A 52103-nucleotide genomic window follows, 5' to 3' on the forward strand; every position below is an offset into this window, starting at 1 on the left:
TTTTCTGTACAACTTCTAATTTTCAGACGGCGAAAATAAGCATTTTATTTGAGCATATGATTAAAAACGTTCATTTTTCAATCAATTAAATATTAAAAAAACAGTTTTTTGACGATTAATTCATTTTGTTTTTGTGACTTTGTACGAAACAATCGACAGTAAAAACCATAATAATATGAAAAAAATTTTATGTCTCTTTTTGTTGTTGCCTTTTCTCGTAAACTGTGAGAAGGAGGTGATTTATTGTCAAAATCAACCTAAAATATTTCAAATAATTATTCCGGAAAATTCTTCTCAATATGCTTATTTCGTGAATGATACAGGGAAGGCAGATACGCAAAACATTACAGTATATAAATTGGTAAACAACTTGCCTATGGCGTATGATATTGAAATCGGTGAGTCCAAACATATATCGATAGGTATTTTTGCCACTCGGGTTGATTTTTATACCAATAAAACGGAAACTATCTATCTGAAAAACAAGGCTAAAACATACCGCCTTGATGTTAAAGGAAGTCATCTCGGGAATGAAAAATGCGGTTATTATGGCAACCTTTTGGAGGTTTCAGTTGATGGCGTTCCGCAAGAAGTTAATCAAAGTGATTTTACTTTGAAATAGTGTAATTAATATCCTAATAACACTGTTATTTCTTTAAAAATCAAAATAGTATCCCAATCCGGTTTGAATGGAATTGTGGTTGAATTGGATTTTTGTTTTTTCGAAGTAAACTTCATAGGTGTTAAAAATCCCAAAATGGTATGAAATTTTTACGGTGAGTCGTTTGTTTAATTGGAGAGACACTCCCGTTTGTCCTCGTAAGCTGAAAATGTCAAAATTGCCTTTTAATTTTGTAGGTTCTTGATGCTCAGGAGGAAATGGGATTGGAGGAGATGGAGCTTTAGTGTTTTTTTCTGACAAAGTTCCGTAAAAAATTAAAGAAGGTTGTATGCCGGTATAAATTCGTAATTTGCCGATGTAATGAATCAAATTAATTTCTGTACTTACTTGATAGATAGTTAATTTTAGTGTTGCGTTGCGGTACTTTTCAATCTCGTCCGGAAAAGTCTTTTTGATGAAGAAGGTTGTATTTTCTAATTTTCCGCCTGATTGTGCGATTTTTAAACAAATATCTATTAGAAGCGACGAGCTGATTTGCCATTGCTTTCCACCGGCAATAAAAAATCCTTGTTTTACGTCAGAAAGGAATCGTAAATTACTGATTTCGGGGGCTTTTGCTTCAATGTTTGAAAACGTAAATCCCATAGCTATGTATTTGTTATAGCCTATCAAGTCTTTGTTCGTTTGTCCCGAAACGGAAAAATGGATTAAAAGTAAAAATATGACTTTTTTCATCGAAAAAAGAAAGACTTTTTCAAAAACGAAACGTCTAAATTAATGATTATTAGTTAAAAATGTCGTTTTTGAAAAAGTCCTCAATAAGTATTTAAAATTTGTATCCCACACCAATTTGCAAGTGGCGTTGTTTTAGGTTTATAAAATCAGTGAAGTTTTTGTTTAGCGATGAAAGTCCCCAATTATAACGCACTTCGGCAAAGAAATTATCCGTGAAAGCATATTCTGCCCCAATGTGTAACCCAAAAGTTGCCGAGCTCAATTGTTTGTTGGCTTCGTCATTGATTTTGAGCTGATTTTCTCGTTCAATTTCTTCAATAAGATTGCGTTTTTTGCCTTCAACAATTCCCTCCATACTGGCTGAAACTCCTAATGAAACGTTTATATCAAAACCTCCGTTTACTGAAAATTTGTCAAATCCGTACTTGGCAAATATCGGAATTGCCAATTGATGTAGGGTAACAACTGCCTTTCCGTCAATAACTGATGTTAGAAATTCTTCTCCTAATTGCTCATTATTAAATGTTTTAGGAAGTTTACTTACATCGGCAGTTAATTTGCCTCCTAAATTCACATAAAGCACCTCTGCCTGAATACTGAAATTGTTGCCAAAGCCGTACTCAACCAAACCACCGGCGTAAAACCCTGATTTGTTGCCAAGAAGAATTTTAACGCTACTGGCAGGTGATGAAATACTCAAATTAGAAAGTTCATAACCTGCTTTTGCGCCATAACGAAACTGTGCCTTAGCACTCATTGCTGTGAGTATAAACATACCCATTAACAAGATTTTTTTCATTTGAAACAAAAATAAAAGTTAGTGATACAAAGGTACCATTTTACCTTATCTCATTTGTTAAGTGAATCATAAATTTTTGTTAAAAATATCTTTCGTGTTAATGTTTCATAAGATTCTTGAAACACTGAGCCCGTCGCGGATAGGCAACAAAATGGTTTCAACGCGCGGGTCATTTTTAATTTTCTGATTGTAAGCGATTAATGCTTTTGTTTGCTGGTCGTTTTGCTTTATTTCTTCCACTACTTTTCCGCTCCAAAGCACATTGTCCGATAAAATAATGCCTCCTTTATTCATTTTTTCGATAACCAAATCAAAGTAATTGGCGTAATTTTTTTTGTCGGCATCAATGAACACCAAATCGAATTTTGCGTTTAATTTCGGTATGATATCTATGGCTTGCCCCAAATGCTGAATAATTTGCGTTCCTTTTCCGCTTCGGTTAAAAAACTCACGTTGAAGGTCTTGCAGTTCTTCGTTTACGTCAATGGTGTGTAAAATTCCGTTGGGTTGTAAGCCTTCGGCAAGGCAAAGGGTGGCGTATCCGGTGTAAGTTCCTATTTCTAAAATAGTTACGGGATTGACTAATTTTGACAACAGGCTTAAAAGTCTGCCCTGAAAATGCCCGCTCAGCATACGGGGTTGCAATACGTTTAAAAATGTTCGTTTGGAAAGTTCTTGCAATAAAATAGGTTCATTTTCAGTGTGTTGTGTGGTGTATTGTTCTATTTTTTTAGGTAAAAAGTGCATTTTTTTAGATATTTCAATTCTTTTTAAACTGAATTTATCGGGTTGTTACAATAAAAATCGGGCAAATATAATAAGATAATTCACAGTGCAGAAAACTTTAAACGATAATTTTTGCGGATTTTTTAAATCTTCTTTATTTTTGCAACTTCAAAAAAATAAAGAAATGCAAAACGGAATTTACGCAAAGTTTAAAACAAATAAAGGCAGTATTTTAGTGAAACTAACGCACGATAAAACCCCCGGAACGGTTGGGAATTTCGTGGCATTAGCCGAAGGAAAACAAAAAAACAGCAGAAAACCTTTGGGCGAGCCTTATTACAACGGACTCACGTTTCACAGAGTGATTCCTGATTTTATGATTCAGGGTGGTTGCCCGTTGGGGACGGGAACCGGCGACCCCGGATATAAATTTGATGATGAGTTTATTAGCGACTTAAAACACGATAAACCCGGTGTGCTTTCAATGGCTAATGCCGGTCCCGGAACTAACGGAAGTCAGTTTTTTATCACTCACGCGCCAACCCCGTGGTTAGATGGCAAACACGCCGTTTTTGGGCAAGTGGTTGAAGGACAAGATGTAGTGGACAGCATTGCGCAAGGTGATAAAATTGAGGAAATTACCATTGTGCGGGTAGGAGAGGAAGCTGAAAAGTGGAATGCCGCCCAAGCCTTTGAAAACTTCAATGCCGAAAAAGCCAAACGCCTTGAAGAAGAGCACCGAAAAGCAGAACAAGCCTTAGCCGCTGAAACCGAAGGATTTGAAAGAACTCAAAGCGGTCTTTTCTATAAAATTACGCACAAAGGTAACGGAAAAAAAGCACAAGTGGGCGATAACGTTTCCGTTCATTACACCGGAATGTTGCTTGACAAAACGGTTTTCGATTCGTCGCATCGCCGCAATCAGCCGCTGTCGTTTACGGTGGGTGTGGGGCAAGTGATTTCGGGTTGGGACGAAGGTATTTTGTTGCTTGAAGAAGGAGACAAAGCCCGTTTGGTGATTCCTGCCGATTTAGCTTACGGAAGTCGCGGTGCTGGAGGTGTCATTCCGCCCAATGCGCCATTGATTTTTGATGTGGAACTGGTTGCCGTTCGATAAACAAAAAATGCTCTCTATCAGGTAGAGAGCATTTTTTTATTCGTTTATAATTTTTTGAATATCAGGCGGAAAATAATTTGCGCCTTTCATTACTTTTCCGTCTTCTCGGTAAATGGGTTTGCCGTTTTCGTCCAGTTTGCTCATATTGCTACGATGAATTTCGTTAAAAACTTCCTCAATTTTGTGTTGCAACCCGTGTTCAATGATGGTTCCGCATAATATGTAGAGCATATCACCCAGTGCATCTGCTACTTCGGTTAGATTTTTATCGCGAGCCGCCTGCAAATATTCTGAATTTTCTTCTTCCATTAACTTAAAACGAAGCGTGATGAGTGCATCGCTTAAATCCGTTGTTGGGTTTTGGCGTACGTTAAGTCCGAAAGCCTTGTGAAATTCGGCTACCGATTTTAGTTTATTTTGCATAGATTCAATAGATTATAAATTAGTAAAGAAGCCTTAAAACGATTGTGTCAGCACGAAATTTTGATGTATCAAACCTTCGTCCATTCCTTCCGAAAAATAACTTTTGTTGTACTTCATCAAGTAAATGTACTTGATGTAACGTTGTATGCGTTCGCAAATCAGTACGTTAATGTTCATATCGCCAATGAAATACAGCGGAACGCGCTCCGGATTGATGTTCAATTGCTCAATGGTAAAGAGAATGTAATAGAGTAAATCGTCAAAAGTTTGGTATTCAAACCGATTGAAATAATAAAGTTTTTTATCGCGAAACATCACGAAATAGAACGAATTTTGCTCGGCATAAACGTACATAATTTCGTAGGCGTGTGAGGCATAATGCCGTAAAAGCATTCGCAAAAGTGATGATGAAAAGTGCTGGTATTCAAAAGCGCCGTAGTATTCGATTAATATATTATTAATCAGAATATCAGGGATATATACGTTTACGGTGTCGATAGGGACAATGCGGTCATATTCCACAAAATTCTCTTTCAAAGCCGAAACATCAATGCTGTATTTCAAATATTCAATGGCGTTTTTCTTTCCGTTGAAAAGCGCCTGCGGAATGAACGTGAAAATAGGCGTGTTGTGATACACTTTTATGTTGTTGAAATCTTGCCTAAGGTCTTCTTCTGATTCCAAAACGGCATAAATTTCCTGTTCAATGTCCTGTTTGGTTTTGTAGTTGAAGTTTATCGGGAAGTTGTAAATTGCTTCAACATAGTTCAATACAGGATTGAAGATACAAAAAGAAAGTCCATCCAAGTTAATTTGAATGGACAATTCCTTGAAATACGTTTTAAATATGCTATTTTCTTGCTGTTTTTGCATCGTATGACGTAGGCCAGTTTCCATTTGTGCTAAGTTCTTCCAATGAACCTACTTTAATTTCTGCACCTTTCACATCTTCAACCGAAGTTTTTACAATTTCTTTGGCGATTTCATCTTTATCAAGCCCCCAAAGTACTTTTTCTTTCGGAACAGATACTTCAAAAACAGAAGCTGAATACCCGTTTTTGTCAAGAGAAGCCGTTTTTAAAACGAATTCTTCTTTCGGGTTTTGAGCCCCGGGAACGAATCTGAGGTCTTTATAACGGTCAGAGTTTTTGAATAAAGAATCTTTCACTTTAACATACCCCAACGTATCTACAACAACTCCTTGTTTTAGTACGTCAATTTTAAAGTTTTTGTCAAACTCCACCCAGCTTGTGTCGCGTTGTGAGGTGATGGTAAATTGCGCATTTTCAATGAATTTTGTTAATTCATCAAAGTTATTGGCATATTTACCCGTAATTACCCGATGCGCCTCTTGCACATCACGGATATCTTTCAATTTGCTGATTACTGCTGTGTAGCGTTCTGTTTTAATTTTGTTAAATTCAATGGGACCGGTAACCGATTTATAAATCAGGAAACAGAAAAACGACCCTACCGCCCAAAGTGCAATTTGTAAAATTTTTTTCATTGTTTAAAAATATTTTTTCTTGACTGGTTTACTGCAAAGCTACGATTTTTTTTCATTCAAAAAAGTTTTTTGCCAAAAAAAATTATATTTTTGACATCTCTATCAAAAAAACTATGGATAAAAATACCTTTTTTAACGGTTTGCTCGGGGCTTTTTTGCATACTCCTACACTGATTCAAAATATTGCTTTACAGCAACTTACCGAATTTTTGGTGGACGAAAAATCAAGTCAAAAACTTTTTTTGTTAAAAGGATTTGCCGGAACCGGAAAAACGTCAATTATTAACTGCGTCTTGCAAAATTTGCCCGCAATTAATCACAAAGCCGTGCTGCTTGCACCCACCGGAAGGGCAGCCAAAGTGATGAGTGGTTTTGCCAAACAGCAAGCCTTTACCATACACAAACATATTTACTACCCGAAAAGTCAAAACGGAAATTTTTCGTTTACCCGAAAGCCCAATAAGAGCAAAAACACCTTATTTATTGTAGACGAAGCCTCAATGATAGCCGATACCGATGCCCGATTTAGCGAGCAAACCGCTCTTTTAGACGATTTGATTGCCTATGTGTATTCGGGGGCGGGGTGTAAACTTTTGCTGATGGGCGATTCGGCGCAGTTGCCCCCCGTTAATTCCGATTATAGTCCGGCTTTGGATGTTCAAAATTTGGAAATTCAGTATGATAAGGAAGTCCGTCATATTGAGCTTGATGAAGTTGTGCGACAAGGAAAAAAATCCGGAATTTTACACAATGCCACCAAAATTCGGGAATTGCTTTTTGAGGCTTCATTTTACAAAGATTTCAAATTTAATCTTCATAAGTTTAAAGATATCAAACACTTAACAGAAGGTGTTGAAATACAAGAAGCCATTGAAGATGCTTATTCACAATACGGCTCGGAACAAACCGTACTGATTGTCCGTTCCAACAAACGAGCGGTGCTTTACAACAAACAAATCCGAAAGGTGATTCTTGATAGTGAAAATTTGCTTTCGGCGGGTGATTTGCTGATGGTGGTCAAAAACAATTATTTTTGGTTAAAAGACTCATCTGCTGTTGGTTTTATTGCCAATGGCGATACGTTGGAGGTGCTTCGGGTTTACGCATTTCGTGAGTTTTACGGCTTTCGGTTTGCCGAAGTTTCCGTGCAATTGATTGATTACCCCGACCAACCGCCTTTTGACACGGTGCTTTTGCTCGACACGCTTGAATCGGAATTCCCGTCGCTAACCTACGAGCAAAACAATCAACTTTATCAAGAGGTATTGCTTGATTATCAAGATGAACCTACGGCATATCGCCGTTATGAAAAGGTGAAACAAAATCCGTTTTTTAACGCTTTGCAGGTCAAATTTTCATACGCCGTTACGTGTCATAAAAGTCAGGGCGGGCAGTGGGACGTTGTTTTCATCGAAAAACCTTTTCTGACCGATGGGGCAGACGATAACTACCTCCGATGGCTTTACACGGCACTCACCCGAGCCGTTAAAAAAGTGTATCTCATTGGTTTTAAGGACGAAGATTTTGTTGAGGCGTAAGACTTTTGGCACTTATAACGGAAGTGGTTTTGAAACACAAGACAATTTAATTTTATAGTAAAGAATATTTAAAGGAGAACGAAACATTGCCGGAAGATAATAAAATATTATTTGGGGTGATAACAATATAAAAGAAAATATTAGTTAATTTTGGTGCCAAGTATACCCCCAATAGATTGCTGCTGATATCGCGAGCGCTCCCGAGGTTTAACGGGAGCGCTCCCGTTGAGTAACGCGACCGCTTCGGATAACCGGCGGGAGCGCTCCGAATGAGAGACGGGAGCGCTCGCGTTGCAAGTTGCGAAAATACAGCTGATTTTTAGCGGTATACAAAAATACGAAATCAATAATCTCATTGTGAAAATTGTCAGAAAAGATTTTTGGTTTTTTAACTCCAAAACAAGTATATTTGCAAACAATAAATAAAATCGAAAAATAATTAAAAATGGTCATAGTAACCTTACAACGCGATAAGTGCATCGGCTGCAATTATTGCGTGGAAATGGCGCCTGAACAATTTCAGATGTCAAAAAAAGACGGCAAAAGCGTGTTGCTTCGTTCCACCGAAAAAAAAGGTTTTTTTACAATTAAATCGCACGATGATAGTATTTTAGAACCTTGTGAGGCTGCCCAAAAAGCTTGTCCGGTGAAAATAATTACCACCAAAAAAATATAAATTGCTTAAAAATACCGTTGTTAAACATCCATATCGATAAAAAGTGGTACATTTGCCACACATATAAATATTTTATACAATGAAAAAGATATTATTATTCTTTCTGGTATTTGCCGCTTGGCAGATGAAAGCTCAATATTTAGGCGTAAGAGCCGGTTACAACAACTCCGTTTTGGTGGGCAATACAACCGAAGGGGCAAGCGTGAACAACCGAAGCGGAATTTACGCAGGCGTTACGCTTGAATTTCCTTTTTCAAAATTTTTCTCACTCCAAACCGAAGCCGTTTACTCACGAATCGGGGCAAGGGTGTATTCGCCCGTTGTGGGAAAAACCAATTTAAAACTGGATTATTTATCAGCTCCGGTGCTTGCTAAAATTAATATTTACAGAGGATTAAGCTTGCACGCAGGACCTCAGTTTAACTTTTTGCTCAACAATTCTGATTTTTCGTTTGAAAAAAACGGAGTTTTCACACCCGTGAGTGAAAAGGCGTTGGACACCTTTGATATGTCATTGGCCGTGGGCTTGAATTACAAAACCAACATCGGGTGGTTTTTTGAGATGCGTTTTCTGCAAGGGCTTACCAATATTTTGGAAAGTGGTGAAGCTTCGCTTATCCAAACCGGTTTCAGCTCTGATTACAATTTTAAAAATCGCGTGATTTGTCTGGGGATTGGATACGTGTTTTAATTTTGTTTAAAGTGAATAAGATGAAATTTTTAAAAACCGGCATAAAAATTTTTTCGGTGTTTTTGATTTTTTTGGTAGCCTGCTCCAAATCAAACGTGCAACGAAATCCGTTTTTGAGCGAAGCTCGTTTTTCTTTTACAATCAACACCGATTTGCCGGCTTACAATGCCTTGAAATATCCGCAGAATACGGTTTTTTTGCCCAACATCGGCATCAAAGGCGTATTCGTTACCGGTTTGGGTAACAATCGGTTTGTGGCTTGGGAGGCAGCTTGCCCCAATCAAAATCCGTCAGGTTGTGAGGGGTTGCGGTGTGCCTCAAAAACAACAGATGGTTTTGTGGCGTGTGATTCGCAAACAAAATCGTATATTTTTGTGATTTGCCCCTGTGATAAAACGATTTACAGCCTTGTTAACGGCAACATTATCAGTACGGAGCAATCACGAGCACAACATCCGTTGCTGAATTACAGCGTTTCGGTTGCGGGTGCTAACATAACGGTCAGTAACTAAACGATTTATCGTTAATTTTTTTGTAAGAACGAACTTGGTATATGATTTCAAATCGGTTTGAAAACACAAAGCCCATTAATTTATTGCTCATTTTCACGGCTTTACTCTTTGGGCTTTTTCTCTACGAATATTTTATTTTTGAAAATCCGTGGGATTGGAAGCACATTCTCACGCGGGTAGGTTCATTGCTATTGCTTTTAGTATCAATGACTTTTCTTAATAAAATAGACCGTTGGAACGAACTTACTGAAAACAATTCATATTCCATTTTCTTTTTCGCTATCTTTTCGATTATTTTTCCGTTTATTTTTAACAATCCGGCTTTGGTGGCTTCTAATTTGCTGATTATCATTTCCATTTGGCGGATTATGACCTTAAAAACGGAAGAAAATGTTCCACAGAAAATTTTCGATGCTTCCTTTTTGATTGTTTGTGCCGGATTGTTAAACGTTTGGGCGTTTATTTTTTTGTTAAACATCTGGATATCACTCCTTTTTTACGGTTCTAAAAAACGAAAATACTGGCTGATTCCGTTTTTGGCACTTTTCTGCGTAGTCATTTTATTAACAGCTGCTTTGCTTGTTTTCAAGCTGCCGTATCAAGTGCCGGCTTTTGAAAAGTTATGGCGGTTTGACTATCGCGAAATGCTGTTTCTGCCGATGCTTATCTCTTTGATAATTATGGCGGTTATGTTCGTGCTTTCACTCGTGGTATATTTTTTCAAAAGTAAATACCACAGCGGAAGCAGCCAACTAATCGTTCAGTTTTTGGTGGTGGGGCTGGTGGCAGTTTTCTTTTCAAAAGAACCGATTTTCATTTTCGCGCAACTTTCCATTTTGTTTGCCCTTTATATTGAAAAAATAGAACGTTTTTGGCTGAAAGAGACTATTTTATGGCTGTTTTTGGCTATCCCGCTTAGTGTTTTATTGTTGCATTTTGTCGCCAAAAGCCAAATCGCCGGCATCTCCTAAACCGGGAATGATGTAGCCTTTTTCGTTCAATTTCGGGTCGATGGTGGCAATCCATAAATGGGTATCCGACGGAAATTTATCTTTCAGGAAATCAACACCTTGCTCTGAGCCAATCACGGCAAATAAATGCACGGCTTTGGGTTTTCCCAGAGGTGCAAGTGCCTCATATACATTGACAAACGAACGCCCCGTTGCCAACATCGGGTCTGCCAAAAACAACACTTTTCCTTCCAGTGACGGCGAAGCTAAATATTCCACCAAAATATCAAAATCCGTTTCGGAATTGTGTTTTCGGTACGCCGAAATAAAGGCATTGTCCGCTCCGTCAAAAAAATTCATAAGTCCTTGATGCAGTGCCAGTCCAGCCCGTAATATGGAACAGATAACTACCTCTTCCTTATGTAGTTGCATAACTTTTTCGCCCAAAGGCGTTTTTACCGTTTCAGGCTGATAGGTCAGCGTTTTGCTCATCTCGTAACACAAAATTTCGCCAATGCGTTCCAAATTTTTACGAAAACGCATTCGGTCTTTTTGAATGGTAACATCGCGCAATTCGGCAAGAAACCGGTTGGCAATCGAAGGGGTTTCCCCTAAATGGTGTATAATCATAATCTTGGCATTTATTACTGCAAAATTACAAAAAACTTTTCACTTTTCATTTTCTGTTTCCCACTTTAATGGTTATTTTTGCAAATACTATGAAACACAAAGTTTACATATCGTTAGGCAGCAATATGGGCGAGCGGAAACGGTTTTTGCAACAAGCGGTTGATTCTGTAAATCAACAACTTGGAAGGATTGTTGAAATTTCGTCCGTGTATCAAACGCCGGCTTGGGGCTTTTCGGGAGCCGATTTTTACAATGCTTGTCTGCTTGCCGAAACCTCGCTTTCTCCTGAGCAAGTGCTTGAAAAACTTCTGTTAATCGAAAAGGAATTAGGCAGGGTGCGTGATGCCGATACAAAAGGCTACCAACCACGAACCATTGATTTGGATATTCTGTTTTTTGACGATGAAATTATTAATACGGAACGATTGCAAATTCCTCATCTTCAAATAGAAAACCGAAAGTTTGTTTTGTTTCCGTTGGCTGAAATTGCTTCGGAAAAAAAACATCCCGTTTTGCAAAAATCCATTCAGGAACTTTTGGAAAACACCACCGATACGTCCGAAATAACAAAGACAAACGAAAAAATTACGATTCCTGAGCGAATTTCGCCCTTCAAACGTTATAATTACATCGCCATTGAAGGAAATATCGGCTCGGGAAAAACGACTTTATCCACCAAAATTGCCGAAGATTTTGACGCGCGCCTTATTTTGGAACGCTTTTCCGATAATCCGTTTTTGCCGAAATTTTACGAAAATCCGAAGCAATACGGTTTCACGCTCGAAATGTCGTTCCTAACCGAACGCTATCAACAGATGTCTGACCAATTAACGCAAACGCATTTGTTTAAGCCGTTTATTGTTTCGGATTACGATATTTTTAAGTCTTTGATTTTCTCGCAGGTAACTCTAACGGAAGACGAGTTCGTGTTGTACCGAAAATTGTTCTACATTTTGTATAATCAAATCATAAAGCCCGATTTGTACATCTTTTTGTATCAAAATACTGACCGTTTGATTGAAAATATCAAGAAAAGAGGGCGCGAATACGAGCAAAACATCTCAAAAGAGTATTTAAATCAAATTCATCATGGGTATTTGGACTTTATTCAGAAGAATAACGACATTCATTCCTTGATTATTGATGTAACCGAGCTAGACTTCGTCAAAAATCAATCCGATTATGACTTTATTATTGAAAAAATAAGTAATTTTTCTGATAAAACGCCCAAAAAATGATTCCGATACTATCCACCCGAAAACTGAATTTACAGCAGCGAAATGAATTATCCGAAAAAGGATTTTCCTTAATGGAAAAGGATTTTATCCGTATTGATTTCATTGATTTTAAATTGAATAGGGCAGGAGACTTGCTTCTTTTTACCAGCCAGAATGCCGTGCGGAGTGTTTTACGCAATCCAAAGGTTTCTTACTTAAAATCAATACCTTGTATTTGTGTGGGAGAGAAAACAGCAACCTTGCTTGTTGAAAATGGCTGGAAAGTAATTCATTTTGAGGAATATGCCGTTAGTTTAGGAAAATATATCGTTCAAAATTGCCTTAACAATGAGATTACGTTCTTTTCCGGAAATTTACGTCGGGATATTTTACCTAATGTTTTGAAAGATAATAAAATACAATACAGTGAAATACAGGTTTATAGAACTCTTTTACAGGCTGAAAAAATAAACTCCAAGCAAAAAGGTATTTTGTTTTTTAGTCCTTCCGGAGTTCAAAGTTTTTTATGCTGGAACCATTTTTCAGATGAAATCGCCTTCTGTATAGGTAAAACCACTGCCGATGAAGTTTTAAAACACACCAAGCATTGTGTTATCTCTAAGAAGCCTACTGTTGAGAGCCTCGTGGCGTGTGTAATTTCTTATTTTTCAGTATAGGTATAAAAAAAGCTACCAACTGGTAGCTTTTTTCTTTCATCATATTTATTTTCTACTTAAAAAGCACGGCGGCAACGGTTACCAAACTGGTTTGGTCAATCAAAATGGCACTTCCGGTTTCGCGGAGGTCTTTATAACTATCGTATGCCAGTGGTGCCGATGTTTTCAATTTAACCGTAACCACTTCATTGAGTGAAACAGACGTTACGTCGGTGTATTTTTCAAGCGTATTTACATCAATGCGTTCCTTGATTTCCTTTACGATGACATTGACCGTGCGTGTGTTATGTTGCAACAGATAACGCCCGCCAACGCTCATCGGGCGCTCGTCCATCCAGCAAATGGTAGCCTCAATTTCGTTGGAAACTTTTATCAAGTTGTCTTCTTTGGCAATCAACGAACCGCGACTGATGTCCACGTCTTCTTCCAAGTGAATAACGGCGCTTTGCGGAGCGTAAATTTCAGAAACTTCTTTATTGCCAACTTCCACAGCGGATACCGTAGCTTCAATTTCAGAAGGATACACTTTCACCTTATCGCCTTTGCGGAACACCCCGCTCTCCACTTTTCCGGCGTAACCCCGATAATCGTGATATTCGTCCGTTTGGGGGCGAAGTACCAACTGCACGGGAAAACGGGCATTGGTTAAGTTTACGGACGATTCCAACTCGACGGTTTCCAAGCGTTCCAAGAGCGAATCGCCGGAATACCAATCCATTTGAGTGGATTTGTCCACAATGTTATCGCCTTTAAGGGCACTGATGGGGATAAATTCCACGTTTTTAAGGTCAAGTGCCTGAGCAACTTTTTGGTATTCCGCTTTGATTTCCTCGAATCGGGTTTGTGAAAAGTCAACCAAATCCATTTTGTTTATTGCCACCAAAACGTGCGGAATGTTCAACAACGATGCAATGATGGAGTGGCGTTTGGTTTGCTCAATCACCCCGTTTCGGGCATCAATCAAAATGATGATAAGGTCGGCGTTGGATGCTCCGGTAACCATATTTCGGGTGTACTGAATATGCCCCGGTGCATCGGCGATGATGAATTTCCGTTTGGGGGTTGAAAAATATTTGTAAGCCACATCGATGGTGATGCCTTGCTCACGTTCAGCTCGAAGCCCGTCGGTAAGCAGCGCCAAATCCACACTGCCGTCTTCACGGTTTTTGGTGCTTCGTTCAAGGGCTTCCATCTGGTCGATTAAAATATTTTTACTGTCGTACAGAAGCCTCCCGATGAGGGTACTTTTTCCGTCATCGACGCTTCCGGCGGTTAAAAATCGTAATATATCCATTCTGTAATGGTTAAAAGATTGTTTACTTTGTTATTTTTTGTCTTCAATTCCGTATTCCCTCCATTGTGTTTGAGGAACATCAAGTTTGATACGCTTTTTAGCATCGGCATATTGCTTTAAAAGCATCTTGTGCGAATCTTCCAGCACTTTGGTTTTGGATTTAAGGTCTGCCTTTAATTTTTCCTGCTCGCTGTTTATCTTTTGAACCTGCTCGCTCAATGCTTCAAGGTTGTTAATAATAGCCTCGTCGATACCTGCCGGGAGGTTTTCCTTGTTGTTTTTAAGTCCGTCAATCATCAGTTTTGCTTCAAATAGACTGTCAGCATAAGATTTTGTTGCCATATGATATTATTTTTTATTGATTAAACTTCTGTTATGTTTTCTTTTAGTTAAAAATAGGCTTCTTTTATTGATATATACCTGCTGTTAATTCTCGTCTTCCGGTATATTTATTCTGTTTTGTATTTTTAAAGTATATCCTGTTTCATCAAAAAACTGCTCTGCACGTTTTTGGTTTTTCACATTTGGCTTTGGATATTTTTTATTAGCAATATAAGCCATTTTTGTATTAAACTGTTTTGCTTTGTTTTGCTGCTCAAAAAGGCGTATTGTTTCTTTTAATTGTTCTGTTGCCTCGTCTTTCCATTTTCGACTCTCTTTGCCTCTTCTTACTTTTAATTCCACAAAGATAATAGTTTTATTGAAAAAAAGAAAGCCATCACATTTTTGGGCATCTTCCCCATCTTTTCTTTTTAACGGAATACAATTATCCACAGCTACAAAATGTATTCCTTCTTCATAAAAATTAGTTACTACGGCTATCCATTTTTCTCCTTCATCTTCCTTAATATAAGCAGGTGAATGAGGTGGAGGTACATCATCACAAATGCCAAATTCTTTTTTTGAAGATACACTTTGGCAACCTGAATTGAAAAAATCTACTTGCATCGGCTTGCTTTTTGTTGAATATCTAAAAGTTCAGCAAAGTTGTCATTACTTTCAGCGAGCTTTTCGTTCAGAAAATCATCATCATCGGGGATTCCGTTGTAATCAGGCAATCTTGTTATGGTGCCATCTTTTTCATTAAATTGATAGATTGCAACTTGCTTATTCTTGATACTTGCTTTTTCAGGAATAATTTTTTCAATTTCTTTTTTATCAAAAGAACCGGCATCATATAAATTTCCGGCTTTTACCAAAAGTCCTATATGGTTGATAAGATACGGGCTATGGGTGGTTATGATTAATTTGTTATGCTCATTATAATTGTTAAACGCAACCAAACTTTCCAACATTTTTTCTTGGGAAGAAGGGAACAGGTTTTGTTCCGGCTCTTCTACTATATTGATGAATGATGTTTTGTTAAAGCGGGAAGCCAAAGCTGAGATGGCAATTCTTCGCTGTTCTTCGGTTAAGTCTTCATTTTTATAGATATTTTGAATATCTTTTTGAAAACGCTCCCGTTCCTCAATGCTCATTATTTGAGATTGATAACTTTCTTTCTCCTGAATGCTTTTTGCTAAATATTCCGATACGATATAAAGCGGGACAACAGATTGAAAACCACTGGAAGCCTCCGATAAACGAACTTTATAATCTCCTCCTTTTACGCTTAATATGTCATTTAATTTATCATATTGTAAATTTGTATCGTTTATAGGAAGTGAAATAAATCCTTTGATATTTTCTTTTGCCTTGTTAAACTCTGAAAGAAAGTCTTGTAACGAATCCGATGAGAGTTTTAACTCTTTTGTGTTTTTAACATAAGCAATAAAATTTCGTTCTGCCGGAACATACATTATCTGCGGAAGGGAGTATGATTGAGATGTTTTTGCATTTACTTCAAGCGCTCCTTTTTTAAATTGTATGTCAAAAGATTTTCCTTCATATTCGATTTCGGATATGATTTCATTCTTTTCTTTAATCAGATAATTCTCTAAGCGATGGTAAGGAAGCAATATCTTTGTGAAACGATTCCTTTGGGTGAAGTATTTTATATTGTAATCTCCTCTATGTAATGCTTTTTCCAGCCAAGTAAAAGTAGAAACTAATTTAGCTACGGTACTTTTTCCACTACCCTGATTTCCGATAAAAGCAGTTACCTTTTCGATGTCTATCCAGCTATCATTATCCCGATAACCTTCCTTTATTCCTCCAAAATGTTTAATACGTATTCTACTGCACATAGTTATTGTTTTTTGGCTTGCTTTTGTCTTTAAAGAGGGTCTGTTTTACTAAAAGACACCTTCCTTTTTTGTTCGGGCAACTCCCTTTTTGCTTCGGGCAGGTGATTTTTTTAATTTTTTACCTGCCTTTTGTCTTCGGGCACCTGCCTTTTATCTTCGGGTAGATTGTATTTTTAAATTTTGTTCTTCCTTTTTATTGCGGGCAGATGCCTTTTGTTATCGGGTAGCTAATTTAAGGAAGAATTGATGTGTTTTTGACTCCAAAAATCATCAATTCTTCTAAAATTGAATTTTTGTAGCTAAAAATACCCGTTTTTTTTGCGGTCTTCCATTGCGGCTTCCGAAATGCGGTCATCGATACGGGTTTCGCCACGCTCGCTGGTTCGGGTAGCCGTGATTTCGTTGATGATGTCGTCAATGTGATAGGCTTCAGACTCCACTGCTGCCGTACAGGTCATATCACCTACGGTTCGGTAGCGAACGTTCTTGGTCATAATCACATCATTTTCATCAATTTGAATGTAAGGCGATACGGCGATTAACTGTCCGTTGTGGTCGATAACCTCTCTTTCATGGGAAAAGTACACACTTGGAAGCTCGATGTTTTCACGGCGGATATAATTCCACACGTCGAGTTCCGTCCAGTTGCTGATTGGGAAGACACGCACGTTTTCACCCTTGTGGATTTTGCCGTTGTAAGTATGCCAAAGTTCGGGGCGTTGTAGCTTGGGGTCCCACCCGCCGAAATCATCACGAACGGAAAAAATCCGCTCTTTGGCACGGGCTTTTTCCTCGTCTCTTCTGGCTCCCCCGATACAGGCGTCGAATTCAAACTCTTCAATCGTGTCGAGTAACGTAAAGGATTGCAGGGCGTTACGACTGGCGAACTTGCCTTTGGGTTCGGTGAGCCCTTTGGCTTTGATGGTGTCTTCCACTTTGCGAACGATGAGCCGCTCGCCGAGGTGTTTTACCAAATTATCGCGGAAGTCCAAGGCTTCCTGAAAGTTATGTCCCGTATCGATATGCACGAGCGGAAACGGAAACTTGCACGGGCGAAACGCCTTTAATGCCAAGTGAACTAATACGATAGAGTCTTTCCCGCCGCTGAACAGCAATGCGGGTTTTTCAAACTGACCGCCCACTTCCCGAAATATATGTATGGCTTCCGCCTCTAATTGATCTAAATAATCCATATCTAAATGTTCAATGTTTTTATTGGTTTAAGGTTTTTATTTTCAATATTTAAAAATTACAATTCAATTCCGTTTTCTTTTAAAAAATCCTTTATTCTTTGAAAGGAAATACAAATCACGGAAATTCCCGCAAAAATAGTGATTTTTTCCGAATTTCAGTAATTTATTGTGAGGAATGTAGCTTTTACGAGTGCCGATAACCGTTATTTTTGATTTTCCGGGACTTCAAGCAAAGCGTTTTCCGTAGTGTTTTAAGAAGCGTTTGTACGTCGTTTTGAAAATCAGCTGGCGTGCCGGTGAAAATTTCTTGACGTGCGGAAGAAAATTTCCTGACGTCAAGAAATTTTTTTTCTGACGTCAAGAAAATTATTTTCTGACGTGCGTTTGTAAGTCGCTGAAAGTCAGTAGGGGATTTTTAGTGCCAAAAAACCGAAAAAAACGCACCTTTTCACGTGATATTTTTACCAAATCCATAAAAATGATTATCTTTGTCCCTTACCAAAAATTACAGAACGATGTTATTACAAGCCATTTCTCCTATTGATGGGCGTTACGCCGATAAAACGCAAGGTTTAGTTCCTTTTTTTTCGGAAGAAGCCCTTATAAAATACCGTGTACAGGTTGAGGTTGAATATTTTATAGCGCTTTGCCAACTGCCATTGGCGCAACTGACCGACTTTCCGAGCGAAACCTTTGCCGAATTGCGCCGTCTGTACCAGAATTTTAGCTCGGCAGATGCGCAAAAAGTAAAACAGATTGAAAAAGTAACCAATCACGACGTAAAAGCCGTTGAGTACTTTATCAAAGAAGCCTTTGACCGTCTGGGATTGGCAAGCTATAAGGAATTTATTCACTTTGGGCTAACCTCGCAAGATATCAATAACACTGCCGTGCCGCTTTCAGTGAAGCAGGCAATGGAACAGGTGTACTATCCTGAATTGCAATTTATTATTGAAAAATTAAAGGAATTCACCCGAGCGTGGAAAGATATTCCGCTTTTGGCACGCACACACGGGCAACCTGCTTCGCCTACGCGGTTGGGTAAAGAAATGGAGGTGTTTGTCAATCGATTGGAGCAGCAGCTTAGCTTCCTGAAAACTATTCCGTTTGCTGCAAAATTCGGAGGAGCTACCGGTAATTACAACGCCCATAAAGTTGCTTATCCGGCAACCGATTGGAAGGATTTCGGTACTCGTTTTGTTGAAACGACTTTGGGCTTGCATCATTCGTTTCCGACCACACAAATTGAACATTATGACCATTTGGCGTCGCTTTTCGATGCGTTAAAACGTATTAACACCATATTAATAGATTTTAATCGCGACGTATGGACTTACATTTCAATGGATTACTTCAAGCAGAAAATCAAGGCAGGCGAGGTGGGGTCTTCGGCGATGCCACACAAGGTAAACCCGATTGATTTTGAAAATTCGGAAGGAAATTTGGGTATTGCCAACGCGCTGTTTGAACATCTTTCAGCCAAGTTGCCCGTTTCGCGACTGCAACGCGACCTGACCGACAGTACCGTGTTGCGAAATATCGGCGTGCCTTTCGGACATACCCTCATTGCCTTTGCTGCTACCTTAAAGGGAATGAATAAATTGCTTTTAAATGAAGAAAAAATACGTTACGATTTGCAACAGAATTGGGCAGTAGTTGCCGAAGCCGTGCAGACCATTCTTCGTCGTGAAGGCTATCCCAATCCGTATGAAGCGCTCAAAGGACTTACGCGCACCAACGAGCGTATCAATCAGCAAACTATTGCTTCGTTTATTGACACGCTTGCCGTTTCTGACGAAATTAAAAACGAGCTTAAAGCCATCACCCCCGAGAATTATACAGGTATTTAATACGTTTTGATAAAAAATATTTCGCCCCTACGATTACCCCGTATTTCGTAGGGGCGAATTGCAATTCGCCCTTAGCTTATAAATAATTTCGGTATCCATCAGTAGGGGCAAATTACTATTTCCCCAAAAATGGATGTCAATAATTTTTCTTCCGTACGTCAAGAAAAATTGAACTATGCAGAAAAATCGTTGGCAAAGTTCTGAAACTTTGCCAAAGGGAAGGGTATGGGTGAAACATTTTTCGCCCCTACGGTTGTTTTGATTTTGGTTGTAAAATATAATGAAAAACGCAGTGTAAATCACAAATAAATGTTAAAGTTTTTGATGTTTGGCGTAAAGGTTGTACCTTTGGTAACGAAAAGTTTTCTTTTCAAGTTTGATTAATAACACGCTAAATACGTATTGATATGAAATATCATTTGGTACAAAAGGCAAATCCACAAGACAGAACCAAAAAGAAGTGGTATGCCAATGCGATTATCGCAGCGAAAGTAGGGCAAAAAGACATCGCCAAGACGATTGCTTCAAAATCGTCACTTACGGCGGGCGACATTGCCAATGTGATCCAAAATTTATTGGAGGAACTTCCGAAGGAGCTAGCCAAAGGCAACAGCGTAAAGTTAGGTGAATTTGGAACATTTCGTATCTCTATCAGCAGTGAAGGTGTGGAGAACGAAAAGGACTTCAACACTTCGATGATTAAAGACGTGCGTATTATTTTTACGCCCGGTCAGGAAATTAAAAAAGCCATTGAAGATGTTTCTTTTGAAAGAGCGTAATTTTTAACTAATTAAGTAACGGCTATACGTAAAAGTATAGCCGTTTTTTTGTTTTTTTCGTAGGGGCGAATTGCAATTCGCCCTTACCTTGTAAATGGTTACGGTATCCATCAGTAGGGGTAAATTACCATTTACCCAAAAACGTACGTCAGTAATTTTTCTCCTGCACGTCAAGAAAAATTGAAATGTGTTGAAAGACCTTTGGCAAAGTTCTGAAACTTTGCCAAAGGGAAGGTGCGGGCGAAAAATATTTCGCCCTTATGGTCGTCCCGCATTTCGTAGGGGGCGAATTGCAATTCACCCTTACCTTGTAAATAATTTCAGTATCTATCAGTAGAGGCAAATTACTATTTGCCCAAATGCGTACGTCAATAATTTTTTTTCTATACGTCAAGAAAAATTGAAATGTATTGAAAGACCTTTGGCAAAGTCCTAAGATTTTGCCAAAGGGGTAGGGGAGTGTACGCATTTTTGAGCGTTATTTTATGAACGAAAAAATGGTAAATCGTAGAAAAATGTTCTTTTGTGTGTCTTTTTTTGATGCGGAATAAAAAATAGTTGTATATTGCAGGACTTTTTAACTTATTCGATATTTCAAAAAAAATAATAACGTATGACAACAGAACATTTATCATCACGGCAGGCGATGGCACTGGAAGACCATCACGGCGCACATAATTATCATCCGCTTCCGGTAGTGCTCAGCAAAGGCGAGGGCGTTTATGTTTGGGATTTGGAAGGTAAGCAATATTTTGATTTTTTATCGGCTTATTCGGCTGTAAACCAAGGGCATTGTCACCCGCGTATTGTTGGTGCAATGACCCGTCAGGCACAAACCTTAACGCTAACCTCGCGGGCTTTTTACAATGACAAGTTGGGTGTGTATGAAAAATACGTAACCGAATATTTCGGGTTTGACAAGGTGTTACCGATGAACACAGGTGCCGAAGCGGTGGAGACGGCTATTAAAATTTGCCGAAAATGGGCTTACGAACGAAAAGGACTGCCCGAGAGCCAAGCCATTATCGTGGTTTGCGACCAGAATTTCCACGGGCGAACCACAACGGTAGTATCATTTTCATCGGACAAAAACGCACGGAAAAATTTTGGTCCGTACACGCCCGGTTTTGCGTCTATTCCGTATAATGATTTGCCGGCGCTTGAACGATTTTTAGATGTCAACCCGAATGTTGCGGGCTTTTTGGTGGAACCCATTCAGGGTGAGGCGGGCGTATATGTTCCGTCGGAAGGATTTTTAAGCGGCGCCAAAGCCCTTTGTGAAAAGCACAATGTGTTGTTTATTGCCGATGAGGTACAAACCGGTGTGGCACGTACCGGAAAACGTCTTGCCGTTGACCACGAGAATGTTAAGCCCGATATATTGGTGTTGGGTAAAGCACTCAGCGGAGGGGCGTATCCCGTTAGCGCCGTGCTTGCCGATGACGAGGTAATGCACGTAATCAAACCCGGACAACACGGAAGCACCTTTGGCGGAAATCCGGTGGCGGCAGCCGTGGCTATTGAAGCCTTGCAGGTGGTAAAAGATGAGAACTTGGCTGAAAATGCCCAAAAAATGGGAGAGATTTTCCGAAGTGAACTCGGGGCGTACATTCAGGATTCAAACGTAGCTTCACTCGTGCGCGGTAAGGGCTTGCTTAATGCCGTAGTGATTAATGACACCGAAGAGAGCGAAACGGCTTGGAACATTTGTCTTCGTTTGCGTGACAAGGGGCTTTTGGCGAAACCTACGCACGGGAACATTATCCGTTTTGCACCGCCGCTTATCATCACCGAGGTGCAATTGCGTGAGTGTATTGACATCATCATCAGTACCTTAAAAGAGTTCGAGCAATAATTTATAAATACGGATACGATGGAAAATCAACTGTTGAACAAACCGGTCGAACCTCAGTTGGAAGTTACGCCGTTTATCAAATCGGAACTCAAAAGCCTTGCGCTATGGGCAAAATTCTTGGCGATTTTAGGTTTTGTTAGTGTCGGAATGATGCTTTTGGGAGGACTTGCACTTATTTTTATAGGTAGTATGTTCAGCCACTTAACGCAAATGCCAATGGGTGTTCTTGCAGGGGTTTACTTGGTAATGGCCGTGATTTATTTTTTTCCGATGTGGTTTCTTTATAAATTCGCTATTAATATGGGAAGAGCCGTAGGGCGCAACGAACAACTTGCTTTCACTACGTCGGTTAGTAGTCTTAAAGCACATTACAAATTTGTGGGGATTATGGCTATTGTGATGCTGTCACTTTATTTGGTTGCTTTTATGATGACGGGTGTTATGTCAGCTCTTGCTGCGTCTTAATACACTTTACCATTTGTTGTAATAACATCAAAAAGAATTGAAATAAACTAAAAAACCTTTGGCAGAGCTCTAAAACTTTGCCAAAGGGATAGGCGTGAACGAAAAATATTTCGCCCAAACGATTGCCCCGCATTCCGTAGAGGTGAATTGCGATTTGCTCTTACCTTGTAAATGGTTGCGGTATTCGTCGGTAAAAACGCACGTTAATAATTTTTCTTTTGTACGTCAAGAAAAATTGAAACGACCCAAAAAACCTTTGGCAAAGTCTTAAAACTTTGCCAAAGGGATAGGTGCAGGCGAAACGTTTTTCGCCTTTGTTTGGAAAAGAACCAACGCAAAAAACGCGCTGCCAAGCAGCGCGTTTTTATATATAATAAAGGAGTGAGTTTTAAAAACGGAAGATACCGCCTATTGCAAACATCGTTTGGAAATAGAAAAAATCTTGACTGGCTTTGTCGGCGATGCTGTTTGTGGTGCGAATGTCATACATATTGATGTATCCGCCTTTGAGTTCGCCCAAAATCATAAAGTGCTTAAAGAAAACCAAGTTTAAACCGGCTTTGGCACTCATTCCGTAGCCTGCGATGTGAAATTCGTCATAGCGTTCTTTGTTAAGCAGTTTGGTATTGCTACGCGGGTATAGCACGCCAATGCCTAATCCTTCGGTTAGATTTACTTGAAAGACGTCAGTGTTTTTGATGGCGAATAGTTTTGAAATGTCGTCCACGCGCGAGAATTCAGCCGTGACGTAATTGAGCCCGTCGGTGTGTTCAAAGGTCAGGAAATCTTCGGTAAGCACTTTGTCTTGGTTGTGGTACTCGCCGTCGTGTGGTGTGCCGCTCCCGCGAATAAATCCGTTTATTTTAACGGTTTGGTCTTGCACCATTACGTACTTCATATGGTCAACGCCTACCGAAATGTTGTAATGGTCGCTGATAAAATAACCGATTCGGGCGTTGGTCTGCGGAATGGTCATACGCAACGGATTGATGTAATCAATGTGCCATCCTTTTGGGCGGTCTTCGGCTTGCACGTCGCTGAGTGTGAAGTTGTAATTATCGCCCTTGAATTGAATGTCTGATTTGGTGAAGTAACCTCTGTTTTCGCCCCAAAACAGGAAGAATTTCCCTTTGTTATGAGCCGTGTATCTGTCGGGAGTTGCCGTTTTTTGCGCCAATCCCGATGTGAAGAAAAATCCTCCTAATAAGAATAACAATGTAAATTTTTTCATTCTTCTCTGTAAATTATATTTCAGCGGGCAAAAGTACGCTTATGTCGGGTAATTTCAAAATTTATTAGATATAAAGGTATTTTATTTTCGGTTCATATAACTTTGGAGAATGAGCGTGGCGCTAATTTCATCAATCAACGCTTTGTTTTGGCGTTGTTTCTTTTTCATTCCGCCGTCGAGCATTGCTTGGAATGCCATTTTTGAGGTGAATCGCTCATCTTCGCGTTCAATGGAAATGTGAGGCAGTTCGTTTTGCAGTTTTATGATAAACTGCTGTATATCTGTTTCGATATCAGAGTTTTCATTGCTCATACGTTTGGGTTGCCCAATAACGATTTCCTGTACGTTTTCATCGGCGGTGTATTTTTTTAAGAAGGGGATTAACTCGTTGGTGGCAATTGTGGTAAGCCCCGAAGCGATGATGCGCATCGGGTCGGTAACGGCAATGCCTGAGCGTTTGCTTCCGTAGTCAATGGCTAAAATTCGTGACATAGTTTGGTATGTGTTTTTCTAAAAAATCATTTTAAATCGTTCATTTCATAAACGCAGAGTTCTCGTTTTGATTTGGCAACCGCCACCCAAACGGACTTGTCCAAATCCACATCGATGTCCATTTGCGTAACGCCTTCAATCGGAAAATGTTGCACCAATTTGCCTTGTTCGTTCCAAAGGTAGGCTTTTCCTTGGCGGATGTCAGTGGCGGCAACGTAATTTACGCCCCGTATTCGGAAGAGTTTTTGTTTTGGGTATTTTCCGTCGGGAATTTCAATGCGCATACTGCCAATCGATAAGGTGGTTCCCGATAAAAAGGACGTAGTGTGCTGATTGCCAATTAAAAAGTGGTTTCTGTCCCACTTTCGCTCATTTACGGTGATTTTTCCGTTGAGGTCAATCCGAATCAGATTTCCGTCGCGGGTTGAAAATAAAAAACGATTGTCAAAAAACAGAGGCGGGTTGTTTGAAAAATCGTATTTGCCTTGTATGGGAATGCGTATCTCGCCATTGCGGTGCAAGATGTTAAACTTTCCGTTATCAGAGATATACACCAAGAAATCTTTCTCACCTGCACGATAGTGTTTGGGGGTGAACAAAGGCGCTGAATCGGTGTTTTTTCGAGAAAATCCACCTACCACATCGCCTTTTCGGTCAAGCATACGCAGGTTTTTTCCTTCGGCAAACAAAAAGCGATATTCCAAATTTCGGTCGTAATCAAACACTTCCAGCGGTGTTATTTTTCCGTTGTATTTTTTAGGGAAAGGCGTTACGTTGTTTCCGTTGCGGTCAATAATCCAAATGGAATGTTCGGTGGTGAACGCCATTTGCAGAAAGCCGTTTTTGAATAAATCAACCTGATAGATAGGGCTTTGTATCTTCCCGTCTAACTTTTTCTTCCAGAGCAGGCTTCCGTTGTTCCCGATGAGATAAAGGTCGTAATTTTCATCTTGCAATGCAATTTCCCGGCGTTTTGTTCTGTGATTGAGCAAGATAGTAGGTGCGGTGATGATGTTGGCGTCAGGTACAAAGGCAAATCGTTCTTTGCTTTGGCGGTCAGCCGATGTACTTTGGGTTTGTTTTCGGCTTACGAAATTGAGCATATAGTACTCATCTTGTGGAGTTTGCTGAAATACTGCCCAGCGGTAGTTTTCGGCTATTTTCGGATATTTTTTTCCGAAGTCATTGTTGGATTGCAGGTTCGCCACGCGCGTTAAACTGGCGTTTGAGGCGATATTTTTATCCAATAATTTATACGATTTGTTAGTGAGCAGCGTGTTTTTCCGACGGATGTCGTCCATAACGGACGTGACGGTCTCTTTGGTTTTGGTAAAAATCAAGTATTCGTCGTGAATTGAAACGTATTTTGGTTTGAAATTCGGTTCAAAAAATTTAAAAAAGTCAAGAGATGAATCGTTGTTAAGTTCGTACAGCGGAAAATGACTTTGGGCGTCTTCCGAAAGGATTGGGAGTTTGAGCAGGGTTTCGTCTACATCAAACGAAGATGCCACAGCAAACTGTCCGTCAATGGTTTGTGCGAATGCAATGCCGTTAAGTGTTTTTTGAAAAGGAACGTTTACCGAGTCGGGCAGGGCAATGTGTTTGGCATCTTCAAAGGTGAAAGCGGTCATCGCCAAAATATGTGCGGGGACTATCTGTGCGAGGTTTTTTTCGTAGGGTTCAGTACGGAGCAGTAAATCGGTTTGAGAATCAGAGGTTTGAGCAACCGCCATTCCACTGAACCGCACATCGTTTTCTTCCAAAAATAAATCAAGAGCCACCCAGTGTTTGAAGGGCTTGGTAACGTCATTTTTGAAAAAAGGCGTAAAAAATTGCTTGGCTTGTTCCTTTTGCATAAACAAATTGGCATTGCAGGCAGTGGTGGCGATGGATTGTAATCGTTTTAAAATCAGCTGATTTTCTGTTTTTTTCAAGGAATCGGTTTCAACTTCAAAAAACGTGTTGATTTCAGATGAATTGCTTACAATCAGTCTGTTATCTACAACAGTGTAATACCAATCTCTGCCAAATTGCGTTTGTTTTTGAATGGTTGCGTTGGCATTTTTCCAGAGGCTTAGCGTGTCGGAGCTTTCTTTTTTGCAAATGGCGAAAAAATTTTTGTAGGCAGTGAAAGCAACCCAAATATTATTTTCGGTAGGGAGGCTTCGTAAGAGTTTGGTTTCGTAGGGGCGCAACGGTTTCGGGTTGTTTTCTTTCCAAAATTCGTTGTTTTCAATGGAACTTAAAAAGTTGTCTTTATTGTTAATTCGGTAGATAACTTGCGTATTTTCAGGGAATAACAGCACATCGCCTTTGACAGACTTTCCTTTTCTGCCACAAGCGCTCAGCCCTAAAAGTAAGAGTAATATGCCAATTACAATACGATTCATTCCTCCAAACTCATTGCAAAAATATTCCATTTTTTTATATTTTGCAATTTATAGATTATGAAACGTTTAAACTTATGTAAAAAATCTGTTTTTCTGTTGAATTTTGCCTGAAAAATAAAAAAATGAAGTACACTTTTTGAAAAGAAGGAGGAATTTCGTATCTTTGCTTTTCGTGATAAAATATAAAAAATATGAAAATTTATTCATTACTTTTTTTGCTATTTCCGTTTTTGGCTTTTTCGCAAGGTGCTGATTGTTACGTGTCTGTACCCGTAAAATATGAATTTCAAAAGAAAGCGAATGAGTATCGGCTTAATGAACTAACAAAGTTTTTGTTGGAAAAGCAAGGTTTTAAGGTGTTTTTTGAAAATGAATTTCCTGATTTAGGGATTGAACCTTGTAATGTGTTAAAAGCAAACGTTTTAAATACATCAGGGATGTTCACTTCAAAATTGCAATTCACACTTACCGATTGCAAAGGACAGCAGGTTTTCGCTTCCGAAGTGGGAAAAAGTCGTGAAAAAGAGTTTACAAAAGCCTATCAGGAAGCCTTGCGTAACGCTTTTGCTACGAGCGACAAATTGGCGAATTTTAAAAAGGAATGTAAATCGGCTACTCAAAGTATAGCTGAAAATAAGCAACTTATTAAGCAAGAGCCTCCTGTACAAGTGCCGGCTCCTGCAGAAGTAAGCGACGCAACAAAGGATAATACTTTGTTGTATGCACAGCCTACTGATGAAGGATTTCAATTGGTTGATAATACCCCGAAGGTTGTGTTGAAAATTCAAAAAACATCGTTGCCCGATGTGTACGTGGCACAAGATGCCGAAGGTAATCAAGGATTGCTTTTTAAAAATGCCGCCGGCGATTATGTTTTTGAGTTTACAAAAGACGGAAATGTAGAGCGCAAAATATTGAATGTCAAGTTTTAGTAGCGATGTATAGCAGAGCAGAAGCCAAGAAAATCCGTGAAGATTTCTGGATTTCTTTCGGCAAATCGTTTCCCCGAAAATGGATTTTGTACGATACCAAAATTAAAGATTTTAGCTTTAAGTTTCATTTTGATACCAAAAAAGCAATCGTTTCGTTGGATATTGAAGATAATATTCTGGAAAATAGAGTTTTATATTATCAAAAACTACTTGCGCTAAAAACTATTTTATTGGAAGAATATCTGCCCGATGCTGTTTTTGATGATCAATATGTTTTAGATAATCATAAAGAAATCAGTAGAATATACGTTCAAAAAGACGGAGTGAGTATCCATAATAAAAAAACGTGGCAACAAACAATGGAATTTCTCTATCAAACAATGAAAAAGTTTGAAGCCTTTTGGTTTGAATATGAAGATGTTATAAAAGAAGATTTTGCGTGATTTTAAAACAAACTCTACAAGTTTTATTGATTATAAATTACTGAAATAAACTATATTAAATGAAAAAAAATATTTTAATTACCGGTGGAGCTGGATTTATTGGTTCGCACGTGGTTCGGCTGTTTGTCAATAAATATCCCAATTATACGATTATCAACCTTGATGCGCTGACCTATGCGGGTAACTTAGCGAATTTAAAAGACATTGAAAACGCTCCCAATTATGAGTTTGTCAAAGCCGACATTTGTGATTTTGAGCAAATTAAACAAATAATTAAAGATAAGCAAATTACGGGAATTATTCACTTGGCTGCCGAAAGTCACGTTGATAGAAGCATCAAAAATCCGTTGGTTTTTGCTCAGACTAATGTGATGGGAACACTTTCGCTGTTGCAAGCGGCACGTGAGGTGTGGCAAGGTAATTTCTCTGACAAGATGTTTTACCACGTTTCAACTGACGAGGTGTATGGTTCGCTTGAAATGAATGATGAAATGTTCACAGAGCAAACCAAATACGACCCGCATTCACCTTATTCGGCTTCAAAAGCAGCATCAGACCACTTTGTGCGGGCATATCACGACACCTATAAACTCCCTACACTGATCTCAAACTGTTCCAACAACTACGGGAGCTACCAGTTTCCTGAAAAATTAATTCCGCTGTTTATCAATAATATACGCAATAATAAACCGCTTCCCGTTTACGGTAAAGGTGAAAATGTGCGCGATTGGCTTTTTGTGGAAGACCACGCCCGAGCCATTGATGTGATTTTTCACAAAGGAAAAATAGGCGAAACTTACAATATCGGCGGGTTTAATGAGTGGAAAAATATTGACCTCATTCGGGTGATTATCAAAGAGGTAGATAAACAACTAGGGCGCCCCGACGGAACTTCTGAAAAACTCATAACTTTTGTTACCGACCGTGCCGGACACGATTTACGATACGCCATTGATGCCTCCAAAATCAAAAACGAACTTGGTTGGGAACCTTCGTTACAATTTGAAGAGGGCATACGCAAAACCGTAACGTGGTATTTGGAGAATCAGGCGTGGATAGACAATGTTACCGACGGAAATTACCAAAAATACTATTCTGAAATGTATAAAAATCGTTAGATTTGTTGATGTTCAGTTAATTACCTCCGGTTTATTCGGAGGTAATTTTATTTTGTGGCGTGCAACCCGCATTCTTTTTTGCTTTTATCCTCCCACCACCAGCGCCCGGCTCTGAAATCTTCTCCTTCTTTAATGGCACGCGTACAGGGCTGACAACCAATGCTTATGAAACCTTTGTCGTGCAGCGGATTATATGGAATTCCGTTTTTGCGAAGAAAATCCAAAACCTCATTTGTTTTCCAATGCAAAATCGGGTGAAATTTTATGATTTGGTTCACTTCGTCCCATTCCAAAGCCGGCATTTGTTCACGATTGGGTGATTGTTCGGAACGCAATCCCGTTATCCAAACTTTTTTCCCCTTCAAAGCTCGTTGCAACGGAATTACTTTACGAATGTGGCAACATTCTTTCCGAAGTTCGGGCGAATCGTAAAAAGCATTGATACCGTTGTCGCGTACATATTTTTCAATATTCTCAGCATCAGGATAGTATGGTTCAATGGAGGTTTGGTACTTCATAGCGGTTTTTTCCCAAGTGCTGTAAGTTTCGGCAAACATTCGCCCTGTATCAAGGGTAAAAATATCAATGGGAATTTGATGATGTCGAATCAGATGTGTAATTACTTGGTCTTCCATTCCAAAACTGGTAGAGAAAACAATCGTTCCGGCAAATTTTTTAGCCAGAAAATCAAGGGATTGTACCTCGTTCATCGTGTTAATCTGGTTTAACAAACTGCTGATTTGATTTTCCATTTAATTATTTTTTATAAATAACTGAAAATTAGTATCGTAGGTAGTTCTTTACTTCATCAATCGGGATTTTTACTTCAAAAGAACCATCGGCATAAGGCGCAATTTCATACGGATTGTAAAACAAAATCAAGTGTTTTTTGGTAATTCCCACATTTTGAGGTAGATGGAAAATATTGTCATCAAACCAAAAACCCTTTTCATTTAAACTTTCATCAGGCGAAATGTTTTGTTGCTTTTTAAATTGATTTTCAGCAATTTCCAATATTTTTGTGTGATTTGAAAAAAGAGAATCGCTTTGAATAAGCATTCCGTTCGCAACGCTAAAATTCATAAAAACGGTTGAAGGTATTCCGTGAGCGCCCCCTGTGTATGAATAACGGTTTGAAACAATTGATACTATTTTGTCATTTTGAAATGAAATACTGTCATTCAGAATTAACTCATATTCAGATATATCCGGAAAATAGCCTTTTAAATTATTATAATCGTTTAAAAAAGTTTTAAGCGCATCTTCAACAGAAACATTTTCAATGCGCAATGAATCGGTTTGGTTGCTCAACAAAAAATTCACGACTTGTGATTCTATTTCTTTATTAAAATTATCGGCAAATTTGCTTGGGCGACTTGAAACCAAGTAGTTTAAATTTACCGAAAGGCAATCGTCATCGCAATTTTCCGAACTTTTTTCAATGATTTTTTCCTTAAATTTTGGAGTGTCGGAACAAGATACAAAGGTGATTAAAAAGCAGATCAATATAATTTTTTTCATAGTTTCTGATTAAATTTGTTAGCTGTTTTTTTGAATATAAATGTTACGACATACCATTGCTGATAATGTAACAGATTGATTATTAACTAAAACAATCATTGAGCTATCGAATTTTTCTTTGTTGAGTACTGTTATTTCATCGCCCAACGCTATGGAAACCCTGTTTAGGTATAACAAAAAATCTTTTGACGTATTTTTTACGGCAATGCAAGTGCCTTTTTCGTTTTCATTGAGCTCACACAGTAAGGTTTTGGAGGTTCTTTCAAAAAAACCTTCTTTACTCGGGATAGGGTCGCCGTGAGGGTCTGTCTCCGGAAAACCTAAAAAGGCATCTAATCGTTCTATAAGTTTTTCAGATTCAATGTGTTCCAATTCTTCTGCGATTTCGTGAACCTCGTCCCACGAAAAATCTAATTTCTCAACCAAAAAAACTTCCCACAAGCGATGTTTCCGCACAATGGATATCGCTTTTTCTCTTCCCAACGGAGTAAGTGTAACACCTTGGTACTTAATGTAATTAATTAATTTTTTATCTGCCAATTTTTTCAGCATATCGGTTACTGACGATGCTTTGGTGTTCATCACATCGGCAATGGCGTTGGTGCTAACCTCCTGTTGCTGTTCATTAAACAGATGAAAAATTGTTTTCAGATAATTTTCTTCGGAAAAAGTCATTGGGTTTTCTTTTTATTATAAAGAGAATCCGTCCATACGGTTATCTGATTTGATAAAACAATACGGACGGATTTTTTGTAAGTTTCTTAAAATCAGTCGTTTTCTAATTCCGTAAACAATGCTTTGAGTTCCGTAGCATCGTGTGGCTTCATTTTTCCGGCAAGTACCAAGCTCAATTGTCTTCTGCGTAAAGCACCGGCGTAACGGCTTTTTTCTAAATCCGTTTCGGGCTTAATTTCAGGTACTTTTGTGGGCTTTCCTTCTTCATCAATAGCCACGAATGTGAATATGGCTTCGTTGGCTTTGGTGCGTTCACCGGCAGGATTTTCCACCCAAACATCAATGTAAACCTCCATTGAAGTTGAAAAAACTCTTGATATGGAAGCTTCAACCGTTACTATACTGCCCAATTCAATACTGTGGTTGAATGCCACGTGATTGACTGAGGCTGTTACGGTTAGATGCCCTGAATGGCGGCGTGCGGCTATGCTGGCTGCCCTGTCCATTCGTGCCAAAAGCTCCCCTCCAAACATATTGTGCAGATGGTTGGTTTCGCCGGTCAGTACCAAATCAGTCAGTATGGTGCGGGAATGTGATGGTGTTTTTTGCTGCATTATTCGTTTGTCAAAATCCAACCGCCATCCAATTTTTTCTCGTCTTTGGTTTCTTTAACCTCTTTTTTAAGAGCCTCTGCCTGAGCTAAATCATCAAATCCGGCATAGCTCACTTGATACAAACCTCTGCTATTGGTGCCAATCACAGCAGCATCTTTAAAGCCTAATTTTTTGAGTTGCTCAACGCGTGTGTGTGCATTTTTTTCGTCTTTAAACGCCCCTGCTATCACTTGGTATTTTTTACTTTTAGAAGTTGAAACGGCTTTGCTTGGTACGGTTTCTTTTTTTACTTCTTTTTGAACCACAGTCTGTTTGGGGGTTGAAACTTCTTTTTTCGTTTCTTCTTTTTTAACTTCTTTTACAGGAGTTTCAACTGTTTTTTCAGCTGTATTGGCCTGTTTTTCAGCCTTTGTTTTTGAAAGTTCTTTTACTTTTTGAGCGTCTAATGAAATGGTCGGGAAATCCATAGGTGGTACCAAAGTGGCACGACTTAATTTTTGCTCAACCTGCTCCTGAATTTGGCTGTCGGTAATTACAATTTCATTGGCTTTGTCCGGAGTACTAACCGATTCACCAAAAAACTTAAACGCACCAAAAGTAAGAAGTACAAGCCCTACTACGGCAATGGTTGTGTACGCCACAATGGGGCGCTTTTTGTTTCGTTTAGGCTCTTCCACTTTGGGTCGGGCAACGAAAGGTTTTTCGGTTTTGGTTTCTTGTTCGGTTTGTAAATCCAAAGTCGGTATTATTTTGGCTTCCGGTTTAGGTTCAGGAACTTCCGCAATTTCGTGAGGGACAAAAGCCGACATTCCAAACGAATCCGTCAAGTAATTCACATCTTCAAAAACTTCAAACGAAAGTCGCCCTTCCGGTGTTTGTCGAAGTACACCTATATTGTTGAGATTGAGGGTCTCACCTTGTTGTAGAATTTTCTTCCAGCCATCAACGGTAAGGTTTACATAATCTTCAACCACGTTGTATTCCACACCCGAATTTTCAGAAATATGCTTGATAAGCAAACCATCATTTGAGTGTAAACTTGCATTAAAAGTAAGTTCACGTTTGGGCGGGGCAAATGTTTTATCTTCAAATAAACGCGCTGATTTTCTGTTGGAAATAAAAGCTCCAAATTTTGGGATAATCACGCATTGGTGCTTGTAAAGCAACTCTTCTACATATTCATTAAGGTCTTTCATAGTACAATTTTTTTGCAGGTTATTAAATAATTATGACAGCTAAACGAAGTCAAAAGTATGTATTTTTTTTTGTTTTGCAAATTTTATTTTTGTTGAATTTATTTAATGTGCTTAAAATTAATAAAATAGCTAAAATTTTTTAAGAAAAATTTAATTTTGTGACCCCGCCAAGAATCGAACTTGGATCAAAAGTTTAGGAAACTTCTATTCTATCCGTTGAACTACGGGGTCTCATTTTGTTGTACGTCAACGACAAAAATACTACTTTTTCTGAAATATTTAAGATTTCTTTCAAAATTTTGATGAAATTATTTTTCTACCTTTGCAAATTCAAACAGAAGTAATTCCTTCAAATATTTGTATGAATTTTTATAATATGATGAAATACAGTTTTTTATTGTTTATTTTTATTTTGCCGATAACCGTTTTGGCGCAAGAAACTTTGCCTTTGTCGGCGCGTCAAAAAGCGGAATTGTTGCAAAAATCGTGGGTGAATGACGTTCCTTTTGAAAAGATTGAAATTTCAGAAGGAAGCAATCAGGTTAATGCCTTTGTTGTCAATCCATTAAATGCTAATCAGTTTTTTGTGGCTCCTCAATCAGGCGGATTGTGGTTTAGCCAAAACGGAGGGGAAACCTTTGAAGCCATTTTTGAAAATCAACCCATACAACAGATTGATGCCCTGACGATTGACTGGAAATCGAAAACAATCGGGGTGGGAACGCCTTACGGACTTTTTCTGTCGTTTGACCGAGGTAAGTCGTGGATTTTTAGCGGTTTATCATCAGTGCAAAACATAACTTCAATCGTGATAAATCCTAAAAATACAAATGAAATAGTTGTCGGAGTTTCCGGAAATCGGTACGGTGCTGATGAAAAACGAGGCATTTTCAAAACCACTGATGGCGGAAAAACCTGGCAACACAAATTATTTGTAGGCACGCGTGCGGGCATTGAGCAAATAGTTGCCACGGATGATTTTACGCTTTACGCAACGGCTTGGCAAACTGAAGATTCTTACTGGGAATCAATTCCTTATGGAGCTTTAAGTGCCGTGTATAAAAGTAATGACGGCGGTGAAAACTGGCAGAAAATAACCACGCAAAACAATGGATTTTTAAGCGGTAATTTTATCGGAAAAATCGGGTTGGCGGTTTATGACAAAAACACGATTTATGCAGTTGTTGATAATCAGTCTGTTAAAACAAAAAACGGCGGAACGAAAAGTGTTGAGAAAACTACATCGGTTTATTTGTCGGACGGAGATTTTGAAACGATGAGTAAAAATGATTTTTTACAATTGGATAACAATAAGTTAGATGCTTTTTTGTATGCCATTGGGCAACACGAAAAGTACACGGCGCAGAATCTTAAAAATATGATTTTGGCTGAAATTACCTCGCCGGCGAAATTAATAAGTTTTTTAGGTGTTAGAACACAGGAAGTTACGGGAACACAAGTATATCTGACCAATGACGGCGGAAACTCGTGGAAAAAAACACACACGCAATCGCTTGATGATGTTTTTTACCGAAATGGTAAAAAATTTGCAACTATAACGGTAAGCCCGACCAATAAAAATCATCTTTTTATTGGAGGTTATCCGCTTTTGGAGTCGCTTGATGGCGGGAAAACGTGGAAAAACAAAAGTACGGTGTCGTTACGAAATGGGTTTTTTAGTCTTCATTATCAGAGTAATACGCTTTTTGCAATTACCAAAAACGGATTGACAATTTCGTACGATAACGGAACGCATTGGTCTGAAAAAAACGTACCTGAATCAAAATTATTTGATAAAATTACATTTGATAAAAACCAAAATACCTTGTATTTGGCAGGAAAACAAGGTGTTTTGATGCAAAAAGAAACACAATGGAACAAAATTTCATCACTCACCCAGTACGTTGCCGGAAATAAATCGTATGTGGGCGACCAAAACGGAAGTTTTTACCAGTACGATGCTCAAAAACAAACCTTGTTGCCTTTGGGTTCGATGTATTTCTCTGAAAATAAAGCGCCTTTGCGTTTTTCTGAGCAAGCTCCTTTGATAGTTTCGCCTCAAAACAACGATATTTTGTACGCGGGAAGTAATAAATTACACATTTCGATGGATAAAGGTAAAAACTGGCGCACCATTTCCGATGACTTGACCAATGGCGATAAAAAAGGCAACAAAGCCTACGGAACTATTTCAGCCATTGCCGAATCGCCTTTCCTTTTCGGGTTGATTTACGTGGGAAGTGATGACGGAATGATTCACCTTTCGGAAAACGGAGGCGTTTCGTGGCAAAAGATTTACAATGCCTTCCCCAATCCGCTTAAAGTGAAAAGCTTGATAGCCTCAAAGCATAATCGGCAGCGCGTAATTGCCGCCTTGAACAGCCTTGACCCGGGTAATCACGAACCTTTTTTGTTTTTGAGCAATGATTTAGGAAAAACGTGGAACCAAATCCGTGCCGACCTGCCCGAACACAAAATCAACGTGATTAAAGAAGATACCAAGAACGACCAAGTGCTGTATGTAGGCACTGAAAACGGATTTTATGTTTCCTTTAATTTGGGCGAAAGCTGGCAACCTTTCGGTAAGTTGCCCAATGCTCCAGTTTTGGATATCCATATTGATGATAATAATGAAATGCTCGTTTCGGTGGAGGGGCACGGTATTTACAGAACGTCGGTTGAGATGTTGCAACAACTGCGCGTGGCGGTTACTTCGCAAGACTTTTATCCGTTACAGCAAAGCCTTCGGATAGCTCACTCAAACCATTGGGGAAATACCTGGAACCAATGGGTAACTACACAATCGCCTGAAATTCATTTCTGCGGATTTGCCGCCAAAGAGGGCGTTAATGTAAACGTTAAGATAATGAAAGGGAAAGTTACCTTGCAATCATTCAACCATAAAACAAAACAAGGATTTAATTACATTCCGTATGATTTGACCATCTCAAACGTGGGTAAACTGATGTATGAGAAAAGTATGCAAAAACTCTTCTTGGTAAGTGCCACTGACGGAAAAGTATATCTTCCCAAAGGAAAATATAAAGTAGTTTTTAATATAGGCGATGGCTTTGAAGAAGAAAGAGATTTAGAAATTTATTAAAATAAGCTGAATTAAGGTTTAAATTAGTATTAAAACTGATTGGTTGAACTGTTTTAGGTTTGTTTTTACCTAAATAATAAATAAAAACATCTTCCTTTGTTGAAAAGGAAGGTGTTTTTTTATAAAAAATAGCTGTTTTTAGTGATAGATTATCTTTCCTTTTGCTTGGTTGAAGTGCCCGAATTAAAAAGGAAGATAAAAAATTGTTTTTTGTATGTTCCCGATTAATAAAGGCATCTTCCCGATTAAAAAAGGAATGTTGCTAATTTATAAAGGTAGTTGCCTTTTTGTTTAATTATTCTTCCCTAATAAAAAAGTGTAGTGAACATAAAATGAATTAAACTATATCAGTTTTTCAGTAATGTTTCTTATTTTATTGGAAAGCTATATAAATAAACCCTCCGTTTGAATTACAAACGGAGGGTTTTTATTTACTTAAAATTACATCCAAACTTGGCTTGATTCAGGGTCGATGTCTGCTTCGAGTAGCGTGTCTAACTCTTGTTGCGCCTCGTCTTTGGTGATTTTAAACTCATCTACCATATCTTCAACCGTTTTCTCTTCATCAGACAGGCGGTCGGTGTAAATGCGGACAGGGATTTTCGCTTCAAACTCAGCCGTAGCCAAATTTCTTGATGGCAAAGCATTAAAAGCTAAATACTTTCCGTTTTGTTTTTTATCCCCCGAAATAAAGTGAGCCAGCGTAACTTTTAGGTCAAATGCCAAATAGTTTACATCAACTCTAAAATACCCTTTTAGACCTACGGGATTGTTCAGTAAACGTACGCCACCGCTTCCGTCATAATAAACATCTTCCGGGTCCGTATCGCGATACCAATGTTTAACTATCCCATTAACATCATCAGGTAACTTGCCTGTTTTGATAGTTTTCACATTCTGAAATTGAAAAAAATGTTGATGTGAGTCAGCTTCATCAATGTATTCGCTATTTATACGTTTGTTATTTTCATCATAATAAATGATTTCCAAACCATAATATGAACCTTGTCTCCATCGGATAACCGATGCTCCTGATGATTTCCATTTTCCGTTAGTTAGTTCATAGGTTATTTTTTGTTGATTTACAAGATGTTTAACTCCTTCATACTTCGGGTCACCGTGAAATGAGAGTCCGTGTGTATGCCCTTCGGTAAAGATAAATTCCACCTTGTGAAAGTCAGCTTCGTGATGGTGTTCTTCTTCTATTTCTATCGGAATTACAACTGTGGCGTCTGATGAAAAGAAATTACTTAAAGGTAATCGATTATACTTTTGAGCTTCTCCGTTTCTGAGTTTGTTAAATCCACGTTCCGCGCCCAAAAAGTGAGCAAGCGTTACTTGCAGTTCAACAGCTCCGGCGCCTTTTTTAACTGAAAAAATACCTTTTAAACCTATCGGGTCAATGGCATCAGGATTGTTTTTATCCCAGTTACGTTTGCGAAGCGTTACGCCATCTTGCCCAAGCGTTCTTTCTTCCGGATTGGTATCGCGGTACACATAGTCCAGCACCTGGTCCATCTCGTCGGCTTTCTTTCCTTTCAGGGTAAAGAAGTGTTGATGAATGGGTGCCATTTCGGGCGTTACGAATTCCTTATTCATACGATTGCCGGCTTTGTTGTAATATGTGATTTCGAGGTGATAATGCTTGCCCACCTCAAAATGAATATCATCTCCGCTTGGTTCCACGCCTGCCACGCCTTTTACGGCATAGGTTCGCTTTTGGGTGTTGTCGGTAAAGGTGAAATCATTCCCGTTTTTGGTTACTTCTGTAAAGAGGAAGTCTATTTTATCAGGATTATCGTGTCCTTTATCAATCGTTTCATCTGTTGGAGATGGAGGCGTTGGGTTTACAAGTGAATTATCTTTCCCACAACCTATAAAAGCACTTACCATAAGTGCCAAAAGACTATTTTTTACTATATTTCTCATTTTTCTTATTGTCTTTAATTAATTATTAAATCATTTTTTGAGGTTTTCTGTTGAAAAACCATTTGTTTTGCTTAAAAAATAATGTAAATCATCTGAAAAATGTACTGAACGATGTGGATTTTGTTTCAATCCAGATGGATTTTGTTTCAATCCAGATGGATTTGATTTCATACCTGATAAAAAATGTGTTTTTTATGTTAAACGGATTTTTGTTTGGGCAGATGCAATTCGCCTCTACATAGCTCGATGGTTATTCCATATTGAATATTTGGTAATTCGGGCGAATTGCAATTCGCTCCTACATCGTGTGTTTCCGTTTCACATTATTTATCGTTCATTCCACATTGTTCATTGATAAATTCACATTGAACTGATTTCTGTTTGGGCGAATGCAATTCGCCCCTACATTGCCCGATGGTTATTCCATATTGAATATTTGGTAATTCGGGCGAAATATATTTCGCCCCTACATCGTGCGTTTCCGTTCCACATTATTTATCGTTCATTCGACATTGTTCATTGATAAATTCACGTTAAACGGATTTTTGTTTGGGCGAATGCAATTCGCCCCTACATAGCCCGATGGTTATTCCATATTGGATATTTGGTAATTCGGGCGAATTGCAATTCGCCCCTACATCGTGCGTTTCCGTTTCACATTATTTATCGTTCATTCCACATTGTTCATTGATAAATTCGCGTTGAACGGATTTTTGTTTGGGCGAATGCAATTCGCCCCTACATTGCCCGATGGTTATTCCATATTGAATATTTGGTAATTCGGGCGAATTGCAATTCGCCCCTACATCGTGCGTTTCCGTTTCACATTATTTATCGTTCATTCCACATTGTTCATTGATAATTGTTCATTGTTCATTGATAATTATTCATTGTTCATTGAAAAATCTTTCTGATTAAAAAGAATAAACAAGCCGAAGCTGAATGTTTCTACCTAAATCGTGTGCGTAGTAACGAAATCGGTTGGTATATTCTTTATATAATTCATTAAAAAGATTTTCCGCCGAAAGATGTACGCCTATTTGTTGCTTCCCGACAGGAAGTTTCCCGCCCAAACCAAGTTCAAAAAGGTTGTAGGCATCCGGCGTATCACTAACCAGTTCTTGCTCGGGATTAAAACGAGTTTGCTTGGCTACAAAACGATGTTTCGCCGAAAAGTAAACCGCTTGCCAGCGTCCTAATTTAGGCAGTTCAAACGAAATTTCATTTGAAATACGCTCCGAAGGAATATACGGAAAGTATTTTTCACTACGCAATTCGTTGGCGTAAACCACCGAAGCCTGCAATCCGTACGACCAATTCGGCAGGAAACGATACGTTAGCTGCAAATCAGCTCCCCTGAAAAAAGCATCGGCTTGCTGATACCTGAAAATAGGATACACCCCCGAAAAGAGTGTTTTCGTTTCGCCTGTGGGAGCATCAAAGATGTAATTCTGAATCAGCTGAACGAAAAAATCAGCTGCAACCGAGAGTTTTTCACCTTGATAACCCACTGAGCTAATCCACTTCACGCCCGTTTCAGATTGCAGATTTTCATCGCCAACATCATACGTTCCCGCTCCGTGATGCAAACCGTTGCTGTAAAGTTCACTCACGTGTGGGGCACGCCACGCCACACCGATGTTAGATGTAAGCGACCAATTGTCAGATACCTTATAGTTTCCGCCAAGTGAATAGGTGATGTTGTGAAATGTGCGATTGCCTCCGTAACGTTGCGAAAAGGCATCGTAACCATCGGCATTGAGTATTTTATAATCATACCGAAGTCCGCCCTCTGCTTCCCACTTTCCGCTACTATATTTTTGAATGGCGAAAGCTCCCCAACCAAACGAGGCATAATTCGGGATTATCGGTACAACACCCGTACCGGGCTGATTGTAATTCACTTGCCGTGAAGCACCTGCCCCAAGCTGCGAATGCCATCGCCCGTAGACATTTTCCCAAGAAATATCTGCCGAATGGGTTGAAAGATGCATATTCAAAGCCGGAATGCGGGTTCTGTCAAGTCGGCGAACGTTAAATTCTTTACGGATATTATCCTGAAAAGCATACTGAAACGTCAATTTACCTGCCTCCCGAAGCCGAACACTTGCTTTGGCTTTCAACAAATGATGAACAACTTCCTGTTTGGGTGCATTAATCTGATAGGAAAACGGATATGTCGTTAGCGGACGACCGATTTCAAAGCGGGCAAGCAAATCATCTAAATTTCCGATATGCGAGCCGTAGAAAACAGCCGTTTCATTATAGTAGCGACTATAAAAAAGCTCCGCGTTCCATCGTTCTTTTTCAATACCGGTTGCCACCGAAACGTTTTGTTCTTGCTGCCCCGTATTGTTTAGATGATAATCCGCCGTTTGAACATCACCAGAGCGTTTTGCACTTGCCTGCACCCGCCACGCCCATTGCGGAAGGCTCGGTACGGCTGTTTCGAGCTTTAGGGAAGTTGCCGTTTTTCGTCCGTTAGATGCAAACGAGGGCGAAACTTCTCCGTGCAAAGCATCTCCATACGGAAGTTTTTCGGGGGAAAGCAGGACAACGCCTCCGAGAGCATCCGAACCGTATCGTACAGCATCAGCACCTTTTACCACAGCAATGCGATTGGCTACGGAAGGGTCAATTTCGGGTGCGTGGTCTGCCCCCCATTGTTGTCCTTCTTGCCGAATGTCATTGTTAAGTATCAAAATGCGATTGCTATGTAGCCCGTGGATAATGGGTTTTGCAATGGTTGCTCCGCTTTGTAACATTGACACCCCGCGAAGTGAAGCCAACACGTGTGCTAATGACTCGCCTGATTTTCGTTGTAAATCTTCCTTGCCGACAAGCTGCACCACCGTATTTCGATGTGCAATTTCCTTTCGGGAAGCTACCACAATTTCCGAGAGTTCATTTACGCTTTCGTGCATTGTTACCACAAAAGGCGAAACACTTGTGGGGACTTTCACTTGATGTTGTGCATCGTCATATCCTAAATAACTTACCCTGAGCGGATATGTTCCGGCTTTTAGGTTGGTTATCGCAACGTTTCCGTTTGTATCCGAGAGGTAATGTTTTCCTAAAAAATGGATTACGGCACCTGTGAGCGGTTGTCCGCTTTTATCTTCTATTTTCAAACGAAGTGATTCTTGTCCATAGGAAAGTACTCCGCAGAAAATCAGCAGATACATTATATTTTTCATAGATGAAAATAAATTATTTGTAGTAATGAAATTTTTATTTCCAACAGGATTTTATTTTGTATGACATCAAAAATAGTTTTTTCCAGATGGATTTTTCTTTCGGATAGATGGATTTTATTTTCTATCAGATGAAAAAATCAATTTTCAATATTAAAAATGCTATTTTTGAGTAATTTCTATCTGTTTTTCATCTAAAAACAGATAATATATATATGAACCATACAATTTTTATGGTTACCCACAGAAAACTCCGGCTGGTTTTTCAAAATTTCATTCTATTTTAAACTATAAAACAGCTTGTTAATTTTGTCAAACAGCTTATACTGTTGCAAAAATATGTGAAGAAGATTGCTTGTAAGGTGGTGCACGCGAAGGGGTATAAAGCACTACCCTGTTTGCAGGTTGATATTCGTTTTGGAAATGTATTTTAACTTCGCCTACAACTATTTCATAAACGAAGTAAGGTTGCGTAAAGAATGTGTGAAGTTGATGAAAGATACAGTCAAAATGATGTTCGCACAAGCCAGAAAAATGAGCTTCGTGCTCACATTGCTTGCCCGTTGCGTGTGTACATAATTCTTCCGCCGAATGATGGTGATGATGTTCGTGAAACAATTCACCTATCGGAAAAGCTACTTTGAGCATACTTACAAGTAGGCAGAAAGCAAAAAAACGTGTATGTATCTTCTTGAAACGCAACTATTTTAGATGTTCTAATGACTTAAAATGGCATCAATGTATTTTTCAGGAATTTGAAAATGGCAGAGTTCCCATTGCAGTCGCACGGGACTTTTTTCGTTGCGTTTTTGGGTAAATAGTTGATGATATTTGGTGGCTTCCTGCTTGCTACCGATGTTTTTATTTAGTTCGCTCAGGAAAAAATAAATCCAAATGCTGTTGGAAAAATCCTCCATTGGATTGCTATGTGGCGTATCGTATTTTTCAGCCGACTGAAAGTTTTGGAGTGCTTCCTTTTCCCTTCCTAAATGTAACAAACACAATGCTTTATATAGATACAGGTTCATCGCTTCTGAATCGGCTTCCCAGTTTTGTTCTAAAAAAGGTTTTAGTCCGTTGTCATAATGCGTAATGGCTGTGGCGTATTCTTTTTTCTTGAAGAAAATATTCCCGATGTGGTTGTGAGCCATCGGAACGGGATTCCAAGGGATTGATTCCAAGTTTTGTAGCACAATTTCCGCTAAGGAAAGGGCTTTGTCAAACTTCCCGACTTCGGCAAGCACCTTGATATAATAGGCGAGCGTAATACTTTGAGAATGAGTGGAACCTTCGCCAAAACTTGCCAAATCAAAAAAAAGCGGTTCGGTCTCTTCCATTCGGGAAAGGATGCGGTTTACTGCCTCAACATCTGATAAATCAATCAATTGTGCTTCGGCTGTAACTTCAATAACTTCGTCACTAAAAGGAACTATGATTTCGTTTCTATCACCGATGTAGGAATCGAATTCCTCTTGATATTTTCTTTTTTTTGCCATTTTCGATTAAGAATTTTCCGGGGAGCAAAGGTACAGAAATATATTCGTTTTGCCAAAATAAAAAATCCCGACAGCAATTTGTCAGGATTTTTTCAGCGAAATAATATCTTTTGTTAAACGTTTATTTTACTTTTTCAACAATAGCTTTGAAAGCTTCCGGGTGATTCATTGCTAAATCAGCCAAAACTTTTCTGTTAAGTTCAATGTTGTTAGCTTTCAATTTCCCCATAAATTGAGAGTACGACAATCCGTGAAGTCTTGCCCCTGCGTTGATACGCACAATCCACAAGGCACGGAAAGTTCTCTTTTTATTACGGCGGTCTCTGTAAGCATACTGCATTGCTTTTTCAACAGCATTCTTGGCTACCGTCCAAACGTTTTTTCTGCGGCCAAAGAAACCTTTGGCTTGCTTCATTATTTTTTTTCTACGAGCTCTACGAGCTACTGCATTTACTGATCTTGGCATAAATTTTTAAATTTTTGTAGTAGGTGGTCGTTGTTTTTTGACACTTTTTGAACCCACTCCACGGTTATTAAATTCCCTTTGGGGCTAAAAACCAAGGTTTTGAAATACCCCTTCGCATCAACGGGCGTATGATTATTTTAATCCTAACTGACGTTTGATGCTTGTCTCATCATTGGCGTGAACCAATGTGGCGTGTGTTAATTTTAGCTTACGTTTAGTCGATTTTTTTGTCAAAATGTGACTTTTGTAAGCGTGCTTTCTTTTAATTTTACCAGAACCAGTCACTTGAAAGCGTTTTTTGGCTCCGGATTTGGTTTTAATTTTTGGCATTTTTGCTTTGATTTTTAAGATATTATTTCGTTGTATCTTTGATTTTTACACAGAAAAACGTGCAAAAAACGGGTGCAAATATACGAATTATTTCTTTTTAGACAAGGGGGCGAGGAACATTGTCATTCTTTTTCCTTCCAATTTAGGCATTTGCTCCACTTTGCCGAACTCCTCCAAATCGGTGGCAAGACGCAACAAAAGAATTTCCCCTTGGTCTTTATAAATGATGGAACGCCCCTTGAAAAACACGTAGGCTTTCACTTTTGAACCTTCTTTCAAAAATTTTTCGCCGTGTTTTTTCTTAAACTCGTAATCGTGTTCGTCGGTCTGCGGACCAAAGCGTATTTCTTTGATAATCACTTTGGTAGCTTTTGCTTTGAGTTCCTTCTCACGTTTTTTCTGTTCGTAAAGGAATTTTTTGTAATCAATTACTTTACAGACAGGCGGAGCGGCATTTGGTGAAATTTCAACCAAATCCAATTCCATTTCTTCTGCAATTTCTAATGCTTTGCGAGTGGGGTAAACGCCTGTTTCCACATTGTCCCCAACCAAACGTACCTCTGGCACCCGAATGTCTCGGTTAATTCTATGAGGCTGTTTGTCGTCTCTGCCCGGAGTGTTAACTTTCTTACTAATGGCTATTTTTATTTTTGATTATTAACGCTTTAAGGATTGAAAAAATTCAATCGTCTCATTTCGCTTTGTTCTTTTCCTTAGATGAAAAGAACCAAAAATCAAGGCTTTGGATACTCCGCTAAAAATCAATCTATTCCACTGAAAATCTCCAAACTTGCTCCCTGCGGTCGCTTCGAACAATGGATATTTTCTACGCTCCATCTGATTGATTTTTTTAACGCTTCGTCTCCAATGCCGATAGAGACAGCGAAATGTGTATTATAAATTATTCGTTCACAATTTAACTTTTAAACTTTTTGATGCTCTTATCAATTTCTGACTGAACGATTTTCACAAATTCATCAACGGAAATGGAGCCCAAACTCTCGCCGCCGTGTTTTCGTACGGAAACTGTAGCTTCCTTCTCTTCATTTTCACCAACGATGAGCATAAACGGAATTTTTTGAGTTTCTGCCTCGCGGATTTTCTTTCCGATGGTTTCGTTACGATTATCAATCAGGGTGCGAATTTCGAAATTTTCTAATAATTTCAAAACTTTTTGAGCATAATTTTCATATTTTTCACTCAACGAAAGAATGATAGCCTGATTTGGCATCAACCAAAGCGGGAAATTTCCGGCGGTGTGTTCCAACAAAATCGCCACGAAACGCTCCATACTTCCGAATGGGGCACGGTGAATCATTACTGGTCTATGCAGTTCATTATCAGAACCTTTGTACCACAAATCAAAACGCTCGGGTAGGTTGTAATCCACTTGAATCGTGCCGAGTTGCCAGCTTCTGCCCAAGGCATCTTTCACCATAAAATCCAATTTTGGCCCGTAGAAAGCTGCTTCGCCTGTTTCGATGACGTAATCCAAGCCTTTTTCTTTGGCGGCGTTGATGATTGCCTGCTCGGCTTTTTCCCAATTTTCGTTACTTCCGATGTATTTTGACGGATTTTCAGGGTCACGAAGCGACACCTGAGCCGTAAAGTTCTCAAAACCAAGCGACCCGAAAACGTACAACACAAGGTCGATTACGTTTTTAAATTCTTCGTCCAATTGCTCGGGTGTACAGAAAATATGAGCATCGTCTTGCGTAAAGCAACGAACGCGCGTAAGTCCGTGAAGTTCACCACTTTGCTCATAACGATACACCGTTCCGAACTCGGCAAAACGCTTCGGTAAATCGCGATAACTCCAAGGTTTTGAATTGTAAATCTCGCAGTGATGCGGGCAATTCATTGGTTTTAAGAGATATTCCTCGCCTTCGTTGGGCGTTGCGATGGGCTGGAAACTGTCTTTTCCGTATTTTTCCCAATGCCCCGAAGTTACGTATAAATCTTTATGACCGATGTGAGGTGATACAACTTGCTCATAACCGGCTTGTTTTTGGGCTTTTCGTAGGAATTGCTCCAAACGCTCGCGAAGAGCCGCTCCTTTCGGAAGCCAAAGCGGAAGTCCTTGCCCTACTTTATTAGAGAAGGTAAAAAGTTCCAATTCCTTGCCTAACTTTCTGTGGTCACGCTTTTTAGCTTCTTCCAGAAGAGCCAAATATTCGGTTAAATCTTTCTGTTTCGGGAAAGAAATTCCGTAAACACGTGTGAGCTGTTTGTTTTTCTCATCGCCACGCCAATACGCCCCCGCAATGCTGAGGATTTTCACGGCTTTCACAAAGCCCGTGTTGGGCAAATGTCCGCCGCGACAAAGGTCGGTAAAAGTGGAATGGTCACAGAATGTAATCGTTCCATCTTCCAGATTTTCAATAAGTTCTGTTTTGTACGGATTTTCTTTGTAAAGTTCCAGCGCCTCCTTTTTACTAACGGAACGCATTGAAAACGCATGCTTTTCTTTGGCAATTTCGAGCATTTTTTTCTCAATTTGCGGAATATCCTTTTCGGAAAAGCTAACATTCCCGAAATCAACGTCATAGTAAAATCCGTTGGCGATGGCAGGCCCTATCGTTAGTTTGATGTTCGGATAGGTTTCTTCCAAGGCTTGTGCCAAAATATGTGCCGACGAGTGCCAGAAGGCTTTCTTGCCCTGCTCGTCGTTCCAAGTGTATAAAACTAAACTTCCGTCGGTGGTTAAAGGCGTGGTCGTTTCGATGGTTTTTCCGTCGTAACTTGCTGATAACACGTTTCTTGCCAAGCCCTCGCTGATGCTGAGAGCCACTTGATAAGGCGTTGTGCCTTGGCTAAACTCTTTAACTGAGCCGTCAGGTAGTGTAATTTTAATCATATATACTTTTTTTGAAATGGCAAATGTATTAATTTTTAGTGAAAATCGTGCTAAAAAGTGAAAGAATTTTATGTGGTAGATTGAAAATTATTGTTTTATGTTCGTTTATGAGAATTAAAATTATTGTTTTTTCTTTTCTTTCGGATATTCTTTTTTCTTTTCTTTTTTGTAAAGAGGGATTAGGTAAGTAACTGTGTAATTGTAACTTGCGCCGAACCGACTGCCTTCCCGAATGCGATTAAATCCGGGAATCCAATAATTTGGAAAATCAGAATATGGGTTCGCAACCAAAAATCCGAGACGAATGCTAGCTCCAGCAAACAAGTTTTTGAGTAGTTCCACCTTCATTCCTAAAATTACTTCGAGCCAGTGGGCTGAACGTCCGCCATATGTTCGGAGCCAGTTGGGGTTGGTTCCGCTGATGTTTTCTGTCCAATATTGATTGTCTTTGTGAATGGAGTAGGAGGTGAGTTCTTGCGAAAAAAGCGAAAAACCATACCGCCCGCCAACATAAATCATATTTTCCATCCCGTACCAATTTCCGTAGGTATTGTAATCAATTCCGAAGCGGATGAATTGCCCTTGTGTTTTATAGGAATAGAAATCTTCAACCGTAATTTTTTGTTCCATTCCAAGTTCTGCGGCTGCGTAGAATTTGTAATTAATGCGGTAATCGCCCACCAATTCAATGCCGTAATAATCTTTATCTAAAAAGGAACGCAAAGGTTTGCTAAGGTCAATACCAACTCGCACCCCATAACGTTGTTTGTAAGTGGGTTGGGGGGCATCTTCTTGTGCAGTAATGTTTTGCAAGAAAAAAAGACTAATGAAAAAGGTGTATTTGAGCGTTTGATTCATTTCGTACGTTGGTATTTTTGATGTTAATTGATTTAATCCACGAATTTCCGATGTTTTCAACGGTGGCGCTTACCGTATTGTATACGACTTTGATGCCGCAGGCTCGGCTAACAAACTCTTCTTCAATATTATAAGTGAAGGTAACTGTAGCTACATTTCCGGAGGTGATGGTGCCGGAATTAGCATCATAAACGGAATTGCTTACCATTATATAGGTTGTGCTTGGTTTTTCAATCTTTAACGGAAGCGCAATGGAATCAGTTGAGGCATTGGTTAGGATAAGGTCATTCCCTTCGCCATAAACAATCAAATTATCAACAACTTTGGTGTTTGAGACGCTTTTTTCATTGTGAAACCGAACGATTAAGCGTGGCGTGTTCACTTTGTGTTCGCACAATTCATCGGATTCACACGAACTTAAAGTTGCCAAACCGGTGAGCAAAAGTGCTATGGTTGTTATGTGTTTTTTGAATGAAATCATTGGTTTTATTTTCAAGGCGGTAAAGGTACGGAATTATTGATGAATTCGAAAAAAAATGTTTCTTGTTTAAAGGTTTTTAAGCAGAAAAAAGACCGCCTCCAAAGGTGGAAACGGTCAGATTTATTAAAATGAAAAAACGTTATTTTTTCTTTTTGGCGCCTTTTTCTGCTTTTGCAGCTTCTTGTGCGGCTTTCATTGCAGCACGTGAGATTCTTACTTGGCAAACCACCGTATTGTCAGGGTGCATTACCTTGTAATCGTCTTGAACCAATTTGGTAACATAAAATTTGTTACCCATTTCCATTCCTGAAATGTCAACTGGTACAAAATCAGGTAATTTCGCAGGAAGTGCTTTTACTTTTAGCTTGCGATTTACGATACGCAAGATACCACCGGCCATAACGCCCGGAGAGGTACCGGTGATTTGGATAGGCACTTCAATGGTGATTTCTTTGTCGTCGTGCAATTGGTAAAAATCGATGTGAAGGATTTTGTCAGTAACCGGGTCAAACTGAATGTCTTGCATAACTGCGGTGTACGTTTTTCCTCCTTCCAGCTCAATTGTAGCAGTGTACACATTCGGGGTGTAAACGATGCTTTTGAAAGCTAATTCGGGTGCTGAAAAATGCAGAACCGTATCCCCTCCGTATAACACGCAAGGTACCTGTCCAGCATTACGTAAGGCTTTGCTTGATGCTTTGCCCACGCTTTCTCTTTGAGATCCTTTGATTGCAATTGATTTCATTAAAAAAATATTTAGTTATAAAATTAAATTACATTATAAATTTTGAACTGATGGATGTGTTTTCGTGTACACGGTGCATCACTTCGGCAAATAAATCGGCGCAACTAAGCACCTTTATCTTTTTAGATTCTTGTTTTAGAGGGATAGAATCCGTTACGATAAGTTCCTCTAATTGTGAGTTTTCAATACGTTCATAAGCTCCACCACTTAAAATGGCGTGTGTGGTTACGGCTCTCACGCTTAATGCGCCTCGCTCTTTCATTAGTTCGGCTGCTTTTACCAGTGTGCCGGCTGTGTCCACCATATCATCTACTAACACCACGTTTCGTCCTTCAACTTCACCGATAAGTTCCATTGTTTCAATTACGTTGGCTTGCTTTCGCTGTTTGTAACAAATAACCACTTCACTATTTAGGTATTTTGAATAAGCGTAAGCCCTTTTGGAACCGCCCATATCGGGTGATGCGATGCACAAGTTTTTTAAATTTAAATTTTGCAAATAAGGCAAAAAGATGGTTGATGCGTACAGATGATCAACGGGGCGTTCAAAAAAACCTTGTATTTGGTCGGCGTGTAAATCCATCGTAATGATGCGGGTAGCGCCAGCTGATTCAAGTAAGTTGGCAACTAATTTTGCGGCAATGGGTACTCTGGGTTTGTCTTTTCGGTCTTGCCTTGCCCAGCCAAAGTATGGCATAACCGCCGTGATATGACGTGCCGACGCCCGTTTGGCAGCATCAAGCATTAACAACATTTCCATTAGGTTTTCACATCCCGGATTGGTTGAGCCAATGATGAAAACCCTTGCCCCGCGTACTGATTCTTCAAACGAGGGTTGAAATTCCCCGTCGCTGAAATGTAAGGTTTTAACTTCCCCCAAGTGTGTTCTGTATTTTTGAGCAATTTTTTTTGCCAAATCCATACTTTGCGAACAAGCAAAAATTTTTGATTCAGGTACTACGTAAGCCATAATATATATAGTGGTAAGGTTGAATGATTTTTTGTTTTGCGGGTGCAAAGGTATAAATTTTAAAAAGAATTTTTTAATTTTTTTTCAATTTTTTTTTGCAAATAAAAAAACTTGTGTATCTTTGCACCCGAAATGATAACACTAATAGCCTGAGTGGCGGAATTGGTAGACGCGCACGACTCAAACTCGTGTTCTTCGGAGTGTGGGTTCGATTCCCACCTCAGGTACAAACAAAAAGCCTTAATTTGTTGATAAACAACATTTTAAGGCTTAATTTTTTCTCCTATTCCCCTAAAATTACCCTAAAATTGAGAAAAACCATTTTTTAGCCACATTATAGAGCAAAAAAACTTAACTTAAAAAGGCAAGGTTTTTATTTGAGTTGTTAAGCGTTATTTAATAACTGGTTTTATTTTTTCATTGGTTGAGGTGTTTAATTTCGGTTGTGGCTATTGTAATGGGTGTTTGGCATATACTGGGCTTTCGGTAGAATTACGCATAAATACGCTATAAGGCTCTTAAAACCCTTGCTTTTGTTGAAGTGTTGTAATTTTTGCCCCTATGCAATAAAACACAAAAAAGCCCCATTGTTGAGGTTTTTTTTAGAGGTTATTTAAGTTTATAAAGCGTGTCTAATTCTTTTATATCGTCATATAGATTAAACACTATTTGTTCGGCTAATCCTAATACTTCGCCTACGCTTATTAACTCTGTTTCGGCATTAGGGTATTCGCCTTTGTAATAAACTGCTGACCTGCATACGTTTATAATGTTACCTACCATACCAATAGCATTACTATAAGGGGTTTCACTACTTACGTCAATAGCAATGCTATTGCTATTATTCTCTTTGTTAATGGCGGTTAAACGGTTTACCAGTTGTTCAAGTGTTACATTTTTTGTACTCATTTTTTGATTGTTTAAGGAATATATAAACCCGTACGGTTTAGGTGTCCTACGCCAATCATTGCGTTGCGGGGCTTTCGCACACCGCCACCATACCACACGGGTAAAATCTTTTTTTTCTATTTGTGTATGATTGCTTAGGAGTTGCAAAGATAAGTAATAATTTATACTTTTGTGCTATGTTTTTGGGAATTATTGCAATATTATTTTTTATTATACTTATTCGCAATTGGAAATATCTAATTGCCACACCTGTAATACTGCTCATTTTTCCTTTGCTTCCTTTCATTAGTGCCTATAATATCAAAGATGAAAAACCTATTTTGGCAAAGGTTTTAGTAATTCTTTGGGGACTTGTTTATTTTGTTATAGCAATCCTTTGTCTTTTAGCTTATTAGCTCGTTTTTCTTTCCAGTTTTCGGCACTCATATAGTTTTGTACTGTTCTATAACTGCAATTTAATAATTTTGCTATTTCTTTGCTGTTCAGTCCTTTGCAGTAATATTCAAAGGCTTTTCGGCTATTAATACTCTTGGTTTGGTAATTCTTTTGCATAAAAAAGGTATTTAACTTGTAGATAATTGTAGTTTTTCCGACATTTTGGCAACGTACATAAAAACAAAGGCTTTAACGTACTTTTCGGGGGTAAAATGTACCTATACCCCCCTATATGAAAAATTGGCGTTAAAGTCTTTGTTTTGGGTTAATTTGAGTGTTTTTGCTCCTTTTGTCGTTCGGTTCTGATGGCTGAATGTACCTGTGGCAAAGGAATGTTAAAAAATTCGGCAATTACTTTTGAGGGTATTTGTGCCTTGTGCATTTGGTAAATGCGGGTTTGTTTTAAACTTCCCTTGCCAAAATGTTTATGTTTCCAACTTAAAGGCTTACGCCACTCTATGTTGTATTTTCGGGCAAAGTCTTTTACTTTTATTTTGCCACTTGCAAACTCCGATATAAAAATTTGCTCTAAATTGTGAAGCTCTATTTTTGTCAATCGTTGGTATTTCTTTCTTGGGGCTTTATCTTCGTTCATTTCGTGCCATTTGTTTAATGTGTTCATAATTAAAAGTTTAATTTTAGTTGTACGTATTGAAATGGGTTTAACACTTCCTTTGCTCGCCTTAGTTGTTCTCTGTATTGGCGGGCTTGGCGGTTCGATTCTTTGCGTATTTCGGCAATTCTAAATAAACCTCTGTACGCTTGTAGTTCGTTCATTAGTTCGGCATTTATTAGCTCCGTTTTGGCGTGGGCTACTTTTTCGCACTCTAAGAAATATAATCTTACTTTTTCGCCTTGTTCTGTTTTGGTCATCATTGCCAAACGTTTAGCAAAATCCAGTGTTAAAACATAGTCTTTTGCCTTTGAACGGTTGCGGTATTTGTTTGGGGTGTACTCTAATGGCATTACTTTATCTATGCTATTTACTTCCTTAACTCGTTGCATTTGACGAGTTAAGAGGGTGTAATCCTCGCCCTCTATTGCCCAACGATTGTTTAGAATGTTTTGCTGAACCCAACGGGCAAAATTACTTTCGTCTAATCCTAACGCTCTGTAAAGTTGTGAGCATTGCACGGCTTGTTTGCCGTTTTCTGTTTTTGTAATTTGTAAATTTATCATTGTTTATTAATATTTAAATGGTTAATTTTCTTTATAAGTTTCTTTGCCCGCCAACTTGTTAAAATTATTTCGCTCCCGTTTTTTCGGGTTGGGGGTA

The 52103-nt window shown here is 39.0% G+C and carries 54 protein-coding genes and 2 tRNA genes (1 of these 56 cut by a window edge); 18 read left to right on the top strand and 38 right to left on the bottom strand.

Going from position 1 to position 52103, the window contains the following annotated elements; genetic code table 11:
* Position 1 carries a 1-nt sliver of a DNA mismatch repair protein MutS gene (locus Q4D72_RS01495; protein WP_303075649.1) on the bottom strand. The gene continues 2171 nt to the left of window position 1, outside the view, so a 1-nt sliver of its 2172-nt coding sequence is all that appears in the window; its start codon straddles the left edge of the window (only 1 of its three bases is visible, at position 1); the stop codon falls past the left edge of the window.
* 174 nt (positions 2-175) lie between these two features.
* Here Q4D72_RS01495 and Q4D72_RS01500 point away from each other — a divergent pair, with 174 nt between their 5' ends.
* Positions 176-622, top strand: coding sequence for a hypothetical protein (locus Q4D72_RS01500; protein WP_303075650.1), 447 nt, complete (start codon positions 176-178; stop codon positions 620-622).
* Between the two features lie 33 nt (positions 623-655).
* Here Q4D72_RS01500 and Q4D72_RS01505 read toward each other — a convergent pair whose 3' ends face one another.
* The 3 genes from Q4D72_RS01505 to Q4D72_RS01515 all read right to left on the bottom strand — a co-directional run bounded on the left by Q4D72_RS01505 (position 656) and on the right by Q4D72_RS01515 (position 2903).
* Complete coding sequence (locus Q4D72_RS01505) at positions 656-1357, bottom strand: hypothetical protein (protein ID WP_303075651.1); 702 nt, start codon at positions 1355-1357, stop codon at positions 656-658.
* A 91-nt stretch (positions 1358-1448) separates the two neighbouring features.
* Positions 1449-2132 (bottom strand): porin family protein, encoded by a 684-nt coding sequence (locus tag Q4D72_RS01510; RefSeq protein WP_303075652.1) that lies wholly within the window; start codon positions 2130-2132, stop codon positions 1449-1451.
* A 129-nt stretch (positions 2133-2261) separates the two neighbouring features.
* Positions 2262-2903 carry an O-methyltransferase gene (locus Q4D72_RS01515; RefSeq protein WP_303075653.1) on the bottom strand — a complete coding sequence of 214 codons (642 nt, stop codon included), beginning with the start codon at positions 2901-2903 and terminating at the stop codon, positions 2262-2264.
* A gap of 163 nt (positions 2904-3066) precedes the next feature.
* Here Q4D72_RS01515 and Q4D72_RS01520 point away from each other — a divergent pair, with 163 nt between their 5' ends.
* Positions 3067-3999 carry a peptidylprolyl isomerase gene (locus Q4D72_RS01520; protein ID WP_303075654.1) on the top strand — a complete coding sequence of 311 codons (933 nt, stop codon included), beginning with the start codon at positions 3067-3069 and terminating at the stop codon, positions 3997-3999.
* Between the two features lie 36 nt (positions 4000-4035).
* Here Q4D72_RS01520 and Q4D72_RS01525 read toward each other — a convergent pair whose 3' ends face one another.
* Genes Q4D72_RS01525 through Q4D72_RS01535 form a run of 3 tightly spaced genes read right to left on the bottom strand, consistent with a single transcriptional unit; the run spans position 4036 to position 5929 of the window.
* Positions 4036-4422 carry a nucleoside triphosphate pyrophosphohydrolase family protein gene (locus tag Q4D72_RS01525; protein WP_303075655.1) on the bottom strand — a complete coding sequence of 129 codons (387 nt, stop codon included), beginning with the start codon at positions 4420-4422 and terminating at the stop codon, positions 4036-4038.
* A gap of 33 nt (positions 4423-4455) precedes the next feature.
* Positions 4456-5319 (bottom strand): DUF3822 family protein, encoded by an 864-nt coding sequence (locus Q4D72_RS01530; protein ID WP_303075656.1) that lies wholly within the window; start codon positions 5317-5319, stop codon positions 4456-4458.
* Positions 5273-5929: a hypothetical protein gene (locus Q4D72_RS01535; protein ID WP_303075657.1), complete on the bottom strand. Its 657-nt coding sequence runs from the start codon at positions 5927-5929 to the stop codon at positions 5273-5275. The genes Q4D72_RS01530 and Q4D72_RS01535 overlap by 47 nt, the downstream gene beginning before the upstream one ends.
* 113 nt (positions 5930-6042) lie before the next feature.
* Between Q4D72_RS01535 and Q4D72_RS01540 the strand changes: the two genes are divergently transcribed.
* The 5 genes from Q4D72_RS01540 to Q4D72_RS01560 all read left to right on the top strand — a co-directional run bounded on the left by Q4D72_RS01540 (position 6043) and on the right by Q4D72_RS01560 (position 10317).
* Positions 6043-7467, top strand: coding sequence for an ATP-dependent RecD-like DNA helicase (locus Q4D72_RS01540; protein WP_303075658.1), 1425 nt, complete (start codon positions 6043-6045; stop codon positions 7465-7467).
* Between the two features lie 445 nt (positions 7468-7912).
* A complete protein-coding gene (locus Q4D72_RS01545; protein ID WP_303075659.1) occupies positions 7913-8143 on the top strand; it encodes a ferredoxin in 231 nt (76 codons plus the stop codon).
* Positions 8144-8222: 79 nt separating this feature from the next.
* On the top strand, positions 8223-8834 hold the full coding sequence (locus tag Q4D72_RS01550) for a porin family protein (RefSeq protein WP_303075660.1): 612 nt from the start codon (positions 8223-8225) through the stop codon (positions 8832-8834).
* Positions 8835-8854: 20 nt separating this feature from the next.
* A complete protein-coding gene (locus Q4D72_RS01555) occupies positions 8855-9346 on the top strand; it encodes a hypothetical protein (protein WP_303075661.1) in 492 nt (163 codons plus the stop codon).
* Between the two features lie 41 nt (positions 9347-9387).
* Positions 9388-10317: a DUF6427 family protein gene (locus tag Q4D72_RS01560; RefSeq protein ID WP_303075662.1), complete on the top strand. Its 930-nt coding sequence runs from the start codon at positions 9388-9390 to the stop codon at positions 10315-10317.
* Here the strand turns inward: Q4D72_RS01560 and upp are convergent.
* Positions 10270-10926 (bottom strand): uracil phosphoribosyltransferase, encoded by a 657-nt coding sequence (gene upp, locus Q4D72_RS01565; RefSeq protein WP_303075663.1) that lies wholly within the window; start codon positions 10924-10926, stop codon positions 10270-10272. The two genes, Q4D72_RS01560 and upp, sit on opposite strands and share 48 nt — an antisense overlap.
* Positions 10927-11015: 89 nt before the next feature.
* On the opposite strand from upp, the gene folK reads away from it, so the two are divergent.
* Positions 11016-12164, top strand: a complete 1149-nt coding sequence (folK, locus tag Q4D72_RS01570) for a 2-amino-4-hydroxy-6-hydroxymethyldihydropteridine diphosphokinase (protein ID WP_303075664.1) — start codon at positions 11016-11018, stop codon at positions 12162-12164.
* Positions 12161-12820: a uroporphyrinogen-III synthase gene (locus Q4D72_RS01575; protein ID WP_303075665.1), complete on the top strand. Its 660-nt coding sequence runs from the start codon at positions 12161-12163 to the stop codon at positions 12818-12820. Before folK ends, Q4D72_RS01575 begins: the two co-directional genes overlap by 4 nt.
* A gap of 52 nt (positions 12821-12872) precedes the next feature.
* Here the strand turns inward: Q4D72_RS01575 and Q4D72_RS01580 are convergent, their stop codons facing one another.
* The 5 genes from Q4D72_RS01580 to cysD all read right to left on the bottom strand — a co-directional run bounded on the left by Q4D72_RS01580 (position 12873) and on the right by cysD (position 17493).
* Positions 12873-14114, bottom strand: coding sequence for a sulfate adenylyltransferase subunit 1 (locus Q4D72_RS01580; protein ID WP_303075666.1), 1242 nt, complete (start codon positions 14112-14114; stop codon positions 12873-12875).
* Between the two features lie 30 nt (positions 14115-14144).
* Positions 14145-14456 (bottom strand): membrane-binding protein, encoded by a 312-nt coding sequence (locus Q4D72_RS01585; protein ID WP_303075667.1) that lies wholly within the window; start codon positions 14454-14456, stop codon positions 14145-14147.
* Between the two features lie 84 nt (positions 14457-14540).
* Positions 14541-15062 carry a hypothetical protein gene (locus tag Q4D72_RS01590; protein ID WP_303075668.1) on the bottom strand — a complete coding sequence of 174 codons (522 nt, stop codon included), beginning with the start codon at positions 15060-15062 and terminating at the stop codon, positions 14541-14543.
* Positions 15053-16300, bottom strand: coding sequence for an AAA family ATPase (locus Q4D72_RS01595; RefSeq protein ID WP_303075669.1), 1248 nt, complete (start codon positions 16298-16300; stop codon positions 15053-15055). The genes Q4D72_RS01590 and Q4D72_RS01595 overlap by 10 nt, the downstream gene beginning before the upstream one ends.
* 299 nt (positions 16301-16599) lie before the next feature.
* Positions 16600-17493 (bottom strand): sulfate adenylyltransferase subunit CysD, encoded by an 894-nt coding sequence (gene cysD / locus Q4D72_RS01600; protein WP_303075670.1) that lies wholly within the window; start codon positions 17491-17493, stop codon positions 16600-16602.
* A 515-nt stretch (positions 17494-18008) separates the two neighbouring features.
* Between cysD and purB the strand changes: the two genes are divergently transcribed.
* From purB to Q4D72_RS01620, 4 genes are all read left to right on the top strand, one after another.
* Positions 18009-19343: an adenylosuccinate lyase gene (gene purB, locus Q4D72_RS01605; protein WP_303075671.1), complete on the top strand. Its 1335-nt coding sequence runs from the start codon at positions 18009-18011 to the stop codon at positions 19341-19343.
* A 407-nt stretch (positions 19344-19750) separates the two neighbouring features.
* Complete coding sequence (locus Q4D72_RS01610; RefSeq protein WP_303075672.1) at positions 19751-20122, top strand: HU family DNA-binding protein; 372 nt, start codon at positions 19751-19753, stop codon at positions 20120-20122.
* Positions 20123-20735: 613 nt separating this feature from the next.
* Positions 20736-21977 carry an ornithine--oxo-acid transaminase gene (rocD, locus tag Q4D72_RS01615; protein WP_303075673.1) on the top strand — a complete coding sequence of 414 codons (1242 nt, stop codon included), beginning with the start codon at positions 20736-20738 and terminating at the stop codon, positions 21975-21977.
* A gap of 18 nt (positions 21978-21995) precedes the next feature.
* Positions 21996-22442, top strand: a complete 447-nt coding sequence (locus Q4D72_RS01620) for a hypothetical protein (protein ID WP_303075674.1) — start codon at positions 21996-21998, stop codon at positions 22440-22442.
* Between the two features lie 388 nt (positions 22443-22830).
* Here the strand turns inward: Q4D72_RS01620 and Q4D72_RS01625 are convergent, their stop codons facing one another.
* From Q4D72_RS01625 to Q4D72_RS01635, 3 genes are all read right to left on the bottom strand, one after another.
* Entirely contained in the window at positions 22831-23673 is an 843-nt protein-coding gene (locus Q4D72_RS01625) for a hypothetical protein (protein WP_303075675.1), read from the bottom strand.
* A gap of 81 nt (positions 23674-23754) precedes the next feature.
* Positions 23755-24165: a Holliday junction resolvase RuvX gene (gene ruvX / locus Q4D72_RS01630; protein ID WP_303075676.1), complete on the bottom strand. Its 411-nt coding sequence runs from the start codon at positions 24163-24165 to the stop codon at positions 23755-23757.
* Positions 24166-24191: 26 nt separating this feature from the next.
* A complete protein-coding gene (locus Q4D72_RS01635) occupies positions 24192-26585 on the bottom strand; it encodes a hypothetical protein (protein WP_303075677.1) in 2394 nt (797 codons plus the stop codon).
* Positions 26586-26746: 161 nt separating this feature from the next.
* Here Q4D72_RS01635 and Q4D72_RS01640 point away from each other — a divergent pair, with 161 nt between their 5' ends.
* From Q4D72_RS01640 to rfbB, 3 genes are read left to right on the top strand one after another with little or no spacing between them, the layout of a single operon-like run.
* Complete coding sequence (locus tag Q4D72_RS01640; RefSeq protein ID WP_303075678.1) at positions 26747-27487, top strand: hypothetical protein; 741 nt, start codon at positions 26747-26749, stop codon at positions 27485-27487.
* Between the two features lie 5 nt (positions 27488-27492).
* Positions 27493-27930, top strand: a complete 438-nt coding sequence (locus Q4D72_RS01645; RefSeq protein ID WP_303075679.1) for a DUF4268 domain-containing protein — start codon at positions 27493-27495, stop codon at positions 27928-27930.
* Between the two features lie 59 nt (positions 27931-27989).
* A complete protein-coding gene (gene rfbB, locus Q4D72_RS01650) occupies positions 27990-29048 on the top strand; it encodes a dTDP-glucose 4,6-dehydratase (protein ID WP_303075680.1) in 1059 nt (352 codons plus the stop codon).
* A 47-nt stretch (positions 29049-29095) separates the two neighbouring features.
* Here the strand turns inward: rfbB and Q4D72_RS01655 are convergent, their stop codons facing one another.
* From Q4D72_RS01655 to Q4D72_RS01680, 6 genes are all read right to left on the bottom strand, one after another.
* Entirely contained in the window at positions 29096-29800 is a 705-nt protein-coding gene (locus Q4D72_RS01655; protein ID WP_303075681.1) for a phosphoadenylyl-sulfate reductase, read from the bottom strand.
* Between the two features lie 28 nt (positions 29801-29828).
* A complete protein-coding gene (locus Q4D72_RS01660; protein WP_303075682.1) occupies positions 29829-30569 on the bottom strand; it encodes a DUF3298 and DUF4163 domain-containing protein in 741 nt (246 codons plus the stop codon).
* Between the two features lie 18 nt (positions 30570-30587).
* The gene (locus Q4D72_RS01665; protein ID WP_303075683.1) at positions 30588-31244 is read right to left on the bottom strand and encodes a metal-dependent transcriptional regulator; all 657 of its coding nucleotides are present in this window, start codon (positions 31242-31244) and stop codon (positions 30588-30590) included.
* Between the two features lie 92 nt (positions 31245-31336).
* Complete coding sequence (locus Q4D72_RS01670) at positions 31337-31858, bottom strand: acyl-CoA thioesterase (protein WP_303075684.1); 522 nt, start codon at positions 31856-31858, stop codon at positions 31337-31339.
* Positions 31858-33054 carry an SPOR domain-containing protein gene (locus tag Q4D72_RS01675; protein WP_303075685.1) on the bottom strand — a complete coding sequence of 399 codons (1197 nt, stop codon included), beginning with the start codon at positions 33052-33054 and terminating at the stop codon, positions 31858-31860. The genes Q4D72_RS01670 and Q4D72_RS01675 overlap by 1 nt, the downstream gene beginning before the upstream one ends.
* A 159-nt stretch (positions 33055-33213) precedes the next feature.
* Positions 33214-33285 (bottom strand) — tRNA-Arg (locus Q4D72_RS01680).
* 148 nt (positions 33286-33433) lie between these two features.
* Here Q4D72_RS01680 and Q4D72_RS01685 point away from each other — a divergent pair.
* A complete protein-coding gene (locus Q4D72_RS01685; protein WP_303075701.1) occupies positions 33434-36157 on the top strand; it encodes a hypothetical protein in 2724 nt (907 codons plus the stop codon).
* Positions 36158-36598: 441 nt separating this feature from the next.
* Here the strand turns inward: Q4D72_RS01685 and Q4D72_RS01690 are convergent, their stop codons facing one another.
* The 12 genes from Q4D72_RS01690 to Q4D72_RS01745 all read right to left on the bottom strand — a co-directional run bounded on the left by Q4D72_RS01690 (position 36599) and on the right by Q4D72_RS01745 (position 49483).
* Positions 36599-38086, bottom strand: coding sequence for a hypothetical protein (locus Q4D72_RS01690; protein ID WP_303075686.1), 1488 nt, complete (start codon positions 38084-38086; stop codon positions 36599-36601).
* Between the two features lie 914 nt (positions 38087-39000).
* Positions 39001-41283: a TonB-dependent receptor gene (locus tag Q4D72_RS01695; RefSeq protein ID WP_303075687.1), complete on the bottom strand. Its 2283-nt coding sequence runs from the start codon at positions 41281-41283 to the stop codon at positions 39001-39003.
* Between the two features lie 318 nt (positions 41284-41601).
* A complete protein-coding gene (locus Q4D72_RS01700; protein WP_303075688.1) occupies positions 41602-41928 on the bottom strand; it encodes a hypothetical protein in 327 nt (108 codons plus the stop codon).
* 68 nt (positions 41929-41996) lie between these two features.
* Entirely contained in the window at positions 41997-42776 is a 780-nt protein-coding gene (locus Q4D72_RS01705; protein WP_303075689.1) for a tetratricopeptide repeat protein, read from the bottom strand.
* A gap of 121 nt (positions 42777-42897) precedes the next feature.
* Entirely contained in the window at positions 42898-43242 is a 345-nt protein-coding gene (gene rplT / locus Q4D72_RS01710; RefSeq protein ID WP_095895171.1) for a 50S ribosomal protein L20, read from the bottom strand.
* Between the two features lie 132 nt (positions 43243-43374).
* On the bottom strand, positions 43375-43572 hold the full coding sequence (gene rpmI, locus Q4D72_RS01715) for a 50S ribosomal protein L35 (protein ID WP_303075690.1): 198 nt from the start codon (positions 43570-43572) through the stop codon (positions 43375-43377).
* Positions 43573-43659: 87 nt separating this feature from the next.
* A complete protein-coding gene (infC, locus tag Q4D72_RS01720; RefSeq protein WP_303075702.1) occupies positions 43660-44208 on the bottom strand; it encodes a translation initiation factor IF-3 in 549 nt (182 codons plus the stop codon).
* 280 nt (positions 44209-44488) lie between these two features.
* The gene (gene thrS, locus Q4D72_RS01725; protein ID WP_303075691.1) at positions 44489-46429 is read right to left on the bottom strand and encodes a threonine--tRNA ligase; all 1941 of its coding nucleotides are present in this window, start codon (positions 46427-46429) and stop codon (positions 44489-44491) included.
* Positions 46430-46549: 120 nt separating this feature from the next.
* Positions 46550-47287, bottom strand: coding sequence for a DUF6048 family protein (locus Q4D72_RS01730; protein WP_303075692.1), 738 nt, complete (start codon positions 47285-47287; stop codon positions 46550-46552).
* Positions 47253-47768: a DUF6452 family protein gene (locus Q4D72_RS01735; protein WP_303075693.1), complete on the bottom strand. Its 516-nt coding sequence runs from the start codon at positions 47766-47768 to the stop codon at positions 47253-47255. Before Q4D72_RS01735 ends, Q4D72_RS01730 begins: the two co-directional genes overlap by 35 nt.
* Positions 47769-47907: 139 nt before the next feature.
* Positions 47908-48513: a 50S ribosomal protein L25/general stress protein Ctc gene (locus Q4D72_RS01740; protein ID WP_303075694.1), complete on the bottom strand. Its 606-nt coding sequence runs from the start codon at positions 48511-48513 to the stop codon at positions 47908-47910.
* Positions 48514-48541: 28 nt separating this feature from the next.
* Positions 48542-49483 (bottom strand): ribose-phosphate pyrophosphokinase, encoded by a 942-nt coding sequence (locus tag Q4D72_RS01745; RefSeq protein ID WP_303075695.1) that lies wholly within the window; start codon positions 49481-49483, stop codon positions 48542-48544.
* A gap of 147 nt (positions 49484-49630) precedes the next feature.
* Here Q4D72_RS01745 and Q4D72_RS01750 point away from each other — a divergent pair.
* Positions 49631-49710: transfer RNA gene (locus tag Q4D72_RS01750), tRNA-Leu, on the top strand.
* A 382-nt stretch (positions 49711-50092) separates the two neighbouring features.
* On the opposite strand, the gene Q4D72_RS01755 is transcribed toward Q4D72_RS01750, so the two are convergent.
* The 4 genes from Q4D72_RS01755 to Q4D72_RS01770 form a co-directional block, all read right to left on the bottom strand.
* The gene (locus Q4D72_RS01755; RefSeq protein WP_303075696.1) at positions 50093-50392 is read right to left on the bottom strand and encodes a hypothetical protein; all 300 of its coding nucleotides are present in this window, start codon (positions 50390-50392) and stop codon (positions 50093-50095) included.
* A 363-nt stretch (positions 50393-50755) separates the two neighbouring features.
* The gene (locus tag Q4D72_RS01760; protein ID WP_303075697.1) at positions 50756-50944 is read right to left on the bottom strand and encodes a sigma factor-like helix-turn-helix DNA-binding protein; all 189 of its coding nucleotides are present in this window, start codon (positions 50942-50944) and stop codon (positions 50756-50758) included.
* Between the two features lie 148 nt (positions 50945-51092).
* Positions 51093-51449, bottom strand: a complete 357-nt coding sequence (locus Q4D72_RS01765) for a hypothetical protein (RefSeq protein WP_303075698.1) — start codon at positions 51447-51449, stop codon at positions 51093-51095.
* A 2-nt stretch (positions 51450-51451) separates the two neighbouring features.
* Positions 51452-52006 (bottom strand): antA/AntB antirepressor family protein, encoded by a 555-nt coding sequence (locus Q4D72_RS01770; protein ID WP_303075699.1) that lies wholly within the window; start codon positions 52004-52006, stop codon positions 51452-51454.
* Positions 52007-52103: the final 97 nt, after the last annotated feature.

Origin of the sequence: Capnocytophaga sp., assembly GCF_030532915.1 — a bacterium.
Lineage (GTDB): Bacteria > Bacteroidota > Bacteroidia > Flavobacteriales > Flavobacteriaceae > Capnocytophaga.

What these genes read in the sequence shown, in the direction of transcription:
- Q4D72_RS01500 (WP_303075650.1), top strand. Translation starts at nt 176, where the DNA reads ATGAAAAAAATTTTATGTCTCTTTTTGTTGTTGCCTTTTCTCGTAAAC.
- Q4D72_RS01505 (WP_303075651.1), bottom strand. Translation starts at nt 1,357, where the DNA reads ATGAAAAAAGTCATATTTTTACTTTTAATCCATTTTTCCGTTTCGGGA.
- Q4D72_RS01510 (WP_303075652.1), bottom strand. Translation starts at nt 2,132, where the DNA reads ATGTTTATACTCACAGCAATGAGTGCTAAGGCACAGTTTCGTTATGGC.
- Q4D72_RS01515 (WP_303075653.1), bottom strand. Translation starts at nt 2,903, where the DNA reads ATGCACTTTTTACCTAAAAAAATAGAACAATACACCACACAACACACT.
- Q4D72_RS01520 (WP_303075654.1), top strand. Translation starts at nt 3,067, where the DNA reads ATGCAAAACGGAATTTACGCAAAGTTTAAAACAAATAAAGGCAGTATT.
- Q4D72_RS01525 (WP_303075655.1), bottom strand. Translation starts at nt 4,422, where the DNA reads ATGCAAAATAAACTAAAATCGGTAGCCGAATTTCACAAGGCTTTCGGA.
- Q4D72_RS01530 (WP_303075656.1), bottom strand. Translation starts at nt 5,319, where the DNA reads ATGGAAACTGGCCTACGTCATACGATGCAAAAACAGCAAGAAAATAGC.
- Q4D72_RS01535 (WP_303075657.1), bottom strand. Translation starts at nt 5,929, where the DNA reads ATGAAAAAAATTTTACAAATTGCACTTTGGGCGGTAGGGTCGTTTTTC.
- Q4D72_RS01540 (WP_303075658.1), top strand. Translation starts at nt 6,043, where the DNA reads ATGGATAAAAATACCTTTTTTAACGGTTTGCTCGGGGCTTTTTTGCAT.
- Q4D72_RS01545 (WP_303075659.1), top strand. Translation starts at nt 7,913, where the DNA reads ATGGTCATAGTAACCTTACAACGCGATAAGTGCATCGGCTGCAATTAT.
- Q4D72_RS01550 (WP_303075660.1), top strand. Translation starts at nt 8,223, where the DNA reads ATGAAAAAGATATTATTATTCTTTCTGGTATTTGCCGCTTGGCAGATG.
- Q4D72_RS01555 (WP_303075661.1), top strand. Translation starts at nt 8,855, where the DNA reads ATGAAATTTTTAAAAACCGGCATAAAAATTTTTTCGGTGTTTTTGATT.
- Q4D72_RS01560 (WP_303075662.1), top strand. Translation starts at nt 9,388, where the DNA reads ATGATTTCAAATCGGTTTGAAAACACAAAGCCCATTAATTTATTGCTC.
- upp (WP_303075663.1), bottom strand. Translation starts at nt 10,926, where the DNA reads ATGATTATACACCATTTAGGGGAAACCCCTTCGATTGCCAACCGGTTT.
- folK (WP_303075664.1), top strand. Translation starts at nt 11,016, where the DNA reads ATGAAACACAAAGTTTACATATCGTTAGGCAGCAATATGGGCGAGCGG.
- Q4D72_RS01575 (WP_303075665.1), top strand. Translation starts at nt 12,161, where the DNA reads ATGATTCCGATACTATCCACCCGAAAACTGAATTTACAGCAGCGAAAT.
- Q4D72_RS01580 (WP_303075666.1), bottom strand. Translation starts at nt 14,114, where the DNA reads ATGGATATATTACGATTTTTAACCGCCGGAAGCGTCGATGACGGAAAA.
- Q4D72_RS01585 (WP_303075667.1), bottom strand. Translation starts at nt 14,456, where the DNA reads ATGGCAACAAAATCTTATGCTGACAGTCTATTTGAAGCAAAACTGATG.
- Q4D72_RS01590 (WP_303075668.1), bottom strand. Translation starts at nt 15,062, where the DNA reads ATGCAAGTAGATTTTTTCAATTCAGGTTGCCAAAGTGTATCTTCAAAA.
- Q4D72_RS01595 (WP_303075669.1), bottom strand. Translation starts at nt 16,300, where the DNA reads ATGTGCAGTAGAATACGTATTAAACATTTTGGAGGAATAAAGGAAGGT.
- cysD (WP_303075670.1), bottom strand. Translation starts at nt 17,493, where the DNA reads ATGGATTATTTAGATCAATTAGAGGCGGAAGCCATACATATATTTCGG.
- purB (WP_303075671.1), top strand. Translation starts at nt 18,009, where the DNA reads ATGTTATTACAAGCCATTTCTCCTATTGATGGGCGTTACGCCGATAAA.
- Q4D72_RS01610 (WP_303075672.1), top strand. Translation starts at nt 19,751, where the DNA reads ATGAAATATCATTTGGTACAAAAGGCAAATCCACAAGACAGAACCAAA.
- rocD (WP_303075673.1), top strand. Translation starts at nt 20,736, where the DNA reads ATGACAACAGAACATTTATCATCACGGCAGGCGATGGCACTGGAAGAC.
- Q4D72_RS01620 (WP_303075674.1), top strand. Translation starts at nt 21,996, where the DNA reads ATGGAAAATCAACTGTTGAACAAACCGGTCGAACCTCAGTTGGAAGTT.
- Q4D72_RS01625 (WP_303075675.1), bottom strand. Translation starts at nt 23,673, where the DNA reads ATGAAAAAATTTACATTGTTATTCTTATTAGGAGGATTTTTCTTCACA.
- ruvX (WP_303075676.1), bottom strand. Translation starts at nt 24,165, where the DNA reads ATGTCACGAATTTTAGCCATTGACTACGGAAGCAAACGCTCAGGCATT.
- Q4D72_RS01635 (WP_303075677.1), bottom strand. Translation starts at nt 26,585, where the DNA reads ATGGAATATTTTTGCAATGAGTTTGGAGGAATGAATCGTATTGTAATT.
- Q4D72_RS01640 (WP_303075678.1), top strand. Translation starts at nt 26,747, where the DNA reads ATGAAAATTTATTCATTACTTTTTTTGCTATTTCCGTTTTTGGCTTTT.
- Q4D72_RS01645 (WP_303075679.1), top strand. Translation starts at nt 27,493, where the DNA reads ATGTATAGCAGAGCAGAAGCCAAGAAAATCCGTGAAGATTTCTGGATT.
- rfbB (WP_303075680.1), top strand. Translation starts at nt 27,990, where the DNA reads ATGAAAAAAAATATTTTAATTACCGGTGGAGCTGGATTTATTGGTTCG.
- Q4D72_RS01655 (WP_303075681.1), bottom strand. Translation starts at nt 29,800, where the DNA reads ATGGAAAATCAAATCAGCAGTTTGTTAAACCAGATTAACACGATGAAC.
- Q4D72_RS01660 (WP_303075682.1), bottom strand. Translation starts at nt 30,569, where the DNA reads ATGAAAAAAATTATATTGATCTGCTTTTTAATCACCTTTGTATCTTGT.
- Q4D72_RS01665 (WP_303075683.1), bottom strand. Translation starts at nt 31,244, where the DNA reads ATGACTTTTTCCGAAGAAAATTATCTGAAAACAATTTTTCATCTGTTT.
- Q4D72_RS01670 (WP_303075684.1), bottom strand. Translation starts at nt 31,858, where the DNA reads ATGCAGCAAAAAACACCATCACATTCCCGCACCATACTGACTGATTTG.
- Q4D72_RS01675 (WP_303075685.1), bottom strand. Translation starts at nt 33,054, where the DNA reads ATGAAAGACCTTAATGAATATGTAGAAGAGTTGCTTTACAAGCACCAA.
- Q4D72_RS01685 (WP_303075701.1), top strand. Translation starts at nt 33,434, where the DNA reads ATGAAATACAGTTTTTTATTGTTTATTTTTATTTTGCCGATAACCGTT.
- Q4D72_RS01690 (WP_303075686.1), bottom strand. Translation starts at nt 38,086, where the DNA reads ATGAGAAATATAGTAAAAAATAGTCTTTTGGCACTTATGGTAAGTGCT.
- Q4D72_RS01695 (WP_303075687.1), bottom strand. Translation starts at nt 41,283, where the DNA reads ATGAAAAATATAATGTATCTGCTGATTTTCTGCGGAGTACTTTCCTAT.
- Q4D72_RS01700 (WP_303075688.1), bottom strand. Translation starts at nt 41,928, where the DNA reads ATGCTCAAAGTAGCTTTTCCGATAGGTGAATTGTTTCACGAACATCAT.
- Q4D72_RS01705 (WP_303075689.1), bottom strand. Translation starts at nt 42,776, where the DNA reads ATGGCAAAAAAAAGAAAATATCAAGAGGAATTCGATTCCTACATCGGT.
- rplT (WP_095895171.1), bottom strand. Translation starts at nt 43,242, where the DNA reads ATGCCAAGATCAGTAAATGCAGTAGCTCGTAGAGCTCGTAGAAAAAAA.
- rpmI (WP_303075690.1), bottom strand. Translation starts at nt 43,572, where the DNA reads ATGCCAAAAATTAAAACCAAATCCGGAGCCAAAAAACGCTTTCAAGTG.
- thrS (WP_303075691.1), bottom strand. Translation starts at nt 46,429, where the DNA reads ATGATTAAAATTACACTACCTGACGGCTCAGTTAAAGAGTTTAGCCAA.
- Q4D72_RS01730 (WP_303075692.1), bottom strand. Translation starts at nt 47,287, where the DNA reads ATGAATCAAACGCTCAAATACACCTTTTTCATTAGTCTTTTTTTCTTG.
- Q4D72_RS01735 (WP_303075693.1), bottom strand. Translation starts at nt 47,768, where the DNA reads ATGATTTCATTCAAAAAACACATAACAACCATAGCACTTTTGCTCACC.
- Q4D72_RS01740 (WP_303075694.1), bottom strand. Translation starts at nt 48,513, where the DNA reads ATGAAATCAATTGCAATCAAAGGATCTCAAAGAGAAAGCGTGGGCAAA.
- Q4D72_RS01745 (WP_303075695.1), bottom strand. Translation starts at nt 49,483, where the DNA reads ATGGCTTACGTAGTACCTGAATCAAAAATTTTTGCTTGTTCGCAAAGT.
- Q4D72_RS01755 (WP_303075696.1), bottom strand. Translation starts at nt 50,392, where the DNA reads ATGAGTACAAAAAATGTAACACTTGAACAACTGGTAAACCGTTTAACC.
- Q4D72_RS01760 (WP_303075697.1), bottom strand. Translation starts at nt 50,944, where the DNA reads ATGCAAAAGAATTACCAAACCAAGAGTATTAATAGCCGAAAAGCCTTT.
- Q4D72_RS01765 (WP_303075698.1), bottom strand. Translation starts at nt 51,449, where the DNA reads ATGAACACATTAAACAAATGGCACGAAATGAACGAAGATAAAGCCCCA.
- Q4D72_RS01770 (WP_303075699.1), bottom strand. Translation starts at nt 52,006, where the DNA reads ATGATAAATTTACAAATTACAAAAACAGAAAACGGCAAACAAGCCGTG.